General features: G+C 61.2%; 46 protein-coding genes, 1 tRNA gene, 2 rRNA genes and 1 pseudogene (2 of these 50 running past the window's edge). 12 read left to right on the top strand and 38 right to left on the bottom strand.

Annotated elements, in window-relative coordinates; all coding sequences use genetic code 11:
• The 10 genes from QA637_RS17335 to QA637_RS17290 all read right to left on the bottom strand — a co-directional run.
• Nucleotides 1-350 carry the 5' portion of a glycoside hydrolase gene (locus QA637_RS17335; RefSeq protein WP_153441201.1) on the bottom strand. Its footprint begins 1,813 nt before the window's first position, so 350 of the gene's 2,163 nt are visible here — the first part of the coding sequence; it begins with the start codon at nt 348-350; the stop codon falls past the left edge of the window.
• On the bottom strand, nt 350-1,348 hold the full coding sequence (locus QA637_RS17330; protein WP_153441112.1) for a glycosyltransferase family 2 protein: 999 nt from the start codon (nt 1,346-1,348) through the stop codon (nt 350-352). Before QA637_RS17330 ends, QA637_RS17335 begins: the two co-directional genes overlap by 1 nt.
• 60 nt (nt 1,349-1,408) lie before the next feature.
• Nucleotides 1,409-1,777: a VanZ family protein gene (locus QA637_RS17325; protein ID WP_153441111.1), complete on the bottom strand. Its 369-nt coding sequence runs from the start codon at nt 1,775-1,777 to the stop codon at nt 1,409-1,411.
• 106 nt (nt 1,778-1,883) lie between these two features.
• A complete protein-coding gene (locus QA637_RS17320; protein ID WP_234886988.1) occupies nt 1,884-2,981 on the bottom strand; it encodes a glycosyltransferase family 4 protein in 1,098 nt (365 codons plus the stop codon).
• Between the two features lie 346 nt (nt 2,982-3,327).
• Nucleotides 3,328-4,572, bottom strand: a complete 1,245-nt coding sequence (locus tag QA637_RS17315; protein ID WP_153441109.1) for a glycosyltransferase family 4 protein — start codon at nt 4,570-4,572, stop codon at nt 3,328-3,330.
• Between the two features lie 9 nt (nt 4,573-4,581).
• Nucleotides 4,582-5,337, bottom strand: coding sequence for a polysaccharide deacetylase family protein (locus QA637_RS17310; RefSeq protein WP_153441108.1), 756 nt, complete (start codon nt 5,335-5,337; stop codon nt 4,582-4,584).
• Entirely contained in the window at nt 5,330-6,661 is a 1,332-nt protein-coding gene (locus tag QA637_RS17305) for an O-antigen ligase family protein (RefSeq protein ID WP_283062478.1), read from the bottom strand. The genes QA637_RS17310 and QA637_RS17305 overlap by 8 nt, the downstream gene beginning before the upstream one ends.
• A 13-nt stretch (nt 6,662-6,674) precedes the next feature.
• The gene (locus QA637_RS17300) at nt 6,675-8,285 is read right to left on the bottom strand and encodes a GumC family protein (protein ID WP_153441106.1); all 1,611 of its coding nucleotides are present in this window, start codon (nt 8,283-8,285) and stop codon (nt 6,675-6,677) included.
• A 172-nt stretch (nt 8,286-8,457) separates the two neighbouring features.
• Complete coding sequence (locus QA637_RS17295; protein WP_153441105.1) at nt 8,458-9,606, bottom strand: GNAT family N-acetyltransferase; 1,149 nt, start codon at nt 9,604-9,606, stop codon at nt 8,458-8,460.
• On the bottom strand, nt 9,596-10,918 hold the full coding sequence (locus QA637_RS17290) for a lipopolysaccharide biosynthesis protein (RefSeq protein ID WP_153441104.1): 1,323 nt from the start codon (nt 10,916-10,918) through the stop codon (nt 9,596-9,598). The genes QA637_RS17295 and QA637_RS17290 overlap by 11 nt, the downstream gene beginning before the upstream one ends.
• 212 nt (nt 10,919-11,130) lie before the next feature.
• Here QA637_RS17290 and QA637_RS17285 point away from each other — a divergent pair, with 212 nt between their 5' ends.
• Complete coding sequence (locus QA637_RS17285) at nt 11,131-11,868, top strand: N5-glutamine methyltransferase family protein (RefSeq protein ID WP_380785199.1); 738 nt, start codon at nt 11,131-11,133, stop codon at nt 11,866-11,868.
• Nucleotides 11,865-12,977 (top strand): hypothetical protein, encoded by a 1,113-nt coding sequence (locus tag QA637_RS17280; RefSeq protein ID WP_153441103.1) that lies wholly within the window; start codon nt 11,865-11,867, stop codon nt 12,975-12,977. Before QA637_RS17285 ends, QA637_RS17280 begins: the two co-directional genes overlap by 4 nt.
• A 76-nt stretch (nt 12,978-13,053) precedes the next feature.
• Here the strand turns inward: QA637_RS17280 and nadE are convergent, their stop codons facing one another.
• The 9 genes from nadE to QA637_RS17235 all read right to left on the bottom strand — a co-directional run bounded on the left by nadE (nt 13,054) and on the right by QA637_RS17235 (nt 23,397).
• Nucleotides 13,054-14,061: an NAD(+) synthase gene (gene nadE / locus QA637_RS17275; RefSeq protein ID WP_283062476.1), complete on the bottom strand. Its 1,008-nt coding sequence runs from the start codon at nt 14,059-14,061 to the stop codon at nt 13,054-13,056.
• Entirely contained in the window at nt 14,058-15,605 is a 1,548-nt protein-coding gene (locus QA637_RS17270; RefSeq protein ID WP_283062474.1) for a class I adenylate-forming enzyme family protein, read from the bottom strand. The genes nadE and QA637_RS17270 overlap by 4 nt, the downstream gene beginning before the upstream one ends.
• A gap of 28 nt (nt 15,606-15,633) precedes the next feature.
• On the bottom strand, nt 15,634-15,900 hold the full coding sequence (locus tag QA637_RS17265; protein ID WP_153441100.1) for an acyl carrier protein: 267 nt from the start codon (nt 15,898-15,900) through the stop codon (nt 15,634-15,636).
• Nucleotides 15,901-15,922: 22 nt separating this feature from the next.
• The gene (gene asnB / locus QA637_RS17260; protein WP_283062473.1) at nt 15,923-17,860 is read right to left on the bottom strand and encodes an asparagine synthase (glutamine-hydrolyzing); all 1,938 of its coding nucleotides are present in this window, start codon (nt 17,858-17,860) and stop codon (nt 15,923-15,925) included.
• Between the two features lie 614 nt (nt 17,861-18,474).
• Entirely contained in the window at nt 18,475-19,026 is a 552-nt protein-coding gene (locus QA637_RS17255) for a methylated-DNA--[protein]-cysteine S-methyltransferase (RefSeq protein WP_283062471.1), read from the bottom strand.
• Nucleotides 19,027-19,304: 278 nt separating this feature from the next.
• Entirely contained in the window at nt 19,305-19,880 is a 576-nt protein-coding gene (gfa, locus tag QA637_RS17250) for an S-(hydroxymethyl)glutathione synthase (RefSeq protein ID WP_153441097.1), read from the bottom strand.
• 99 nt (nt 19,881-19,979) lie between these two features.
• Nucleotides 19,980-20,843, bottom strand: coding sequence for a substrate-binding domain-containing protein (locus tag QA637_RS17245; protein WP_283062468.1), 864 nt, complete (start codon nt 20,841-20,843; stop codon nt 19,980-19,982).
• A gap of 1 nt (nt 20,844) precedes the next feature.
• On the bottom strand, nt 20,845-21,369 hold the full coding sequence (locus tag QA637_RS17240) for a c-type cytochrome, methanol metabolism-related (protein ID WP_283062466.1): 525 nt from the start codon (nt 21,367-21,369) through the stop codon (nt 20,845-20,847).
• A gap of 156 nt (nt 21,370-21,525) precedes the next feature.
• Nucleotides 21,526-23,397: a methanol/ethanol family PQQ-dependent dehydrogenase gene (locus QA637_RS17235; protein WP_283064992.1), complete on the bottom strand. Its 1,872-nt coding sequence runs from the start codon at nt 23,395-23,397 to the stop codon at nt 21,526-21,528.
• A gap of 483 nt (nt 23,398-23,880) precedes the next feature.
• Between QA637_RS17235 and QA637_RS17230 the strand changes: the two genes are divergently transcribed.
• Nucleotides 23,881-24,225 (top strand): hypothetical protein, encoded by a 345-nt coding sequence (locus QA637_RS17230; RefSeq protein WP_184108394.1) that lies wholly within the window; start codon nt 23,881-23,883, stop codon nt 24,223-24,225.
• A 33-nt stretch (nt 24,226-24,258) separates the two neighbouring features.
• Here QA637_RS17230 and QA637_RS17225 read toward each other — a convergent pair whose 3' ends face one another.
• From QA637_RS17225 to QA637_RS17175, 10 genes are all read right to left on the bottom strand, one after another.
• Nucleotides 24,259-24,999, bottom strand: coding sequence for an ABC transporter ATP-binding protein (locus tag QA637_RS17225; RefSeq protein WP_283064991.1), 741 nt, complete (start codon nt 24,997-24,999; stop codon nt 24,259-24,261).
• Nucleotides 24,968-25,795 carry an ABC transporter permease gene (locus QA637_RS17220; RefSeq protein ID WP_283062464.1) on the bottom strand — a complete coding sequence of 276 codons (828 nt, stop codon included), beginning with the start codon at nt 25,793-25,795 and terminating at the stop codon, nt 24,968-24,970. Before QA637_RS17220 ends, QA637_RS17225 begins: the two co-directional genes overlap by 32 nt.
• The gene (locus QA637_RS17215; protein ID WP_283062462.1) at nt 25,792-26,784 is read right to left on the bottom strand and encodes an ABC transporter substrate-binding protein; all 993 of its coding nucleotides are present in this window, start codon (nt 26,782-26,784) and stop codon (nt 25,792-25,794) included. The genes QA637_RS17220 and QA637_RS17215 overlap by 4 nt, the downstream gene beginning before the upstream one ends.
• Nucleotides 26,785-27,190: 406 nt before the next feature.
• Entirely contained in the window at nt 27,191-27,832 is a 642-nt protein-coding gene (locus QA637_RS17205) for a hypothetical protein (RefSeq protein ID WP_283062460.1), read from the bottom strand.
• Nucleotides 27,832-28,704 carry an ABC transporter permease gene (locus tag QA637_RS17200; RefSeq protein ID WP_283062458.1) on the bottom strand — a complete coding sequence of 291 codons (873 nt, stop codon included), beginning with the start codon at nt 28,702-28,704 and terminating at the stop codon, nt 27,832-27,834. The genes QA637_RS17205 and QA637_RS17200 overlap by 1 nt, the downstream gene beginning before the upstream one ends.
• A complete protein-coding gene (locus QA637_RS17195) occupies nt 28,701-29,489 on the bottom strand; it encodes an ABC transporter ATP-binding protein (RefSeq protein ID WP_283062456.1) in 789 nt (262 codons plus the stop codon). The genes QA637_RS17200 and QA637_RS17195 overlap by 4 nt, the downstream gene beginning before the upstream one ends.
• Before the next feature lie 149 nt (nt 29,490-29,638).
• Complete coding sequence (locus QA637_RS17190; RefSeq protein ID WP_283062454.1) at nt 29,639-30,616, bottom strand: YVTN family beta-propeller repeat protein; 978 nt, start codon at nt 30,614-30,616, stop codon at nt 29,639-29,641.
• 75 nt (nt 30,617-30,691) lie between these two features.
• The gene (locus QA637_RS17185) at nt 30,692-31,927 is read right to left on the bottom strand and encodes an ABC transporter substrate-binding protein (protein ID WP_283062452.1); all 1,236 of its coding nucleotides are present in this window, start codon (nt 31,925-31,927) and stop codon (nt 30,692-30,694) included.
• Between the two features lie 348 nt (nt 31,928-32,275).
• Nucleotides 32,276-32,881 carry a dimethylsulfoniopropionate lyase gene (locus tag QA637_RS17180; RefSeq protein ID WP_283062450.1) on the bottom strand — a complete coding sequence of 202 codons (606 nt, stop codon included), beginning with the start codon at nt 32,879-32,881 and terminating at the stop codon, nt 32,276-32,278.
• Nucleotides 32,882-32,936: 55 nt separating this feature from the next.
• Complete coding sequence (locus QA637_RS17175) at nt 32,937-34,973, bottom strand: NADH:flavin oxidoreductase (RefSeq protein ID WP_283062449.1); 2,037 nt, start codon at nt 34,971-34,973, stop codon at nt 32,937-32,939.
• A gap of 146 nt (nt 34,974-35,119) precedes the next feature.
• On the opposite strand from QA637_RS17175, the gene QA637_RS17170 reads away from it, so the two are divergent.
• The 7 genes from QA637_RS17170 (at nt 35,120) to QA637_RS17140 (ending at nt 42,095) form a co-directional block, all read left to right on the top strand.
• Nucleotides 35,120-35,758: a TetR/AcrR family transcriptional regulator gene (locus QA637_RS17170; protein WP_283062448.1), complete on the top strand. Its 639-nt coding sequence runs from the start codon at nt 35,120-35,122 to the stop codon at nt 35,756-35,758.
• Between the two features lie 6 nt (nt 35,759-35,764).
• On the top strand, nt 35,765-36,559 hold the full coding sequence (locus QA637_RS17165) for a pyrroline-5-carboxylate reductase family protein (protein WP_283062446.1): 795 nt from the start codon (nt 35,765-35,767) through the stop codon (nt 36,557-36,559).
• Between the two features lie 72 nt (nt 36,560-36,631).
• On the top strand, nt 36,632-37,633 hold the full coding sequence (locus QA637_RS17160; RefSeq protein ID WP_153441085.1) for an ABC transporter substrate-binding protein: 1,002 nt from the start codon (nt 36,632-36,634) through the stop codon (nt 37,631-37,633).
• A gap of 152 nt (nt 37,634-37,785) precedes the next feature.
• Nucleotides 37,786-39,771, top strand: a complete 1,986-nt coding sequence (locus QA637_RS17155; RefSeq protein WP_283062444.1) for an oxidoreductase — start codon at nt 37,786-37,788, stop codon at nt 39,769-39,771.
• A complete protein-coding gene (locus tag QA637_RS17150) occupies nt 39,771-40,769 on the top strand; it encodes an Ldh family oxidoreductase (RefSeq protein WP_283062443.1) in 999 nt (332 codons plus the stop codon). Before QA637_RS17155 ends, QA637_RS17150 begins: the two co-directional genes overlap by 1 nt.
• 280 nt (nt 40,770-41,049) lie before the next feature.
• Nucleotides 41,050-41,322: a hypothetical protein gene (locus QA637_RS17145; protein ID WP_283062442.1), complete on the top strand. Its 273-nt coding sequence runs from the start codon at nt 41,050-41,052 to the stop codon at nt 41,320-41,322.
• Nucleotides 41,323-41,480: 158 nt separating this feature from the next.
• Nucleotides 41,481-42,095, top strand: a complete 615-nt coding sequence (locus QA637_RS17140; protein WP_283062440.1) for a TetR/AcrR family transcriptional regulator — start codon at nt 41,481-41,483, stop codon at nt 42,093-42,095.
• 116 nt (nt 42,096-42,211) lie between these two features.
• On the opposite strand, the pseudogene QA637_RS30990 reads toward QA637_RS17140, so the two are convergent.
• Nucleotides 42,212-43,751 (bottom strand): annotated as a pseudogene (locus tag QA637_RS30990) (sensor histidine kinase); the annotation flags it as partial.
• A 472-nt stretch (nt 43,752-44,223) separates the two neighbouring features.
• On the opposite strand from QA637_RS30990, the gene QA637_RS17125 reads away from it, so the two are divergent.
• Nucleotides 44,224-44,676 (top strand): hypothetical protein, encoded by a 453-nt coding sequence (locus QA637_RS17125; protein ID WP_283062436.1) that lies wholly within the window; start codon nt 44,224-44,226, stop codon nt 44,674-44,676.
• Nucleotides 44,677-44,880: 204 nt separating this feature from the next.
• Here the strand turns inward: QA637_RS17125 and QA637_RS17120 are convergent, their stop codons facing one another.
• The 3 genes from QA637_RS17120 to QA637_RS17110 form a co-directional block, all read right to left on the bottom strand.
• Entirely contained in the window at nt 44,881-45,333 is a 453-nt protein-coding gene (locus QA637_RS17120) for a cupin domain-containing protein (RefSeq protein ID WP_283062434.1), read from the bottom strand.
• Complete coding sequence (locus QA637_RS17115; protein WP_283062433.1) at nt 45,323-45,964, bottom strand: TetR/AcrR family transcriptional regulator; 642 nt, start codon at nt 45,962-45,964, stop codon at nt 45,323-45,325. Before QA637_RS17115 ends, QA637_RS17120 begins: the two co-directional genes overlap by 11 nt.
• 310 nt (nt 45,965-46,274) lie before the next feature.
• On the bottom strand, nt 46,275-52,526 hold the full coding sequence (locus tag QA637_RS17110; RefSeq protein ID WP_283062431.1) for a PAS domain S-box protein: 6,252 nt from the start codon (nt 52,524-52,526) through the stop codon (nt 46,275-46,277).
• Between the two features lie 1,081 nt (nt 52,527-53,607).
• Here QA637_RS17110 and QA637_RS17105 point away from each other — a divergent pair.
• Entirely contained in the window at nt 53,608-54,486 is an 879-nt protein-coding gene (locus QA637_RS17105; RefSeq protein ID WP_283062429.1) for an alpha/beta hydrolase, read from the top strand.
• Nucleotides 54,487-54,564: 78 nt separating this feature from the next.
• Here the strand turns inward: QA637_RS17105 and QA637_RS17100 are convergent, their stop codons facing one another.
• The 5 genes from QA637_RS17100 to QA637_RS17080 form a co-directional block, all read right to left on the bottom strand.
• A complete protein-coding gene (locus QA637_RS17100; RefSeq protein WP_167528318.1) occupies nt 54,565-55,167 on the bottom strand; it encodes an ABC transporter permease in 603 nt (200 codons plus the stop codon).
• The gene (locus tag QA637_RS17095; protein ID WP_167528317.1) at nt 55,164-55,337 is read right to left on the bottom strand and encodes a hypothetical protein; all 174 of its coding nucleotides are present in this window, start codon (nt 55,335-55,337) and stop codon (nt 55,164-55,166) included. The genes QA637_RS17100 and QA637_RS17095 overlap by 4 nt, the downstream gene beginning before the upstream one ends.
• Before the next feature lie 170 nt (nt 55,338-55,507).
• Nucleotides 55,508-55,584 (bottom strand) — tRNA-Met (locus QA637_RS17090).
• Nucleotides 55,585-55,665: 81 nt separating this feature from the next.
• Nucleotides 55,666-55,780: ribosomal RNA gene (gene rrf / locus QA637_RS17085) — 5S ribosomal RNA — on the bottom strand.
• Between the two features lie 226 nt (nt 55,781-56,006).
• A 23S ribosomal RNA gene (locus QA637_RS17080) occupies nt 56,007-57,671 on the bottom strand; it runs 1,234 nt beyond the window's last position.

The following is a 57,671-nucleotide window of genomic DNA, read 5'->3' as shown; positions in this document are numbered from 1 at the left end:
GTGAAGTGCAGCCGCGCGATGTTGTAGCCATGCAGCGCCAGTTGACGGGCATAACGGTCGGCGCCGTCATGATCGGGAAAACCGCCGGACGCCGGGCTCCAGGCGAGCGAGGCGCAGAGCATCCGGACCGGTTTCTCCGGCGCTTCAGCGAAGGCGAGTTGACCCGTCGGGCCGGCAATCAGCCGATGGCCCGCATCGATGGTCTCGTTCGGCAAGAGAGGCGAGAAGTCGAGCGGACTGCCCGTCTGAACCTCGAGCGAGATTTCCCGGACCGGCAGCCATTGGTCGGAGGCGTGAGCTGGCAAACAGCTGAGGAAAATCGTTGCTGCGGCCAGCGGTAGGCGGCTCATCATGCGGGCTTGCCGAGGATTCTGCTCTCGATCGGCGCGCCCGGCTTTAGCCGCGACCGGAACAAGCCAACCGGTAACGCCGCGGCATGGAAGAACCAGGCAACGACCGTATAAAGGCCCATGCCGAGGCTGCCCTTCTTGAGGCTGACCAACAGCACAACAGCCGCAAACATCGCCGAGACCGATGCTATCGCCATGCCTTTGTGCGGCAGGAACAGGATCAGGCCGAGAGACAGCGCCCACCAGAGATAGACGAGCGCCCACAGTTTCAGTTCCGGCAGTTCCCGCAGCACCTGAAGGAAATAAGGCTTTCCGAGCGAAGCACGCAGCAATTCGCCGATGCCATAAAGATATTTGCTCTTCCAGCGACGGACGAGCAGGCGGTAGGAATTGACGGTGTGACCGAAATGCTGGACGAAGCGGCGGTCGAGGCGATGGAGACCCCAGCCGGCGCTTCGAAGCCGCACACCGAGCTCGAACTCCTCGTAGCCGTGAAGATTCCGGTCCGAAAGATAGCCGACGTCCTCGATGGCGGCGCGCCGATAGAGGCCGCCTCCATTCATGCGGTCGATCGGGCCAATGCGGTTCTCCGGCGCATTGCGGTTGACGCGCCGGGCGAATTCCAGGTTGGAAACGAGCTTCTCCTCCACGTGGCCAGTGACACCGCCTACCGAGGGATTTTCCGCGAGAAAGGCGATCGCCTCGTCGAGAAAGCCAGCATCGAGCAGCATGTCGCCGTCCATCAGGCAGACGAAGGGATGTCGGGAATATTGGAAGCCGAGCTGCGGCCCGATACCGCAGCTCGGAAGCGCCGGCGGGACGATCTGCGCGATGGTGACGGGATATTGCGCGGCGATCTCCACGGTCCGGTCGGACGATCCGCTGTCGGCAATGATGATTTCGCCCTCCTTGCCCGCCAGCGCCGCAACGACGCTTTCGATCGTCGCGGCGATCCGCTTCTCTTCGTTCAAGGTCTTGATGATGACGGATACTGTCAAAAGAGCCCCCAAGATATCGGCAGGGTGTCGCGAGCGCCAAAGCCGTTCCCGCAGCGTTTTCTAACCGGGATAATTTGAGTTTTGGTTTATTCGCGGCAGCCGCCGCGCCATCAACCAACCCGCAGCAATGCCACACGCCCCGCCCGCGAGCTTGACCGCAAGGTCTCCCAAACGCGCGTGACGATCCATGGACAGCATTTGCAGCAATTCGAATCCGACCGCCGTACCAAGCACGATTGCAACGACGAACGGCAAACGTCCCGGATAGCCGATCATGAATAGAAAGCCGAGGAGTCCGAAAGCGCCAAACCTTTCGACATGCACCCATGTGCCGATATGGGGGCGCATGCCGATCGGAGACAGCGTCGAATAGGCGATCACGCCGAACAGCAGCCAGGCGAGCAGTGATGCGATGCGTCTGAAATTCATGCTTCAATCCAAATCGTCGTGACCTGTCTTCCCCGGATCGGCACCGGCCCCAAGGAAAAACGCGCATCCGTGCAAAGCATTACCGCGGCGCCGCGGGAGGGCCGGCTTACTTCGACAACAGTGACCCGTATACCGCAAGCGTCTTTGCGGCGACCCCCGTCCAGCTATAGGTGAGCTCGGCATGCCTGATCTTCGAAAGGACCTGCTCCTCGCTCGGCGGGTTGGCAATCTTGCTGCCGATCGCCGTCGCAAGCGCGTCGATATCGCCCAGCGGAAAATAGTCGTCGGAAGGCAGGTCCAGCTCGCGGTTGGCGACGATGTCACTCGCCAGCACCGGCAGGCCGTGGGCCATTGCCTCCAGGAGCGCAATCGGCATGCCCTCGTGGCTGGAAGGAAGCACGAAGAGGGCGGCGTTGGCGAAGAGCTCCGCCAGCCGATCGCCGGTCTGAAAGCCTGCCAGAACGACGCCCGCGACATTTGCGGTCATTGCCCGCACCTGTTGAACATAGGGCGTCTCGAACTCCCCGTCACCGGCGAGCACGAGCTTGAAGTCGGCGCTGCCGAGCTTTGCGAATGCCTGGATCAGGTCGGTCTGGCGTTTTTCCGGGACAAGCCGGGCGGCCAGCAGAATATATCGGCGCGGCGCCAGTCCGAACTCGTCGAGGATGCCGGTACCGCCGCGGACGGGCGAAACGGCAACGCCGTTCGGGACAAAGGTTACGGCTGCCCTGTGCCGCTCTCCCATGGCGTGAACGATTTCCTTCGAAATCGCGATGCGGCCGTGAGAAAGACGCATGCCCATGAACTCCCCGAGACGCAGCATGCGCTTGGCGAAGGTACCCCATTTCTGCCGGTCGTAGTCGTAGCCATGATGGGTGACGACCACCTTCATGCCGAGAAGCCTTGCGAGCGGCACAAGGAGCGCCGGTCCAACTGCATGAATATGCAGGATATCGGGTCGGCGCAAAGCCGCGAAACAGACCCCCACGAACGTATGCACGAAGGCTTCCAACGCCATCAGTCGCGGTGCCCAGAGCGGAAAGACGCGAATTCCGTTCCACGAAAACGACGACGGCTTCTGAAGGTAGTGACGGCGTCCGATGACGTCGGCGTCCCAACCATGCTCGACGAGCTTGCCCGCGAGCATCTCTACATGCTTCTCGACGCCGCCTTGGACGTTCGGGATGCCGCGCAAACCGAGCATCACGACGCGCCGCCGGCCACGCCGGCCGGCCTGAGACCGAGGAATGCTTGCGAGCTCTTCCGGAAGACCGGCGCCGCGGCCACCAGCGGCCGTCCTCAGCTCATCCGCCACGGTCGACGGGACTTGACCGGCAGCCATACTGTGTGCGCGCGGCAAGGCGCCCGATTGCGCCATCCGATTTCTCGAGACTCCGGACTTTCTGCTCATGGTTGTCAGCCCCAGGGATTTCCCTTGGGTATGCACCGCAAGCGCCTACGCTCTCCGTAAGAAATTCCTTAAACTTCGAAGGAAATGCGCGAAAATCAGACGATTGCGCAGTAGGGATGCTGCAGCAGCGTCCAGCTTCTTAGGCAGCCCCAAGCGCTGCGTAGACGTCGAGCGTCCTGGCGCGATAGGCCGCCGCGGAGAACTCGCTGGCGATCCAGGCGCGGCCCGCAGTGCCCATTTGCGCGCGAGCGGCTGGTGCAAGCGCCGCCATGGCACTCAAGGCGCTGGCGAGATCTTCGACATCGCCGGGCGCCGCCAGCAGGCCGGTCTCGCCTTCCTTCACCATTTCCGGAATGCCGCCGATCGCCGCGCCGATAACCGGGCGCCCGAGCGCATAGGTCTCAAGAATGCTGACAGGTGCGTTCTCGTACCATTCGGAGGGAAGCACGAGCCCCAGGGACTGGCCGATCAGGCGATGCAGATCCTCACCTGAAAGATAGCCGGCGAAGCTTACGTCCGCGCCGAGCTCGGCCGCGAGTTGCCGAAGGCCCGCCTCCTCCGGTCCGGTACCGGCGATTATCAGCCGCTGTTTCGAGAGGGCGACGGCCCGGATCAGCGTCGCAATCCCCTTCTCCGGAGCAAGCCGGCCGGCAAAGACGAAATAGTCTTCCTCCTGCCAGTCGTCGCGATACTCCTCGACATCGACGAAGTTCGGGACGTGGACCATCTTCTCGTGCGGCCAGTTCCATTCGGCCAGCTTTTCCAGGTAAAACCGGCTCGGCACCACGAGGCGATCCACCCGTTTGCGGTAGAGTCCGAGCAGGCGGTGCAGCATGGTTTCGGCGAGCACAACGGCGCTGAGCGATACGGAGTCCTTGACGCAACGGTGACGCAGCACATTGTAGATGCGCCCGCCGCTGCAATCCTCGCAGACCTTTCCGTCGCGGAGCATCTTGTAGGACGGACAGGCAAGCTTGAGGTCGTGAACGGTCATCACCACCGGAATGCCGGCGGACTTGAGTGTCGAGAAGATTGCCGGCGACAGATGGTGATAGACATTGTGGGCGTGGGCGACCGACGGCCGCACTTGCTCGATGAGCCGTCCGATGTTGCGCTGCGCCTCGAGGGAATAGATGACGCTCGCGGCTTGAGAGACTTTCCGCAGCAGGCCCGTCTGCCGGCCGTATTCGATTTCCGATACGAAATAGCCCGACCACGGCGAAGCTTCGTTGCGATCGTGCTGCATGGCGAACGGCACGACGTCCCAGCCGATCTCACCGAACATGCTCATGTGATCGAAAAACACCGTCTCCGCACCACCGCGGCGATAGAAGTAGTTGTTGATCGCAAGCAACTTTTTCCTGGCATTCCCGAAACTCGCCATCCGTGCATCTCACCAGTTGATCCGGTCGAGCACCTGATCGACCGGAAGCACCTGGCATCCCTTGTCGACCGCATGGCGGACCAGATGATCGAAGGTTTCCGGCGTGCAGCCATAGGGCGTTGGCGACGGGGCGATGTCATGTGTGAAGAAGACGAGCCAGCCCGGGCGCTCGACGACGTCGTCTATCCAGCGCGTCAGCGCGCGTGCATGCTGCTCCGGCTGCCGGATCTCGACGCCCTTGAGCATCAGCGGATCCACCATTCCGCGATTGATGGCCTCACCGCCAGCCCGACAGGTGCGATAGCGCCTGCGAAGCTCCGGACGCGCCAAGGGCCAGGCCGCATTGTACGGAAAGGCGAAATTTGCCGGAGCGGAGGCAACACCGACGCCATCGAGGTAGGCCGCATTGCGGTCGAGATCGCGGCCAAGCGCGGACATGTCCCGCATCCTGCGATGCGAGAAGGTGTGGCAGCCGATTTCGTGTCCGCGCGCGAGCAGTTCACTGCAGCCGGCAGGTGAGATCAGCGTTCGGTCCGGTTCCACCTGCCCTGCAAGCCCGCCAGCGATGTAGAAGGTGCCGCGCGCACCGTGCTGCTCCAGAATGGCTGCCCCGTAGTCGAGTGCCGTGTCGGGAACGTCGTCGAAGGTGAAGGAGACGAGCGGCACCTCGGTTTCGAGCCTCAGCCGTTGCCGGGCAAAGCGCCAGATCAGCCGGTTTGCCAAGCGATCGACCAACCCGTCGATCTTCCGTGCGATCTCAGGCATGCGCCACCTTTCTGCTTTTCACCGATTGCCGATCGACCGTCAAAACCGCCGACGACTGGAGATGCAGGCCGTAGAGCGCGAACATGAACGTGAACCAGATGAGGTTCCCGCCTTCGAAGAACAACGTCTCGAGGCCGGCATGGAAAATCGTGTAAAGCCAGACGCGAATGAACAGCCGCGTGAGATGGGAGTGCTCGCGATCCGGAGCGATCCGGGAGATGTCGCGAAGCGGCAGCAGAATGACCCAGATGACGGTCAGGATCAGCCCGGGAAATCCGGTCATCAATGCTGTGTCCAGGTAGGAATTGTGCCCGTTGGCCGCGGCGACGGCCCACGTTTCCACCGATCCGCCGCTGTAGACCAATTCTTCCGTCTGCCAGAAGGCCCTGAAGCCATAGCCAAGCAACGGATGCTCCGCGAGCGCCGAGAAGGCGAAGCGCCAGATGTCGGCCCGGTTCGTGAAAGTCGCGTCGATACCAAGCCCGCTAATGAACTCACCGAGCGGAATGAAGACGGCCGAGCCCACGGCGAAGAGATTGAAGAGCCCGACGCCACCGACGGCGATCGGAATGCGCAGGAATCGCGCATGCTCGAAAAGCCATGCGAGGATCAATATCCCCGGAAGCATCGCCGTCGAGGTCTTTCCACCGGTGTGGACGAGAAAGACGCAGGACAGCGCAATGATCGCGATGCCGGCGAGGCGCGACCAGGTGTTCATGACGAAGAAACCGAAGAAGGCGCCAATCACCATCGCGGCGGCGGCGCTGTTCTTGTGCGGAAAATGGCCTCGCCACAACCCAGCATTCATCGGTTCACGCAGTTCCGAAGCCTGATGGATGGCAAGCGTCGGCTTGAAAAGGATGCCGTAATAGGCAACCGCCAGCATGATGAGCGTGCCGATCCCGAGCATCTTGGCGAAATGCCGTTCCGAAGCCGGCATCAACAGATAGATGCTGGCGTTAACCGCCATCATGACGCTGAGAACGACGCCCTTGATGCCCAAGATCGGATGCGCGGAAATGACCGAAACGAGAAGAAACCAGGTGAACAGGACGGCCAGAAGGAGGCGCGGCTGCAGGATCATATTCCGCATCGGATGAAGCACGCCGTAGCAAAGCGTGCCGGCGAAGAGAGCCAGGGATATGATCTGATTCAGCCGACTGGAATTGCCGGCCGAGGGGTCCAGGATCGCCTCACCCGTCAGGTCGACAAAGGGGTCGATGGAGATCCACAGGAACAGGAACATCGCCATGAACAGAAAGGTTCCGGCCGGCGCCATCAGGGTCTCGGTGGACCGGTCCTCGCTGTAGGTGGCACTGCTCATACCTGCGGCTCCCTTATCCGGCTATCGGCCGCGCGCCGCGAACGTACCTCCACAGGCCAAGGCTCAGCGCGGCTGCCACACCGATGAGGAGCCCTGCCACGCCGCCGGCAATCAGGAGGATGAACGTCCGGGGCGGCCAGGTTCGGGAGTTCGGCGGCATCGCGCGCGAGATGACGCGGACATTGGTCGCGTCGATCTGCTGGCGCTCGGCGATCTGCTGGGCGCGAGCGAGGTGCGTTTCATAGATCGCCGCCTTTGCCCGCGCGTCGCGCTCCAGGTCGCGCAGCTGCACCTGGGCCTCGTTGTCGGTGAAGACATTGGACTTCTCGGCGCGTGCCTTGGCGCGCAGCGCGTCGAGGGCGGATTGCTCCCGGTCGAAATCGGCTTTCGCGCGCTCCAGGATACGCCGGGCCTCCTCGTCCATGGCGGCTTCGAGCGTCGTGCGTTCGGAGCGCGCGGAAACGAGGCGCGGGTGCCTTTCGCCGTAGATCAGCCGCATCGAACCGATCTGCTGCTGCAGCGTGTTATACTGCTGCCGCAGGCTCGTCATGTTGGCGGATTCGAAAACCGAAGCGCTCGCCGTCTGCTTGTTAGCGATCGCCGCGCTCATCTGCTTGTAACGCGTCTCAGCCTGGATGAAGCCTTGCTGGGCGGCCAGCACCTGGGTGTTGAGCTCGCTGGAAAGCTGGTTGCTGACGAGCTCGCCGTTGGTCGACTGCAATCCATTCGCACGGCGGAAATCCTCGACCTTCTTCTCGGCCTCGGTCACGTTGCGGCGCAGTTCGTCAAGGCGGGCGTTCAGGTTCTGGGCGACGCGGCCGGCGCTTTCCGCGGCCGATTGGAAAAGCTCCGTTTCAAAGGCATCGACTATCGCGTCCGACAGGACGACGGCCTTCTCCGGTTCCTCGCTCCAGACCTTCATGACGACGACGAAGGAGCGTTCCTCCCGCCGCGCCTCGACCCGCTCCGTCAGAGCGCGCAGCGCCGCCAGGTGATTGTCGGCGGCTTCCTCCTGATCCGACCGGAGCAGGTTCTTCAGAAAATCCAGCGGGGACGGTTTGACGAACTCAACATCCTTCGTCAGTTGCAGCTTGTCGATGACGCGCGCCAGAACGTTGCGCGACGTGAGAATCCTGAGCTTGCTTTCGACCTCCAGCAGTTGCGCGTCGCGCTGCGGGTTGCTGGTGAAGACGTCATCGCTGACAACGTTGAGGTTGGACGGATCGACGACGATGTCGGTATAGACGGTGTATCGCGGCGACGCCGTCAGCGCATAGGCAAGGGCAGCGGCAACGCAAAGAACGACGGCAAGGACGATCCACCGCATTCCGTCGCGCAGCCATAGGATCACGTCATCGATGCCGATCTCGCCGATGAGTTGGAAGCGAGTGAGCCATTCGCCAACGGTCGGCTGTACCGGTTCCCGGGCTACCGGGCGCGGCGGAGAATTCACCGCGCGGAACGACGCCCTGCGGTCTTCGGAGCCGCGGACCTCAGGAAGAATTGCCTCTTCCTCCTCCGGTGTGGGGACGAGATCGAGCAGCGAGCCTTCGCCGGAGCGAAGCCGCCGATAGCGTGTCTGCAGGCGTAATCCTTGTTCTTCGGGCTCGCTCCGCCGATACATCCGTCTTTTCCCCACGCATGCCCTTGAAGCCAGCAAAGAGCGCCCTGCGTACCCCGCATCGATTGTCAAGAACTAGGCTGGCAGGGTGAATATTCCGTTAAGTACAGCTTGCGGTCGGTAACCTTCCGCCGCCCTCGTGATCAGTGCGGCCGGAAAAACACAGCACCTTTCCTTAGAAATCCGTGAGCAGCCTGCTCCAGCTCTCCGAGGCGAGGCCGCCGATATAGATGTCATTGCGCGCTGCCGCGTCCATGAGGTCGGCGTGACGCGTGACCAAGCAGAAGTACCCGCGGTGACGGAAGGACAGCCATCGCTGGCGCGAGATGGCATTCATCAGAAAGGGCTGTGCCATGCCGACCGCGGCGGCATAGCCCTCGCGATCGAGTGAGGCGAACATTTCGGCAGTGACGTCGAATTCGCGTCCCTCCTCGCAAAGCACGTTCAGCACATTGGCGATCCGGTTCCCTTTGCCGAAGAAGAGGAAGGCACCGACGGTCCGGCCGCGTTCACAAATCACCTTCCGGCACTGCAACGCGCCAAGACTTCTGTTCAACGAGGCAACGCCGGCGAGCCAATCGAATTCGGATTTCGACCAGATCGGGCGAACCGAAAAGCGCTTGAGCATCGGTCCCGCGCACTGGCGGAATTCCTCAAGGCTTGTCGGCCTCGTCTCGAATCCCGGTACCGAACTCGGTTTCGTCGACGGCGCCCGCCAACGCAGGGCGTGATCCGCCAAACCAAGCGCGCCGATCACGGCACGCGACCGCGTCAGCGGAACGCGCCGGCTCGCAAGGAGAGCGCCCGCGACGAACGGCCGAAAGGAACGTCGCCATTCGAGACTCTGGATGGGCAGAACGACGCCGCCGCCGGCAACCCAGTGGTCGGCGCTCACCGGAGACGAACTGTCCGAAAAACACATCTCCTGGCGCGCCGCGCGCATCATGCGGGCAAGACGCGCGGCACCCGCTGCACCGGCCTTGCCGTCCGCCATGAAGGCGCAGAGAAGCCGGGCGACGGTTGGGCGGCCGTGGACCAGGAACTCGAATGGAAGCGCAAGAATCGCGCTGTCGATGTCACCTGCGCCATTCTCGTGGACGACGCTGCCGCACGCCGGAGTATAATGGGGACTGCCGAAGAAGACGGTCTCCAGATAGTGCTCGAGGTCTTCTCCCCCCTCATGGTCGGTCTTGCGGAAAACCTTCTTGAACAGCTTGCCGATCGTGGGGACGTCGGCGCGCTCCATGGCCCTTATGCCGACGGATCGGCACAGGTCGGTTTCGCCGGCCGGCGCCGATTGAGCACCCCGCAACTCAGCCTTCATGCACCATCCTTGCCGAAGCCTCCGGCCGGCCGGCCTGCTCCCTGTCGTGCCGGACGAAATGCAGGAACACACTCCATGTGGCGACAACCATCGCAATCTCGATCACATAGAACGAAACGAATGTGCCGACAGGCGGGGCATACCAACTCGCCCACGCGGCGAGCGCCGCCCCCGCTACGCTGCCAAGTCCCATCACCGTCGCCCGGGCAGCGTGGTAACCCGAGGCGCCGAGCGCTTCCACCGCTACGGACCAGATGGCCATCGGTACGATGACCCAGCAAAGCTTTCTGACGAATGCGACGAGAGAAATGTAATCCTGGCCGAACAGATAGGGCAGGATCGGCGCCAACACGAAAACCACCACGGCCGCAGCGACGCTGATGGCGGTGGAGGCGATCAGCACCTTTCGCACCCGCTCCAGCGCATGGTGCAGCCCAGCCGCGGAAATTCTTGCCGAACCGGGGTAAATGAGGCGATGCAGCGCCTCGACGGACAGATAGCTGCTCTCCAGCATCCGGCGCGCAACACTGTAGCTCGAAACGATCTCAGCGGTCGCGACGAGACTGAGGACCAGCAGGTCGGCGTTCTGGCGCACCGCGCGCAGGATAAACGGAATGCTGAAATAGAGGCCTTGCGGCAATTCCTCCCGCACGATGCAGTAGCGTGGCCGGCCGAGCCCCTTAATGGCCCATATGCAGGCCAAGGCCGCCAGAACATGGCACACGAACTGCCAGACGGCCCATGACGCGACCGTGGCGACGCCGAAGGCAATACAGGCAAGCGCCGCCGCAACTGTCCGCGCGACCGCGAAACCGACTACGACGACATTCGCCGAAGCGAAGTCGGAATGGGCGAGAAAGATCTGCTCCACCAGCACAATGATGCGAACCAGCACGACATTGGTCACGAGCATCAGGGTGATCACCGCGACGTTCGTCAGCGGTTCGGCGGAAAGCTTGAGAAAGAATGGCAGGACGGCAGCCCCGATCAGGACCAGCGCCGCGCCGCTTGCCGCAGTCAGGATGATGTTGTGACCAAGCATTTGCGGATAGATGGCGCGATCGCGTGCGACCCGGCGCACCAGGCATTCCATGGCGCCGAGCCCGCACAAATGAACGGCTATGTTGGCGATTGCGGTAACCGCAACGAAGATACTGAACTCATGGACACCGAGCCAGCGAGCCAGGATAGCGAAGGTCAGAAGCTGCGCCGCGGACCCGACGACGAGACTGCCGCCGGAGGCAACATAGGATAGGAGCATCGGCAGAAATGGCTTGTACCTGCCCGGTTCTGTTGCGCATTCCGAAGCCATTGCGATCTGCCTTTGACGACTGCCCGACGTTGTGCACGGCATTCGGGGCGGACGGGTGGTCCGCGCGGTCACCGGCATCCGCGGACAGTACCACGCAGAAATGATTGCGCGGTTAACGTACTCGCATCAATTGCATTTCAGTTTCCGTTTACCTGGATGGGATAGGGTCCGCGACGATCTGATTTTCCATCCCCAAAACCGAAGGAGCGTTCGTGCAGCAGGGCCACGATCATTTGCACGGTAATCAGGCAGGCGCCCCCTCGGTTCGCCTCGTCCGGTTTATGGACGTCGAACTCGAGCTGGCGCCGGACGTCCTGGTGCCAAGGGAGGAAACAGAACTCCTCGGGCGCCGTGCCGCCGCCATCCTTCGCGATCATGCCGGGCAGGCGACAGTCATCGACATGTGCTGCGGCTCGGGTAACCTTGCGCTCGGCATCGCGGCCGACATTCCTTCCGCACGCGTCTGGGGCGCGGATCTGACCGACAGCACGGTGGCGCTTGCTCGCCGCAACGTCGAGCGTCTTGCCCTTCAGGAGCGCGTGACCATCCGGCAGGGCGACCTTTTCGCGGCGCTCGAGGGCGAGGAGCTGGAAGGCGCGGTCGACTTGATCGTCTGCAATCCGCCCTACATCTCGACATCGCATCTCGAAGGCGACAGCGCCCATCTTCTGGCAACCGAGCCGCGCGAAGCCTTCGACGGCGGTCCCTATGGCATATCCATCCATCAACGCCTGGTGCGCGACGCCATTGCCTTTCTGAAGCCGGGCGGCTGGTTGCTGTTCGAGTTCGGAGAAGGACAGGAACGGCAGGCGGCAGCACTTCTCGCCCGGACCAAGGCCTATGGTGCCGTGACATTTGCCACCGACGCAGCAGGCAAACCACGCGTCGCACTGGTGCAGAGACGCGCTGGCGAGAGCGCGGTCAACGCATTCGAAGGACGCGGCGAATGAGCGATATCCGTCCTTTGGAGGCGGCGGACATTCCGGCGGTTGCCGGGCTGTTCCAGAAGGTATTCCGCAACGGGAAAACCACGCCGCCAGGCTTCATCGATTATCTCCGCCAGCTCTACCTGGAATCGCCCGGATGCGACCCGGAAATCTCGCCGCTCGTCCATGTCAACGGCGGGGGGCGCGTTTCCGGGTTCGTTGGCGTGAATGCCTTGCCGATGACCTTCAATGGCAGACGGTTGCGCGCCGCGATCTGCGGATCGCTGATGGTCGAAGGGCACGAGAGTGACCCGCTTGCCGGCGCGCGGCTCCTCAAGGCTTTTCTCGCCGGCCCGCAGGATCTTTCCTTCAGCGAGACTGCAAGCGAAGTTTCCACGCAAATGTGGACGAAGCTGCGCGGCATCGCGCTTCCGCAATACAGCCTCGAATGGATACGGGTCGTCCGACCTTCGGCCTTTGCGCTCGATCTCGTTGCAAGCCGTGTCCGCCCGGCCCGCCTGCTAAGCCCACTGGCGCGCTCGGTCGATCACCTTTATCGCAGCAGGATGGACCGCGGCAGATTGCGCTGGTCGGGGCTGGCGGAAGACCCGTCCGCCCGCGGGGCTTTGCACGTTGCCGATATCGACCGGCACGCCTTCGGCGCTCTCTTCGAACGGTTGACGGCGCAGTTTGCATTGCGCCCCGACTGGGCGCCGGGGCAACTCGATCACGTGCTGGCGGATGCCGTCGAGAAGCCGGAATTTGGCGAGCCGGTCTTCGCCGCCGTCACCGCGCGCGGCGGCACCCCGGTGGGCGCGTTTTTCTACCACGTGCGTGCCGGCGGCATCGCCCGGGTGCTCCAGGTCCTTGCCGCGCCGGGGCAGGCCGGTCCGGTCGTCGACTGCCTCATTGACCATGCGGCCGCGCGCGGTGTCGCGGGCCTGCGCGGGCGAACACAGCCTGCCCTGTTGGAAGCAATGCTCGGCCGCCGCATTGCTTTCGTCCATGCAGCCTCGACCGTCGTCCACTCCCGCGACCAGGAACTCGTCGAAGCCTTCCGCAACGCGCAAGGCTTCATGAACGGGCTCGCAGGCGAACAATGGAACCGTGTGTTCGGTGGTCGCTTTGACTAGCGCATCGGCTCGAAAACCGGACCCGATTTTCGGAATGCACGATGCGTGGAATCAAAGAACTCTGCCCCTATTCCGGTCAGTGGCCGATTTCCTCGACCGGCTGAACGAGCTGCGGCCCGAGGTGCAGGTAGCGCGTCGCCTTGCGCTTGGCGGCGATATCCGCCCAGACGCGCTCCACCTGGATCGCCGTCAGTTGCGCCGCGCGGGCAACCTCCTCGGCGCTGATGCCATTGTTCAGACCATAGAGGCAAAGGTCCATGCGGTCGTAGGGCAGTGAGAAGTAGAACTCCTCCTGCGTCTGCGCGAGCGAATAGGTGTCCGTCGTCGGCGGCCTGCGCCGGATCTCCTCGGGGACGTCGAGATGCGCGGCGAGCGCATAGACCTGCGATTTGTAAAGATGCGCGATCGGCTTGACATCGGCCGCGCCGTCACCGTTCTTGACGAAAAAGCCCTGGTCGTATTCGAGCCTGTTCGGGGTTCCGAGAACGGCGAAGTTCAACCGGTCGGCGTGATAATATTCGATCTGTTTGCGCGTGCGCTGCTTCATGTTGGTCGCGGCAACAATGCCGAGATAGACCGAGGGTGGCATGCGTAACTTCGTCTGTTTTCCCTCCGGATCCTGGACGACCAGCGAGGAGATGTTGTAGCCATCGCCTTCAAGCGCATTGGCGATGACGATCTTCGATGCCCAGTCCGGCCCATAATCAGGAACAAGCTCCCGGATGAAGGCATCGCGGCGTTCGTAGCAACCCATCGCTGCGAGCGTTGGGCCGATGTCCTCGACGACCGCCTCGACGCCGAAGGTTTCCGCCACCAGTCGGCCGAGGCGGAGGCTCTCCGGATCGGAGTCGTTTTCGGGCATGAACAGACAGAAGACGTTCTTCGCGCCGACGGCGCGCACGGCGAGCGCCACCGAGACACTGGAATCGATGCCGCCGGAAAGGCCGAGCACGAGACCGCGTTTGCGCATGCCGCGCAGTTGCGCGCGCAGCCCTTCGACGATGCGATCCGTCTCCACGGCCGCGTCTAACTTCAGGGCCCCGGCCGAGAAGACAAATTTATCCTGGTCCGGACGGATGTTCATTCTGCAAGCTCCAATGTTTCCGCCGCCAGCCTGCGGCTGACCTTGCCGGTATCGGTCTTCGGGAGTTCGGTGCGGAATTCGACGATCTTCGGCACCATGAAATCCTCGAGATGGCGGGCGCAGTGACGAATGATGTCCTTCTCGCTCAGTGCCGGATCCGAAAGGACGACAAGAGCGCCGATCGCAGACCCAAGCACCGGATCAGGAACACCGATCACGACGGCTTCCGCAATTCCCGGATGGGCGTGCAGCACGGTCTCGACTTCCTTCGGCGCCACCTTTTCGCCGCGCGTCTTGATGATGTCGTCCTTGCGGCCGACGAAATAGAGGAAGCCCTCCTCGTCGGTGCGGAAGAGATCTCCGGTGTAAAGCACCTTTTCCCACGGGTTCGGGCCGGGCCGCAGCATGCGCTCGGTCGCCGCGTCGTTGCGCCAGTATCCCTGCATCACATGCGGGCCGCGGATCACCAGTTCGCCAGGAACACCCGGCGGTACCTGGTTTCCCTCATCGTCGACGACAAAGGCTTCTGTGTTGGGAATGGCGATGCCGACCGATCCCGGCCGACGATCCAGCTCCTCAGGCGGCAGGTAGGTGCAGCGTTTGCATTCCGTCAGGCCGTACATGGAATAGAGCCGAGCAGAGGGGAAGAGTTCTCGCAAACGCGCGATATGGGCCGGCGGCAGCGCCGCGGCGGTGTTCGAGATATAGCGAAGGCTCGGCAGGAAGCCGGGCTCGAGATCGCGCATCTGCAGGATCATCGCCGCCATCGTCGGCACCAGGGGAAAGCCCGTCACGCCTTCGGTGCGAATCCGCTCGAAGATCGCCTGCGGGAAGGCGAAGGATCTTTCGAGCACGAGCGTCGCCCCGAGCCGGACCGTCATCAAGAGCTGGTAGAGGCCGTAGTCGAACGCGAGCGGCAGGACGTTGAGGATGACGTCGTCGGGCGTGTTGCGCAGATAGGTGGTGATCGATTCCGAAGCCGCATCGATATTTCGATGCGTCATCATCACCCCCTTCGGCCGGCCGGTCGACCCGGAGGTGTAGATCAGCATGGCGAGATCGACATCGATGCCGCCGTGGGGAACGGGCGAAGGGTCTGCCGCCAGACAATCCTCGAACGGAGCGGCTCCTTCCGGCGTCCGGCCTCCCGGCACCGCGGTTGAAGCAACGAAAGGCGGCGCGCCGGGCAGAAGGTCGCGCGCCTCCGCGACGATCGGCATCAACTTGGCCTGGGTGAGGATCGCCGCCGCGTCGCAATCGCCGATGATATAGGCGAGCTTGTCGGACTTGGTCGACGCGTTGATCGGGCTGAAGGTCGCGCCGGCCTTGAGGATCGCGAAGATCGAAACCGCCGCCTCCCAGCAATTGTCCATGAAGACCAGAACCCGGTCGTTCCGCTTCACGCCGTTTGCAGCGAGGGCGGCGGCGAGGCGGGTCGAGAGATCATCGAGCTCCTCATAGCTGAGCCGTTTGCGCTCGGTGACGAGCGCCGCCTTGCCGCCGTTTGCTCCGGCGTTCCTGATCAAAAATTGCTCGAACCGCATGCGCGTGGCGCCCCCAATCCGTCGCTGTCTATGCCGAGACCGGCACTGCGGACTTCGCTGCGATGAATGCGGAAATGCGTGCGAGCGAGTCGAGGTTTGCCGGGACGATATCGGCGTCGGTCATGGCGATGCCGAAGCGGTCTTCGATGAAAGCGACGAGCTCCAGCACGCCGGTCGAGTCTATGATGTCGTTCTCGATCAGCGATGCCGTGTCGGCGAGTTCGTAGGATGTGTCACCGAAGAGAAAATTCTCGATGATGAACGCCTTGACGCTGTCCTTGATCGTTTCTGTCATGTCTCATCCTTCCTGTCTTGTTTTAGGCAGCTTCCGCCGCGCGGATGCTCGTGCCGGTGAATGTTTGCAGCCACAGTTGCGTCGACAGGATGCCGACGAAGGCCGCGTTGTCGCGGAAGCCGGAAGGCGGGCGTGCCCGGCACTTCTCGTAAAGTTTCGTCACCGCGCTTGGGTTGAAGAGGCCACCGGCGGCGATCGCCTCTTCGCCCATGGCGGTGCGCACATAGTCGAGTTCGCCCCGGCCGCTGAAGGAATGGCTGTCCGGTGCGCGATAGGGCTGCTTGGTCCGCTTGCCGATCGAAGGCGGCAACAAGTCCTTCGTCGCCTCACGCAGGATGTGCTTCTCCACCAGACCCTTAAGCTTCATTTCCGGCGGCAGTTCCGCCGCGAATTCGACAAGACGGTGATCGAGGAAGGGGAACCGACCTTCAACCCCATGGGCCATCGCCATGCGGTCGCCCTGGCTCGAAAGGATGTAGCCCGGCAGAAGGAAACGGCTTTCAAGATATTGCGCCTGATGCAGCGGATGCCAGCGGCCGAAGGCTTCGGGCAAGCGGCTCATGAGCTCATCGGCCGCATCGTAACCCGCGAGCTTCGCGCGCAAATCGCCCGAGAAGAACATCTTCGTCGCCGCTGTCCCCTTGAGCCGCGGGCGATGCGAAAAGAGCGGGTCGTCAAGCGGATCGTTCCCGGCACCGAAAAATGCCGCCAGATATTCGGACGACTGCTGCTTGAGGCCTGGGAGATAGGGATAGAGCTTGCGGAACAGGTGCGGTCTTATCTGGGAGCCGGGCTGCCGACCGCAGAAGCGGCGCACGCGCGCTTCCTTGAAGATGTCGTAGCCCGCGAAGATTTCGTCGGCCCCCTCCCCCGTGAGCACCACCTTCAGGCCGGAATCGCGCACAAGGCCGGAAAGTTGGTACAGGGGGGCCGGCGCCGTTCGAAGCACCGGCCTCTCCGCAAAACGGATGACGTCGGGAAAAACCTCCGCGATGTCGCCGGCACGGCAGGCAACGGCCCTGTGATCGGTGCCGAGAGCGGCGGCCATTTCGTGCTGGAAGGCGCTCTCGTCATGTTCGGCGCTGTCGAAGGTCACGGAAAAGGTTCGAAGGCCCTGCGGCGCCATGCCGGCAGCGAGCGCCGACACGATGGACGAATCGAGGCCACCCGACAGGTAGGCGCCGACCGGCACGTCGGCCCGCATGCGGATGCGCGTCGCATCGGTCAGAAGCGCGCGCAGTTCCTCGGCAGCCTCACCTTCATCGACATGCCGCGACCGCGCATCACTCTCCGGAAATGCCAGGTTCCAATAGGTCCGTGTGGCTGCGCCCCGCTCGTCGGCAACCATCAGGCTCGCCGGTTCGAGTTCAAAGATATTCTTGAACGGCGTGCGCGGCGCGATCGGCGCCCAGAGCGTAAAAATCTGATCGAGCGCGATCGGGTCGATCTCCGCGGGAATACCAGGGACCTGGAGGAGCGCCTTCACCTCGGAGGCGAAATAGAGCGTTCCCGCCCGCATCGCATAAAACAGCGGCCGGACGCCCATGCGGTCGCGCGCCAGCAGCATCCGCCGGCGACGGTTGTCCCACAGCGCAAAGGCGAAGTCGCCGTTGAGCCGGGACACGCAATCCTCGCCCATTTCATCGTAGAGATGGAGGATGACTTCCGTGTCGCTGGACGTGCGGAAGCGGCGGCCTCTGGTGCGAAGCTCGTCGCGCAGTTCGACATAGTTGAAGATCTCGCCGTTGAAGGCGATCGTCAGTCCGCCCGTGGCATCGGACATCGGCTGCTGGCCATCGCCTAAGCCGACGATCGACAGCCTGACATGGCCAAGACCAGCCTGCGGCGCGGTGAAAGCACCGTGTTCGTCCGGTCCGCGATGGGCAATCGCAACCGTCATCTTCTCAAGAAGAGCCCTTCCATCCGGAACAGAGCCGAAATAGCCACCAAAACCACACATGACGAGATACTCTGACGTCCGCAGACAACGCGGAAAAATATAGACGGGATATCGACAGCAAGAGTTAACTGTCGAGCGTTTTCATTGAAATGGTAAATCAATCGAGACAGACATAAATAGTCTGAGAGAATACAATGGTGGCGCAGACGCTCCCCTCGTTAAAATTTCATACAATTCCTCGATATCGAATAGTATGCAATCTCCAAGAGATCTAGATTTTTAGTTCCAAATCTTCTCGTCCCTATTCGTTTTTGAACTTATAGTTTCGTTAATGAGACTTTAACAGGCTCACGGAGGTCAACGCCCAGATTACATGGATTTGTGGTTAATGCGGCAAATCGCTCGGTCCACCTGATATCCAAGCTACGGCGTTCACTTGGCCGCGTAGATGGCTGGACGGGGCAAGCCGGGATGCCTGGCCTTCAAGTGGATGCGGTGCAGTAGGCCATGGCTTTTATACATGTCGTTGTCCCAAAACCGCTGCACACTTTTGGGCGACATGCATCAGATCCCGATTTTAGGTCCGATCGACCTAAAATCATAAATGTGATCGATTCTAATAAGTTAGCGCGGGATGCGGGCGGAAAACCGTACACATTTTTCCTCATCCCGCGCTAGAAGCCGAAGGTTTGTTGCGCCGGCTGCGGCGGGTCGACATGGACGCCCTCCAGCTCCAGCATGCGGGTCTTTGCCGTGGCACCGCCCGGTGCCGAGAAACCGCCGATCTTGCCGCCGGCCGCCAAGACGCGGTGGCAGGGAATAATCAGTGGAACCGGATTCTTGGCCATGGCTTGGCCAACGTCGCGCGCCGCTTCCGGCCCGGCGCCGAGCTCCTTCGCCAACGCGCCGTAGGTGGTCGTCTGTCCCCAGCGGACACGCCGGGCTGCAGCATAAACTTGCCTGAAAAACGCTTCCTGCCCGGCGAGATCGAGCCTGATGTCGGAGAAGTCGGTTTCCTGGCCCTCGAAGTAGCGCTTCGCGGCCGCAACTGCTTCAAGCACGTCGGGCGTAGGCGTGCCGGGTTCGGCATTGGGAAGGCGGCGCAACAGCATCCGCTCCGCCGCGGCGGAATCTTTTGTCGGCAGCTGGAAGCGCGTTATTCCGTTGTCGTTCCAGGCGATGCCGCAGAAGCCGCCAACCGTTTCGAAGATGAGGTAATGGTGCATCACGTGGACCTCCACGATTCCGATGACATAAGAATCGTGCGTCCGGTCTCCGACTTCAACCCGTTTTCGGCGCGCCGGCTGATGCGCTCCGTGTGATGGACCTGTGTCTTGCAGTGACCGTTTGTGCGACAGGCGCCCACAGGCACGCCGCGGGCAAGCAACAATAGTTCCACGGCAGTCGCGCGGATGCGCAACTGCTGGTCCTTCCTACCCGCGAAGTATGTGTCCAAGCGCCGTGCCAGCGCCCTGGCCAGCACGCTGACACGGCTGCTGCGCGTTCAGCTCGGAAGGGCGCCCGACTTCTTGGCGACCCAGGTGGCAACATAGTCCATCAGCGCTGGCGACAGGCAGTCATAGGGCTCCAGCCCCAGCTCCCTGAGGCGCGCCCGAACGCCATCCATGCGGCTGGGGTCGACTCCCGATTCGATGATGGAGGAGACGAAGGCTGCGAAGCCCGGGGGGGCCCAGCCCGACTCCTGGAAGCGTTCGGGGTGAATGAAGTCCAGCCCCTGGAAGGCATGTTCCCGTTCCACCGGCCCATACATATGAACGCCGCACTCCCTGCAGGCGTGCCGCTGGATCAATGCGGACGGGTCGACCACTTGCAGCTTGTCGCCGTTCTCGAGCACGGTCACCTTGTCGTGCGGAACAACCGCGACAATGGAGAAATCGGCGCCGCTTGGTTTCCAGCATTTGGTGCAGCCGCAAGCGTGGTTGTGGGCAATCTGCCCCTCGATCCTGACCTTGACCGGCCTGTCGGTGCAGGCACAAACAAGCGTGCCTCCGGCAAAATCCGGACTCGCGGGTTTGACGCCGCCATCCACGGCCGGATGAATGCGAATTGAACTATCCATTGCGTCTCCTCCCTGTTGTGCCGAAGTGGCCCTTCGGCCTGCTTCATGTTCCCTCGAATCCTACCCGATTTAACGAATCATGCAGCAGGCATTCGAACGTCACTGCGTGATTCTCTCGTCGTGTTCGTTGAGCAGCGGAACGCCATAGGAGAGCAGGAGCTTGTTGATTTCCGCCTGGTTGTCCCTGATGAAGGCGTTGAGCGTGCGTTTCCATTGCTGATCGGAAGGCCGCACGCCCATGGTGATCCGATAGGTCATGCGCTGGCCCCCCTTCTCCCTTGTCAGGGGCACGAGCGCCAGATCGGCCCCGGACTTGCGGGCGTAATAGCCCGCCATCGGACCCCAGATCACGGCGGCGTCGATCACACCAGCCAGCATATCGCGGATCATGACCTCCGCCATCGATGCCGATACCCGCGTATCGACCATGAGAGGGTACACCTTCGCTTTGCGCATCAGTTTTGCGATTGCCATATTCGCGGAGGGTGGCGTTCCCTGGACCACGCCGATTCGCTTGTCTGCAAGCTTCGGATCGGTCAGCGTTTCGACGCCGGCAAGGTCGCCGTCCTTCTTGTAGAGCAGCACGTAGGAGGAGCGGTAATAGGCGTTGGTATTCTGGACGAGCTCGTCCCCTTGAGCATAGCCCATGATGATGTCGCAGCGATTGGCGCCGAGTGTATTGCGCACAAAGCCGGTGACCGAGGGAAACCACGTATAGGCGACGGAACTGCGTCCTGTCGCGGTTGCGACCATCTTGGCGAGCTTGTCCTCGAAGCCCTCGCCGCTCTTGTCGGAGAAGGGCATGTTGGACGGGTCGGCACAGACCCGCAGCCTGTCCGGGTCGACCAATTCGCCAGCCGCCCCGAGCCCGGCGCTCTGGGACTGCGCTTGCAGCGGCATCAGCGCGACCATTGTGGCAGCGATGAGGGCTGTCTTGCAGGTCCGGTGGACGGCGTGTGCCATGTCATTCCCCCATGCAGGACGCCTCATAGGCCTTCGCCGCTTCGGGCTTGTCGGCCTTCTTGGGCGGACGACCTCGAGGCGCGGCGCCGACGGAGCGTGCGCGCAGGTAGATGTAGATGTCGTCGAGGTAGCAGTAGACGTTCTTGTTATCGCCGAACGCCGGCATAACGTTTTCCTTGCCGCCGCCGACATTCTTGCGACCTTCCGCAACGATCGAGATGAAGGTCGGATAATCCATGTTCTTCACGGTCGTGGCCAAGGCGGGTGCATAACTCGATCCCATCCCATCAGGACCGTGACAGACATGACAGTCCGCGTGATAGCGCCGGTAACCGCTGAAGGTGTACCAGTCGACCGTCCCATCACTCTGGAACTTGAATGTCGGGTTTCCCTCCGCATCGAAGTATTTGCCGTCTTCGTCTTTGACTGCTGCGGCTTTCTGCTTGTCGTCTACCGCTGTAACATTTCCGGGGATCAAGAACGGGAACACGGCGCCGAGCGCCAGAACTACGTTACGAAAGGCCATCAGCAACTCCAAGCTTTGAGAAACCGGAACCGATGCTCCAGCAGGACTTATCGGGGTTTGCACACACGGAAATGCGGACTGCCCGGCAGTGGCTGCCTCGGGCGGCCGTTGTCGGATGGGGCTGCGCCGGCAGCCCCATCATTCTTGAACAGCTCATCAATCCGGAAGACCGAAGACGGTCAGCTGACCGCCGAGCGTTGTGTAGTTCGCCAGGGCAGCATAACCGCCGACTGCACCCAGCCCTGCTGTGGCGATGCTCTGACTTTCCTCGGTCGGAGCTTTTTCACCGGCAACCGCCTGCTGCCACGCTGCTGCACCCTCAGCTCCCAGTAGGCCGCCGGCGAGTCCGATGCCGGCCCAGCCGCCAACACCCGACAGGACTGCTATGTACTGCTTGCCGTCGTGTTCGAAGGTGTTGATGTTGCCGATGATGCCGGAGGGTGTCTTGAACTTGTAGAGTTCATTTCCCGCCGTATCCACGGCCTTGATGTAGCCTTCGAGCGTGCCATAGAAGATGACGTCGCCTTCGGTTGCGAGCGCACCTGACCACACTGAGAACTGCTCCGGCTTCGACCAGACGATCTCACCCTTGGCCGCGTCCCAGGCAATGAAATTACCCATGCCGCCGTGGCTCTTGGGTGTGGGATACATGTTCACGGTCGCGCCCACATAGGGCTGACCGGCCGTGTAGCTCACCTTGTACGGCTCGTAGTCCATGCAGACATGGTTGGTTGGCACGTAGAACAGTTTGGTCTTTGGCGAATAGGCTGCCGGTTGCTGGTCTTTCGTTCCCAGTGCTGCCGGGCAGACACCCTTGGTGTTGACGTCCTCGCCGTTATACTCGGTGGAGTACTCGTTTACGACTTGCGGACGCCCATACTGTTCGCTCTTGGGATCCATCACGACCTCGGTCGCCCAGTTCACCGTCGGATCGTATTTCTTGGCAACCAGAAGCTCACCCGTTGCACGGTCAAGGGTGTAGCCGAAGCCGTTGCGGTCAAAGTGCACGACCACGTCGCGCGGCTGACCGTTGATTTCCATGCCGTCGACGAGAATGTTCTCGTTGACGCCGTCAAAGTCCCATTCGTCGTGCGGCGTCATCTGGTAAAGCCACTTGGCCTGACCGGTATCGACGTCACGCGCCATGAGCGTCATCGACCAGCGGTTGTCGCCGGGTCTCTGGTTGGGGTTCCAGGTCGAAGGGTTGCCCGTCCCGTAGTAGATCAGGTTGAGCTTTGGATCATAGGAGTACCATCCCCATGTCGTACCGCCGCCGGTCTTCCACTGCTCGCCTTCCCATGTGTTCATCCCGGAGTCCTTGCCGACAGGCTTACCGAGATGCGTGGTCTTCTCGGGATCAATCAGCGTTTCGGAGTCGGGACCCGTGGAATATGCCCGCCACACACGCTTGCCGTCACTCAGATTGTAAGCGGTGACATGGCCGCGGACGCCAAATTCGGCACCCGATATGCCAACGATTACTTTGTCCTTTACTATCATAGGAGCGGATGTGCCGGACTCGGACAGGCTCCCGTCGATTTTTTCGCCATTTTGAGCTTGCCAAGCGACCTTGCCGGTCTTGGCATCGAGCGCCGTGACCATCGTATCAGCCTGGTACAGGATGATCTTGCCGTCACCATAGGCCGGACCCCGGTTGACCGTGTCGCAGCACATGATCGGAATAACGTTCGCATCCTGCTTTGGCTCGTATTTCCAGAGGATCTTCCCGTCGTTCTTGAGATCAAGGGCATAGACGGTATTCGGGAACGGCGTATGGACGTACATCACATCGCCGATCACCAGCGGGCCGCCTTCATGGCCGCGCAACACGCCAGTGGAGAACGTCCATTTGACTTGCAGGTTTTTGACGTTGTCCTTGTTGATCTGGTTAAGTTTCGAATAGCGGGTGTTTGCATAGTCGCCGGTCGGCATCGCCCAGTTCTTCGCGTCGCTCGACAGTTTCATCAGTTCATCATTGGCGAACGCATTTCCGGCAAGGGCCGCCATCAGAACTCCAACGGCGGTCATCGGCAGACTTAGTTTTCCGAGTATGCGCATGCGGATTCCTCCCGGTGTCAGTGTGGACCCGAGGCGCGTCATCACAATCCTCGGGCGACCACAAGGCCAGCCCAAGCTCTGTCGTGCTTGTCGTGGGATATCTGCTTACTTCAAAGTTTCACGGTTCAGTTGGATGGGCAGAGGGCACCGTTGTTGCCCGTCCTCTTGACCGACGCGACATTTACGCTCCCAAGAGACAAGGCTTGAAGCCGGAAACGTCAGGTAGAATAGGCGATTAGACGGTCTTAGGCAAGATTAAATAGACGCTGCGCATGCGGCGCAACAATCGCTATGCATGCGGCACAACAACAAAAAATTGCTGCTGTGCAACACATATATTACTAATATCTGTAGAATTTAGGTCTGTTCTGCCAGAATAGTTACTATAATAATACAGCTACAGATCGGCCTAACCTGTCGCCAATCTATACCTCAATACCTGGAGATTTCATCGTGACCACCGGTAACTTGGACGTGATCGCCTTCCTCGCGGCGTTCTCGTGTGCTGCGACGGCATCGGCAGCCGGAAGCTACCCGACCGTTGCAATCGTCGACTATGTGTATGGCTGCATGAAAGCCAATGGCGAAACACGGGCCGCGCTCGAGAGCTGTTCCTGCTCCATCGATGTGATCGCCTCGATCGTGCCCTACGAACGCTACGAGGCAGCCGCGACGTTCAGGAGCCTCGGACTTCAGACCGGCGAAAGCGGGGCCCTGTTCCGGCAGAGTGCACCGGCAAAATCCGCCATCGCCGAACTGAGACGCGCGCAGGCCGAAGCGGACGTCCGCTGCTTCTGACCCCAATCAGCGGATGGCGGCTTTGGCCCGCGATCACGCCGTGTCCGGAAACCGCTTGTGAAAAGCCGAAACGAGATTGTCGAGCGCCGGCGTGTCACGCAAATGGCGCGAGAGGCCTACTTCGAAAATCCCCAGCACCTGCGCCGGGCGCGGCGAGAGCACGATGATGCGATCGGCAAGCAGGAGGGCCTCGCGCAGATTGTGGGTCACCATCAGGGCGGTGGTGGGCCTCGCCGCCCACACCGTCATCAGGAGGCGGCGCAATCTGTCGGCGGTGCGTTCGTCGAGCGAGGTGAAAGGCTCGTCCAGGAAGAGAATGGCGGGCTCCGTGGCGAAGGCCCGTGCGAGGGCGGCGCGGCGCGCAAGCCCAAGCGAAAGTTCCGAAGGGTAGAGCGACCGCATGGCCGAGAGGCCGAGGATTTCGAACAGCCAGTTCAGGTCCTTGTCCCTGAGATGCGGAGAGAGAGCAAGGCGGACATTCTGCTCCACCGTCCGCCAGGGCAGAAGCACCGGCTCCTGGAAGACGGCAGCAATTCGGTTGGAGCCGCCTTCGGGCAGCCGATAGCTGCCTGAAAATTGCCGATCGAGACCAAGCAGGATTCGCAGTGTCGTGGTCTTGCCGCAGCCCGAGGGCCCCAGCAGACAGGCGAATTCGCCCTGCCTCACCTCGAAGGAAAGTCCGCGCAACGCGACAATCGTAACGCCCTCCGCCGACCGGAACGTCTTCTCGGTAATGTCGACCTTAAGCGGGGCGGCGACGCCAGCGGGTTGCATGTCGTTCAAGTGGCTGCACCAGAAGGAGTTCGATCAACAGCATGATGGCCACGAAGGCTAGCGTGTAGGCAAGGATGGCGGCAACATCAAATATCTGAAAATAGAGATAGATCTGGAAGCCGACGCCGCTGGACCGGCCGAGCAGCTCGACGACGAGCACGATCTTCCATATCAGCGCAATGCCGGAGCGCGAGGCGGCGGCGAAATAGGGCTGCAACTGCGGCATCAGGACATGGCGGATGCGGTCGAGCCACCCCAGCCGGTAGACTGCGGCCATTTCCGCAAACCGGGGATCGAGCGCGCGCGCACCCTCGCGCATGGTGACGACGACATTGGGTATCTTGTTGATCGCGACGGCGCCGATCGCGGCGGCCTCCGTCAGGCCGAACCAGATGTAGGCGAGGACGATAACGACCAGGGCCGGCAGGTTGAGAAAGAGGACAAGCCACGGATTGAAGAAGGAATCCGCCCGCCGGTGCGTGCCGAGCAGGACACCGATGACCGAACCGGCGACCATGGCGACAACGTAGGCGGCTGCGACCCGCCAAAGCGTCATCGCCAGGTGATAGCCGAGGTCGCCGCTCGCCGCCTCCTTGAGGAGGACCCGCCAGACCTCGAGCGGCGGCGGAAACGCACGGCTCGGCCAGACCTCGGCCGCGATGCCCCAGAGCAGGCATAGTCCAAGGAGCGACGCGAGCGCCGTCGCCGCAGGCAAGGCGCCGCCGATCCCACGGGTGACCGTGCGTGAGCGCCGGCTTGCGGATACGCCGTTCTCCGATCCGAACCCTGCCGTCATGTCTTCAATGCAGCCCAGAACGTCCCGGGAGCCATGTGCCGCGCCGCGCCGACGAGCTTCTCGCCGCCAAGCTCGGCAAGAATTTCATAAAGCTTGGCGGCGTCGCTTTCCTCTTCGGCGAGCGGCCTCCGTGGAATGCCTTCGCGATAGCGGTCGCGCAACACCTCGAGTTCCCTGCCCTCGGCCCGCACGACAGGCGCCAGGCGTTGCCATTCGGCGTCGGACTCGGCCAGCAGCTTCTTGGCCAGCGCGCTTGCCTTGATGAAGCTCATCGCCACATCCGGGTTTTCGTTCGCCCATTTGTCGTGGAATACATATCCCAGCGCCGAGACCGGTCCCGATGCCCCGAGCGCCCTCGCCGCGTCGTCGGCGCCGATCAGGCGGCGGAAGCCATTCGCCTCCAGCCGCGCGCAGAAATGCCAGAAATTCAGGACCGCATCGAGCTCGCCGGAGACGGCCTTTTCCGACAGCAAAGGCGGGGCGCCGAAAACAATTTCGGCCTCCCTCGTCAGATCGATCTTGTGGTCACGCTGCGCCAGCCCCTGGATCAGAAGCCAGCTCTTGTCGAGCGATCCGCCGGTCACGCCGATCTTCTTGCCCACCAGGTCGGGGATGGCACGGATCGGCGCATCCTGCTTGACCATGATGGCGCCAACGGCGGTCGAGTACGGAGCGAGCGTGAGATCCTCGCCCTCAGAACGCTGGCGCGACACCCACAGCCAGTCGGACACGATGACGTCCAGATCGCCCGCGAGCATCGCGACGTTGGTGGCGTCCTCGCCGGCGAAATAGACGACCTCCACGTCGACGCCGTTGGCCGTGTCGAATTTGTTGTGCTTGATGGTGTCGAGTTCCCAGTTCACCGTGCCGAACTTCAGGACGCCCACACGTATTTTCGGAGCGGACGGGGCTGCCGAGGCATGGAAGCCCAGAGGACTTGCTGCTGTCAGCAGAGCCGCTGCGCAAAGCACGCGCCGCGATATATTCATAATGCCACCTCCCAACAACGCGATGTCACGTTTCCCCGCTCCTGCCGGGGAACGCACATTTCCATCGCACGACCTTCAGCCCCGGATGGCCCTCGGACCACTTCGCGATCTCGGGCGGAGCCAACATCATGCATTGGAAAAGCGATCCCCGCGCCTCGAAATACAGGTGCTCGGTGCGGCAATTCGTAGGGTTCGCCAACATGCAGACGGTCAGGACGAGAGCGACGAGATTCAACGGAGCACCTTTCCCTGGGCGCATGCGCACGGCAATCACGCTCGCTGGCATGCTACGCATGCCGGTTCGACAACTGGCCTTCACGAGGTGCCCGTTGGAAAGCCTACGAGGAGGATACGCGTGCGCTAAACGAGCGTCAATTCGTCGGCGACGGCGAAAGATTAGGGGGTCTCACTGGTGTTTCAGCGCTTCCGCAATCGTCTTGGCCAGCGCATACAAGCGCTGCTCGATCAGTGTCGGCACCTCGCAGACGAAGCTCAGCGATTCCGTCCGCTCCCGAAAGACGCGAGTCTGAAACGCGAGCCGATCGCTCCGCGCTGTCAGTTCGTTGCTGTTGGCATCGGGCTTGGCCCGCAGGGCATCGACGGCAGAAGCCTCCTGACGCAGGCGTGCCGCCATGTCCCTCTGCCTGTGGGCGTAGCGTGCAATGCCGCCGACGACGTCCGAGCGCTCCCGGTTCATATGATCGAAGAGACCCTGCATGAGCATGGTCATGTGCCGCTCTCTCTCGCCCACCGGAAGGCCTTCCGCGTAGCTCTTTATCTTTTGCTGCGCCTCCGCAAGCGGCACGCGACGCGCCGACAGCTCGGTCACCAGGGCAGAAATCCCAGAATCCTTGGACCAGTCCGCGGCCGTCCGCGGCAGGTCTCCGCCGGTCCATATCTGGCCGAGCGAAAGTTCCGGAACCTTGCGCTGGACGCACGGCCAGTCCGGGTCGTCCCCCTGCGCGGCCAAGACGGGCCATGCGGCGGCGGCTGCGGCGACTGCCGCGGCGGGGATGATGCGCGTCAGGAGCAGGAGCAGCCGCAGCATCACGCGTTTCCTCCGGTATCCTGCTTGCGGCCGAGCAAGCCGGTCGATGGGTCATAGGCGAGGATCGCACCGCCCAGAAACAGGATGGTGAACGCAACCACGAGCAAGAGCGATCCCCAGTCGACCTGTCCGTAAAGGGCGAAGCGGATCAGCTCGACCGCGTAAGTGAACGGGTTTGCGAGGCAGATCTTGTAGAGAAGCGGACTCGATTCCTGAATGCGCCACAGGGGATAGAGTGCGGGAGAGGCAAAATACATCGGAAAGATCACAAAGTTCATGATCCCCGCGAAATTCTCCAGTTGCTTGATCATCGATGACAAAAGCATGCCGAGCGAGCACAGCATCATCCCTGCCAGGAAGAGCGCCGGCAGGACCATGAAGTAACCGGTCCATGGCGGTTTTACTTCCCAGAACCACGCGATGGCGAGAAAGGCGTAGACCTGCAGGATCGATACGGTGACGCCGGCAAGCAGCTTCGAGACCAGCAGGAACCAGCGCGGAAAGGGGCTGACCAGCAGGGTCCGCATGTTTCCCATCTCCCGGTCGTAGACCATCGAGAGCGACGACTGCATGCCGCTGAACAATAGGATCATGCCGCAGAGGCCCGGCGTGATATAGACTTCGTACAGCACGTAGGTCTTGTAGGGCGGGATGATGGAAACGCCGAGCACCTGGCGGAAGCCTGCGGCAAACACGAAGAGCCACAGCAGCGGACGAACCAGCGACGAGATGAAGCGCTCTCGCTGATTGAGAAAGCGGAGCCCTTCCCGGACCAGGATGCCTTTGAGGCATACGAGATATTGGCGGGCGCTGAAGCCACGTTCCGTAGCGGGGCCTGCCGAAATGGGTCCTGCGGCAGATTGCAAAGTCATCGGCGTTCTCCATTGGCCGGAGCTGAGGCGACCCCCGTCAGTGTCGCAAAGGCCTCTCGAATGCTGCCTGCGCCACAGGAACCAATGACGTCATCTACCCTGCCGTCCGCGAGCACCCGGCCCTTGTCGAGTATGATGACGTGGTCGGTTTCCTCCACCTCATCGATGAGGTGGGTCGCCCATAACACGCTGATGCCATCGGTCAGCACCGACTTACGGATTGTGGCGAGGATCTCCGCACGCGACCGGATGTCCAGCCCCACGGTTGCCTCGTCGAGCAAGAGAAGCGGCGGACGATGCATGAGAGCCCGTGCAATCTCGATGCGACGCATCTGCCCGCCCGAAAGGCTGCGCGCCTTGTCATATAACCGGTCGCTCATGTCGATCTGAGCAAGCAGCGCCTTGATCCGCGACAGGGCGTCTCTTCGCCCGATCCCATGCAGCGACGCGTGGTAGGAAAGATTCTGGTAGACGCTGAGATCGAGATCGAGCGTGCGCGCCTGAAACACGATGCCGAGGCGGCGCAGCGCCTCGCCCGGCTCCCGGCGGACGTCGTGGCCGAAGATACGGATCGTGCCGTGGCGCGTGCTGTAGAGATGGCTGATCAAGGAGAACAACGTCGTCTTGCCGGCGCCGTTGAGGCCGAGCAGGACGGTGAAGCGTTGCGGCGCGATGGAAAAGGAAATGTCGGACAGAACCTGCTTCTGGCCGTAGGAATGATTGACACCCGACACTTCAAGTGCGGCAGGCAAGCTCACTCCATCATTGGCCTTAACATGCTGCATGTGTCGTGTTCCTCCCGCGACCAGCCAAGTTAGTCCACATCCCAGCCTATTTGATGGTGATCGTTCGTTGCAAACCTTTCTCGCCAAGAAAGGAAACGGACCGCCTGCTGTCTCTTCCTCTCTTACTGAAGGGCCCTTTGCCTTGCGCGTCAGTCCGGGCTGACGACCACCCCCCAGGGCAGCGCCCCGACGGTCACCGACTGAACCGCTTCATCGGTGGCAACGTCGATGAAGGTGATGTCGTTCGAAACGCCGTTGGTGCTGATGATCGTCTTCTGGTCGGGCGTGAAGGCGAGCTGCCAGACCCGCTGCCCGACGAGCACATATTTTTCGACCTCGTAGGTCTGCGCATTGACCACGGCGACGCGATTGGCGGGGCCGAGCGCCACATAGGCTTTCTTGCCATCGGCAGTGATCCGCACGCCGACCGGCTGGATCGCTTCCGCGCGCAAGCCGGGAATCTCGAAGGTGATCTTGTGCTTCACCTCACGGCTCGCATTGTCGATGACCGAGACCGTGCCGCCGATTTCGGCGCTGACCCAGACCTCCGAATTGTCGGGTTTGAACTCGGCAAAGCGCGGCCTGGCATCGACGAGGACATTGTCGGTGATCTCGTGGGTCTCGGTGTCGATGAAGTGCGCCATGTTGGTCGTTTCCGAGGTGTTGACCAACGACTTCCCGTCCGGGCTGATGCCCATTCCCTCGGGTTCGACGCCAACGGGCACCTCCATCGCCACGCTCCTGCTCTCCAGGTCGATGACCGTGACCAGATTGTCGTCCTCATTGGCGACGTAGAGCGTTTTGCCGTCGGGAGAAAGCACGAAGAGCTCGGGGTCAGGACCGGAGGGCAGCGTCCCGACGATCTCGTAGGTGGCCGTGTCGATGATCTCGATCGTGTCGTCGTCGCTTGCGCAGAGATAGATGAACTTGCCGTCGTGCGAAATCGTGATGCCGCGCGGCCGCTGGCCGACATCGACGGTGCGTACCACCTCCATCGTGGTCGAGTCGACGACGGTCACCGTGTTGTCCTTCTCGTTGGAGACGTAGACCATGTAGGCGGACGCCGGCGACGCCGCGCTTGCTGCCAAGGCAAACCCGGCCGACAGAAAGGTCAGTCTTCGCAGCATCTGGCTCTCTCCCTGTGTACTGCATGATTCCTTAAATCGACCTTGCGCGTCCGATTGGACGCGCGGCGCTGTAGCCTATTTCAGCTTGCATTGGGTCTCCGGCTGATCGATCCCGAGCGTGTCGAGCTCGGAAACCTGATGCAGGAATCCTTCCTGCGGCGACGTCGATACGACGGAACGGCCGTCTCCGAGGAAGATCGGCTGGCGCAACTGCCAGTTCCATTTGCGGAAGGTCAGCCGCTGCCCCTTGAACGCGGCGATCGAAAAGTCATCGGCGCGAATGAAGGCCGCAAGCTTTTCGGGGTCGGCACTTTGCGTGCGCGTGGCAGCATCGCCGATAATCCTCGCAGCGGTCCACGCGGCCATGTCCTTGGACAACATCCGTCTGCCGTTGGCCTTGGCGAAGCGGTTCTGTATCTGCGTGCCGCCCCATTGCTCGCTGGCCGGATGCCAGGCAGAAGGGATCAGGCCGGCGGTCCCGGCGACCGGACGCGGAATCCAGGTCCGGAACGGCACATAGGTTCCGAAAACCTCGCTCTCGTCGGCCACGAGCAGCACATCGTGATCGGGGAAGCCTTGAGTGAAAACCGGCATCTGCCGTTGGATCTGGACCACGCCGGTATCCGTCCGCCGCGCCGTGCCGGTATCGGTGAATTCCTTTTCCGCCACGATCTCGCCGCCGAAGCGGGTCGCGGCGCGGCGGAGCGCATCGGCGAACAGCTTGTCCGGCTCATGAGAGCCGTAGACCAGCACCCATCGGCGCCACTGTTTCCATATCAGATATTGCGCCAGCCCATCGGCGAGCATGGTTCGCGTCGGCGCCGTGTGGAAGACGTTCGCCCGGCAGTCCTCCTCGCGCAGACGGTCGTCCGGGGCACCAACGTTGAAGATCAAAATGCCCTTGTCACGGGCGAGATCGGCAATCGACAGAAGCTGCGCGGCGGAGAGATCGGCGAGAATGTAGAGAACGCCCTTCGAGACCATGTCATTGAAGGCAGGTACGACGTCGGCATCCGGCTTCACCTCGGACACATCGAGCGTAAACTTCTGTCCGAGGAACCTGCCGGTCGTGTTGTTGTCGCCGATCGCGACCTCCGCCCCCGCGACACCTTCGTCGCGCGGCGGCACGTCCAGCACAGAAAGGGCAAGTTGCGGCGCATAGGCACGAAGGTAGCCGAGCTTGATCTCCGAGACCTGTTTGGCTGGAGCCGTCTTGCCGGCCGGTGCGGGCGAAGACTCCTGCGCGTAGGTACCGGAGAGGCTCGGAACCGCAAGAAGAACAGAGATAAACGCTACGAGGAAACGCGGCACCGCACATCCCACTTGGTCGCAAGAACACATCATCTTCGACGCCACAGCGCCGCGCGTCTTGTCAGACGCGGACGCTGTAGCACTTGCTGCACGTTTTGATCCCTAAGTCGGATATGATTTAAGGAAACATGCAGTAGTCGGATCTGTGTAACGCCTTGGTGCCGCAGATAGCTTAATCGAGACGTCCCTGATTTCAACCGGAAATTGGGAAGAGGTTCTCCGCGCCCACTAGACGGTTTGGACGTCACAGCGATTCCGTGTTCATCGCGGGTGCCACTTTCTCGCCGGGCGCCGCCCGATCGCGTGCCGCGCAATCCCGGATTTCTGCGGGCGTTCGGCCGCCGGGGCTTACTGGGCCGGATACGCTACGAGCAACGCCCAGAAGGCAAAGAGCGGGGCGTCGACCGATCGCATGGCGTGTCTGATTCCGGGCTCATTGTAGAAGGAACCGCCGACGCCCGGCGAGAACCAGGCTCCTTGTCCCTGCCGGAATTCCCCCTCCGAAAGAACGAGATAGACCTCGTCGGGTGCATGATCATGGTCCGGATAGCGAACATTTGGCGCCATGAGGGTGACGCCGATCCACAGGTCCCGCCGATCTTCGAGGCCGCCGGGCCCAATGATCATCGCATTGGCGTGGCCTTCGAAGAAATTCACGCTTTCGGAACCGTCATTGTTCGACCGCCGGCGCCATTCGAGCAACGGTTCGATCGCCTTGAAGCGGTCGATCAAGCGGCGAAGCGAACCGTATTCGGTCTCGACGGCGAGCGCCGCGTCGAGTTGGGCACACACCGGCAGCCGGCTCCCCGGACCAGACCTTTGCGGGCCCGGAACCTCAAGCGCAGAAAAAATCCGCCGGATCGAGCGGCGCGATTCCGGAGCTCGGGCGAATTGGTCGAATGCCGTAAGGGCTGCATCGACGAATGACTGAAGAGCCTCGCTTCGACCTGCCATTGAATTCCCCTGTACGAACGAGGGAGGGCCGTCCGCTGGACGATCCTCCTGGATGTCAGACGTCCTTGAGAAGCCGAAGCGCGTCGTAGATTGCGGCGTGCGTGTTGCGCGCCGCGACTGCGTCGCCGATGCGGAAGAGCTGGAATTTGCCCTGTGGGTTGCGCAGGACGGACTGCTGCTCCCCGGCGATCAGCTGATCGTGCGACATCTCCCCGAGATTGCTCGAGACGGGTTTCAGCTCGAAGTACAGTTCGTCGAGCGGAATGGTGCCGTGGTTGATCACCACCTGATCCACCGTACGCTGCTTCGCAACGCCGCCATAGTCACTGCCGACATGGGCGATGAGCTGGTTGCCTTCGCGTTCAACCGCATCGAGCCGGTAGGTGACGGTGAAGGTCACGTCCAGTTTCTGCAAGGACCGCATGTAGGGGACGAGGTTCATCGCCATGACTTCCGGCGCGAAGGAGCGGTCTGGGGTCATGATCTCGACCTTGGCGCCGGCGTTGGCGAGGAATTCGGCGGCCTGCAGGCCGGCATGGTCGCCGGCGTCGTCGAAGATAAGGACGTTGGTGCCCGGCTTGACGTCGCCCGAGATGATGTCCCAGGCGGAGACGACGAGCTCGTTGCCCTTGGAGAGGACGTCCGTGTGCGGAAGTCCGCCTGTCGCGATGACGACGACGTCCGGATTTTCGGCCCCTACGGTCTCAGCCTCCGCCCAGGTGTTGAAATGGAAGGTGACGCCCAGCTTCTCGCACTGGCTCATCCGCCAGTCGATGATGCTGATCATTTCCCTGCGTCGTTCGCTTTGAGCCGTGAGCCTGATCTGGCCTCCCGGATCGTTAGCCGCCTCAAAGACGACGACCTCATGGCCGCGCTCGCCCGCCACACGGGCCGCCTCAAGGCCGGCAGGCCCGGCGCCGACGATCACGACCTTCTTGCGGCGCTCCGCTTTCGCGATCGTGTGCGGCATGGTGAGTTCACGACCGGTCGCGGCATTGTGGATGCAATAGGCGGCACCACCCTGGTAGATGCGGTCGAGACAGTAGTTCGCCCCAACGCAGGGCCGAATGTCGTCCTCACGCTTCTCCATCATCTTTCGGACGATATGCGGGTCCGTCATATGGGCGCGGGTCATTCCGACCATGTCGACCTTGCCGGACGCAATCGCGTGGCGCGCGGTGGCGACGTCGGGAATCTTCGCTGCGTGGAAGGTCGGGAAGTTCGTGGCCGCGCGAATTTCGCCGGCGAAATCGAGATGCGGCGAATTGGCCATGCCCTGGATCGGGATGACATCGGTGAGGCCGGCGTCGGTATCGATATGCCCGCGGATAACGTTCAGGTAATCGATAAGACCGCTTTCCTTGAGGCGCTTCGAGATTTCAACGCCTTCCTCCTTGCCCGTGCCGCCGGGAAGACACTCGTCGGCCGTGTATCGCACGCCCAGGATGAAATCGTCTCCGACGCGTGCGCGGATCGCCTTCAGGACGTCGAAACAGAAGCGCATGCGGTTGTCGAGAGAACCGCCGTAAGGACCGTCAAGCTCGTTCGTTAGCGGCGACGTGAACTGGTCAAGCAGGTGACCGTAGGCTTCCAGTTCAACGCCATCCATGCCGCCCGCCTTCATGCGCTCGGCCGCATCGGCGAAATCCTTGATGATGCGCTCGATGTCCCAGTCTTCGAGCTTCTTGGGGAAGGCGCGGTGCGATGCTTCGCGCTGATGGGAGGGGGCGACAACCGGCAGCCAGTCACCCTTGTCCCACCGCGTGCGCCGGCCGAGATGGGTAAGCTGGATCATGATCGCCGCACCCTCGTCGTGCACGGCGTCGGTCATCTCTCTGATCCACGGCACGATCTCGTCTTTGTAGGCGAGCAGGTTGTTGAACACCGGCGGACTGTCCTTCGAAACCGCGGCAGAGCCCGCGGTCATCGTCAGCGCCACCCCGCCTTTTGCTCTCTCGACCGTATAGGCGCGATACCGCTCCTTCGGCATGCCATCCTCCGGATAGGCCGGCTCGTGCGACGTCACGATGATGCGGTTGCGCAGCGTCAAGTGCTTGAGCTGATAGGGCTGAAGGAGGGGGTCGTTCGACATGTGCCGGGCTCCGGTCTAGAAACGTCGGCTCAAACGCTACGCAGAAATGTACATAAGTGTCAAGTCAAGAAACATATAGGTCTGCGATATCGACATCAGTGTACATTTTTCTTGTGTGCCCTTTCACAATTTGTTAGGAAATCGTTATGGAGCACGTTTCAAACGACAGCGGCTGGCGCGGATCGCAGGAGGGGTGGCTGGAGGCGGCCTACGAGTCACTGCTCGAAGGCGGAGTGGACTCCGTAAAGATCCTGCCGCTGGCAAAGAGGCTCAACCTGTCGCGAACGAGCTTCTACTGGTTCTTCAAGGACCGGGAAGAGCTGCTGGCTGCGCTCATCGGCCGGTGGCGGGACAAGAATACCGGCAACATCGTGAAGCAATCGGAGGCATACGCGGAATCGCTGGCCGAGGCGATGCTCAACGTATTCGATTGCTGGCTGAACAAGGACCTGTTCGACTCGAAGTTCGAGTTTGCCGTGCGCAGCTGGGCACTCCAGTCCGAAGACATCCTGAACGAGGTTCAGCAAGCCGACCACGTGCGGTTGGAAGCCCTCAAGCGCATGTTTATCCGTTTCGGCCATTCAGAGATCACCGCCGATGTCCGCGCGCGTACGACCTACCTGGTTCAGATCGGCTACATCTCGATGCAGACTCGCGAGGATATCGCCACCCGTATGAGGCGGATTCCCGAGTACATTGCCATCTACACGGGCCAGGTACCGGAGCGAAGGGAGCTGGATCGCTTCTTCGCGCGGCACGGCTACAAACCAGAGGCCGGAGGATAAACAACGATGAGCGGCTCACTAAGGATTGGCATCGTTGGTGGAGCCGGCTGGCTCGGTGGAGCAATTGCCGCCTCACTGCTCGATGCCGGTTTGGTGCAGCCGCATGATCTTTCCCTCTCTTATCGTACAGAGCAGCCGAACCGCTTTGCCGGCTCCTTCTGGACCGCCGACAACCGACAGCTCGCCGACCGTTCGGACGTAATCATTGTCTCGGTCCGGCCCGCAGATTGGCCGCCGCTTCTGATCGACGCCGATGGTAAGCTCGTGATTTCCGTCATGGCCGGCGTTCGTTTGAGCCAATTGGCCGAACACCACAATACGAAGAGAGTTGTGCGCAGCTTGCCGAACGCGGCGGCGGAGGTAGGCAAGTCCTACACGCCCTGGATCGGCTCGGTGGACGTAACCGATCAGGACCGCGCCGTCGTCCGCGCGATCTTCGATGCCTGCGGAACTGAGGACGAGGTCGCAAGCGAAAGCGACATCGATTACCTGACGGGCCTTTCCGGATCGGGTCCGGCATTTCCCGCATTGTTGGCGACCGCGATGATGAACGATGCCGTAGCGCGCGGACTTGGTCCGGAGATCGCTCGGCGCGCGGTGACCACGGTGCTCATCGGCGCGGGCCGCCTGCTTGAACGTCGCGACGAACATCCTGCCGACACGGTTGAAGCGTTTGTTGGCTATCGCGGCACGACCGCCGCCGCGATCGAAGCAATGCGCGCTGCTGGCTTTGAGGCCGCTGTCGCCGACGGCCTTGCGGCCGCTCAGAGAAAATCGGTGAGTATGGGAGAACGCTCCTAGCTGCCGTTGGAGCAGGGAAAACGCGGCATCCTGCTCTTCAACAATACGCCGCAACAAGAAAAGGGAACGGCAATGAAGTATCTACTTGCATCGACTTGCCTCATGCTTGGTGTACTGGGAGGCGCGTCCGTCACCAACGCTGCGGAATGCGGATCGCTGACCATCGCGAGCATGAACTGGCAGAGCGCGGAAGTGCTTTCCAACCTCGACAAGATCATCCTGAATGAGGGTTATGGCTGCGACGCCGAAATCACCATCGGCGACACCGTCCCGACGATCACCTCGATGGCGGAAAAGGGTGAGCCCGATATCGCGCCGGAGGCGTGGATCGATCTGCTGCCCGATGTCGTCAAGAAGGGAACGGAAGAAGGCCGTATCGTCAAGGTCGGTTCTCCGCTGCCTGATGGCGGCGTGCAAGGCTGGTGGATCCCAAAATATTTCGCGGATGCCCACCCAGACATCAAAACGATTCCCGACATGTTGAAACACCCGGACCTGTTTCCCGATCCGGAAGACCCCAAGAAGGGGGCGATCTTCAATGGCCCTCAGGGATGGGGCGGCACCGTCGTCACGTCTCAGCTGTTTAAGGCGTTCGACGCCGAGAAAGCCGGCTTCAAACTCGTCGACACCGGTTCAGCCGCCGGCTTGGATGGCTCTATCGCCAAAGCATATGAGTCCAAGGAAGCCTGGGTCGGCTACTATTGGGCGCCAACAGCGCTCCTCGGCAAATACCAGATGGTCAAGCTGGAACCAGGCGTTCCGGAAGATGCGGCGGAGTGGAAGCGCTGCGTTACCGTGGCCGATTGCCCTGACCCGAAACCAAGCGCGTGGCCGGTCGATACCATCGTGACGCTGGTCGCCAAGCCGTTCTCGGAGAAGGCCGGTCCCGAGGTCATGGACTACCTGAACAAGCGGTCCTGGAGCAACGACACAGTCAGCAAGCTGATGGCCTGGATGACGGATAACCAGGCGAGCGGCGAAGAAGGCGCCAAGCACTTCCTCGAGGAGAACGAGGATGTCTGGTCCAAGTGGGTCTCGCCGGAAGCGGCCGAGAAGATCAAGGCGGCGCTCTGATAGACACAAGGTGCGGCGCAGGCACGCGCCGCACCGATCCAACCGAAAAGCAAACAAGACGTGTGCCGGCTTCTTCAATAGGGGAACCGAATGGACTGGTTTTATGAGTTCTCGAAACGCCTGCCTGCCATTGGCATTGCCGGAAAATCCTGATGTCTAAGCTGTTCCCGCACCTGTTCTCACCCATCAGGCTCCGTGGGTGCACCCTAAGAAACAGGATCGTGTTCGGGGCCCATACGGCGAACATGGCCGAAGGCGGGCTTCCGACCGAGCGGCATGCGGCGTATTACGCCGAGCGGGCGATTGGCGGGGCAGCCATGATCGTCGTGGAACCCATGCCGGTCCATCCGGCAGCCGTGCTTACCCGGGGAAACTTTCGCCCCTCGGACGACAGTGTGGTCCCCCACTTCAGAAAGGTTGCCGCCGCCATCAAGGACAACGGCGCTGTCGCCATCCAGCAGCTCTATCATGTCGGCGCTCATGGCGATTCGGACAATTCCTTTCACCCGCATTGGTCACCGTCGGGTCTCCCCAGCTATCATGACAGCGATGGCTCGCATCCGATGAGCGAGGCGGAGATCTGGGAAACCATCGACGGCTTCGTCCAGGCGGCACGCCGGTGTCAGGAGGCGGGTTTCGACGGCGTCGAAGTCTGGGCCGCCTATCTCGGTATGGTCGATCAATTCTGGACGCCGTGGTCGAACCGCCGGGACGACGATTGGGGCGGCTCTCTGGAAAACCGCACGCGAATGTCACGCGAGATCCTCGCGCGCATCCGGGCGATCTGCGGACCCGATTTCATCGTCGGCCTCGCCGTCAGCGACGAGCCGGATTACAGCGTCGCGCTCTCCAGAGATGAGCTTGCCGAGATCGTCGGCATGCATGACGAACTGGGGCTGATCGACTACGTCACTTGCGGGTCCGGCGGCTATCTGGACTTCCATAAGCTGATGCCCACCTTCCTCTACCCCGAGAAACTCGGGGCCGACCTCGGGGCGACGCTCAAGCGGACCGTGAAGAAGGCGCTGGTCATTGCCGAAAGTCATATCAGGACACCGGAAAATGCCGAAATCGTGCTTGGCGAAGGTGCAGCGGACCTGGTGTCCATCGTCCGCGGCCAGATCGCCGATCCGCATCTCGCTCGAAAGGCAAAAGACGATCGCCCCGACGACATCCGGGGATGCATTTCCTGCAATCAGATGTGCTGGGGCCGGCGCTCGCGCGACTACTGGATAAGCTGTCTCATCAACCCGTCCACGGGACGGGAATCTGAATGGGGCGGCGACCGTTTCACTCGGACCGCGGAACCGAAGAAGGTCCTTGTCGTGGGCGGCGGGCCGGCGGGATTGGAAGCGGCGCGGGTCGCTGCAGAGAGAGGCCACGAGGTCGCCCTGATGGAAGCCTCCAGCCGGCTTGGCGGCAACTTCCTGCTCGCCGGCATGCAGCCCCGTCGCGGGCAGATTCTCGATCTCATCCAGTGGTACGAACGCCAGCTCGACAAGCTGAAGGTCGACGTGCGCCTCAACTGTTACGTGGAGGCATCGGAGATTTTGGCCTACGGAGCCAATTCGATCATCCTTGCGACCGGCTCCTATTCACCGGAAACAGGGTTTCAGAAGGCCCTGCCCGCGGTCGAGACACTGCCTGGGATCGAGCGCGGCAACGTGTTCACCGTCGAGGCCGTCGTGGCGCGTCAAGCGAGGCCCGGAAACCGCGTTCTGCTTCTCGACGAAGGTGGCGGCTGGCGGGGCTGCGGCACGGCCTGGAAGCTTGCCGAGGACGGCCATGCAGTCACCATCCTCTCCCCGGACCCCTTCATCGGCAAGGAACTCCAGCGAACGACGGCCGATGTGCCGCTGCGGCGGATCCTGAGGAAGCTCGACGTCAACTGGCTGGTCGAAGTCAGCGTCGTCGAATGGCACGGGAACGGCGCAACGGTTGTCGACCACAACACCGGACGGCAAGCTTTCGTCGAGGGAGACTGTCTCGTCCTCGCCACGACAAACATGTCGGCCAACTGGTTGGCACAAGATCTGGAGGGTCAGGGTCTGCCTTTCCATCTAATCGGCGATTGCGCCGCCTCGCGGCAGGCTCCCTATGCCTTCCATGAAGGCAGGAAGGTTGCATTGGAGCTCTGATGTTCGACGAGAGGATCACATTGCCCGTTGCCGAGGCTCGGTCGCTCGCGACCGAGGCCTGCCTGTCCGCAGGCGCCAGCCATTTGACGGCGAAGTCGCTCGTCGACGCGACACTCTCTGCCATCGAGGTCGGCCGCGACGAGCTGGGGTTTCCACATTTCCTCGACTACCTGCAGAGCCTGCGGGAGGGCCGCATCGACGGGGGTGCGAGCCCCCGCATCGTACATAGACTTCCGGCCCTCATTCACGCGGATGCCAATCGGGGAATCGCCCAGCTCGGCTTCGACCTCGTTTATGAGGACCTCGTCGACCGGGCGCGGACCTTCGGTGTGGCAATCTTCACGCAGAGGAACAGCTATACGGCAGGCGAATTGGGATACTACGTCAGACGCCTGGCCCTCGATGGGCTGGTCTCGCTTGCGGTAGCCAACAGTCCTGCCATGGTGGCCGCGACACCGGGCGCCAAGGCCGTCTATGGTACCAACCCGCTGGCCTTCGGTGCCCCGATGTCGGGATCGGAGCGACCGCTGGTCATCGATCAGTCGTCGAGCGCAACGGCGTTCGTCAACATCGTCCGGGCTGCTTCAGAGGGGCGCTCCATTCCCGAGGGATGGGCCACCGATGAAAACGGCGAGGTCACCCTTGACCCGCACAAGGCGCTGCGAGGAGTGCTGCTCGCTTTTGGCGGGCCGCGAGGAGCCAATATTGCCTTGATGGTCGAGGTCCTGGCGGCCGGCCTGTCAGGCGCGTCCTGGTCCCTCGACACGCCAGACTTCAGGTCCGGAGCCGAATGCCCCGGCACCGGCTTGACCATTGTCACGCTATCGCCGAATGCGATCGGGGGAGACTTCGGCGCTCGCCTCGCCGAACAGGTCAGGCGCCTCGAGCAGCTCGGCGTGTATATACCGGGTCAAAAGGTCTCATTGTCGGCGAAGAATGGCGGTGGCTTCATCACTTTGGATGCAAGAATCCTGGCAGCCATCAGGGGCTATATTTAGTTCGACTTGCCAGGCACCAGAACTGGGTGTCGTGGGTCTTCAGACATTTTGGCGACTCGCGCTTGCAGAAAAACCTCCTTCCGTCGGCTCAAAGGCGTTTTTTCATACGACTGTATAACTTGTGCGAATTCGGCAAACGAAAGACTCTGGGCCCGCCTCGAGCAACTCTCATCGGCTGCAAGGCAACCTCCAGGTCGGAGAACCTTCATGCACACACCCGGCGGACGCGAGTCGGACAGACATAGGCCCGACGCGCACGAGGGCGAACCGAGTAAGCTACATGGCTGTAAGGAACCGCGGCTCGACAGTGCTGGTCGTTCGTGACGGCAATGTCCTCACCTTGCCTAAGGCAAAAGCCAAGGCGGGCGAGTCGGGCCCCGCGCAGTCCGTGCCACGCGAACCCCTTCGTCCAGAGCTGATGCGTTACGTTCCCCGCTTGCGAGACACCTTGAAACCGGTCAGTCGGGGCGTCCTTGCCCTTGGTGTCCTTTTCCTCCTCGGCGCGATCTATATCCACGGTTTCGCGATTTTTCGAAGCTGGCTCATGTTTTAGACGGCGCCGCCCTCAGGCGAGAACGCCTTGATCTGGCGCATCGACTTGACGCTGCTGCAGGCAGCGAAGCCACTTCGTCGCTCCCGCTACCGCCATTGACATCGTCGGTAATGCCAATTACCACTCAAGGAACGCATCATGAGGCGAGGTCAAAGGTTGTGGTTGCAGCAAAATCGGGGCGGTTGAAAACTCGCCGGCAGGCCCTTCTTCAAGCGGCGGCCGACGTCTTTTTCGAGCAAGGCTACGCGGCGACGAGCATCGATGCGATCATCGAGCGTGCCGGTGGATCGAAGCGAAACATCTACAATGAGTTCGGCAACAAGGAGGGCCTGTTCTCCGCGATCGTCTCCGAAAGCGCGGACAAGCTGCTGTCGACCCTGGTCGTGGAGGAAATCGAAGGACACGATCTGGAGGAAACCCTGACAGCCTTTGGCCAGCGTCTCATGGGCCTTTACATGTCACCCACGTTGATCGGCATTTACCGGATTGCCATCACCGAAGCCACCCGCTTTCCTGATCTCGTCAAGGCGTTCTATGAAAAGGGCCCAGGCCGGGCCACCTCCCGTCTCGCCGAGGTCCTCGAATTCGCGCGGGAACGAGGGGAGATTCAGGCGGATGATTGCCTGCGCCTGGCCGGCCTCTTCGTCGGCATGATCCGCGATAACCTTCTTCAGGTTATTTTGGCACTCCGCCCGCCGCCGTCGGACGAAGAGGCGCGGGAGGCGGTCGCTTCGGCCGTGGAGGTCTTCCTGAATGGCGTCCGACCTCGCTAGCGCATCGGCCCGAAAATCGGACCCGATTTCGGAAAGCACGATGCGTGGAATCAAAGAGTTACAGCGTCCTTTGTGCGTCCTAAAGGACGCACGGCGCTGTAGCACGGATAGAACGTCTATGGTTCTTCGTGAGCAAACGGCGCCTTCACGTCGACGACCGGCAGTGTGAAGACAAGCGTCGTTCCATGAGGCTCGTTGTTCTCCGCCCACAATTGCCCGCCGTGGGACTCGACAATCGAACGGCAGATCGCGAGCCCCATGCCCATGCCGTGCCCCTTGGTCGTAAAGAAAGGCTCGAATATCCTGTCCGGAAATTCGATGCCCGGGCCGCAGTCGGTGATCTCGGTCCGGACCACGTCCCCCGATCGCCGCACGCGCATCCGGAGGACCCGGTCACTCGCAACGGACTCCATTGCCTCCATGCCGTTGCGAACGAGATTGATCAGGACCTGCAGGATCTGGACGCGATCGACGGCAAGCGGCGGAAGGCCGTTTTCGATCTCGACATCCACGCGGACGCGACGGCATGTCGCCTCCTCGGCCATGAGGTCACGCGTCTCCACGACGAGGCTGCCGAGCGCGATCGGATCTCTCGTTTCCGCGGATTGCCGGAACCGGGCGCGCACGCGGCTCACGACCTCCGCGGCGGCGCTCGCGGCACGGGCGATGCGCTCCACGCTCTTCTGCGCCCGCTCGATGTTCGGCGGTTCCGTCGCAAGCCACCGCTGGCAGACATTCGAGGAGGTAATCACAGCCGTCAGCGGCTGGTTGACCTCGTGCGCAATGGACGCTGAGAGTTCCGCGAGGCTCGCCGCCTGGCTCGCACGCGCGAGATTTTCCTGGGCGTGGCGCAATTCCTCCCGGGCGCGCACCCCCGTCGTGAACATCGAGCGAAACGCCATACCATTGCACGATCTTGCCGTCTTGATAGCGCAGAGGCTCGCACCTGCCCTCCATCCAGCGATAGTCGCCATCTTTCCCGCGCCCGCGGTACCGCATCACGAAGGCGTCGCCGGTCTTGATGCTGTTCGCTGCCGTACGCTCCACTTCAGGAGCGTCTTCGGGATGAACCAGCTCTTGCGCCATTCTTGCGAAATCCTCGATGCTCCCCTCCGAGATGCCGAGAAGGTTGAGGTGTCGCTTGCTGACGTATGACAGCTTGCCTTCGGGCGTCCAGCTCCAGATGTGGACCGGCAGGGCATCGATCAGTTGCTGAAGCTCCCGTTCGCTTTGGCGCAGCGCCTCTTCGGCGTGCATCTGATCGTCGATGTCGTGGCAGAGGCCGTACCACTGGACGATGCGCCCGTCCTGATCCCGCATCGGATCGGCGCGGCTCGATATCCACCGATAGACGCCGTCGGCGCGGCGCAGGCGATAGCGCATGGAAAAGTGCTCGCCGGTAACGAGGGAGTGGCCGAGCGTGTCCGCCAGCTTGGCTGCATCATCTGGATGGACGACGGTCTCTACAAGCGCCGCCAATCGGCTCATGCCCGGCTTGTCCGTATCCCCAACGTCCATTCCGAGAAAATCCACCTTCTGTTTGTTGAAGAAGGTCGGCTCGCCGTCGGGCTTCATTCGCCAGATATGGATCGGAACCATGTCGATGAGCTGGAAGAGCTCCCGCTCCCGTTCGCGCAATGCCTCTTCGGTTTGCTTGTAATCGTCGATGTCTATCGATGGTCCGAACGATTTCCTGTCGGGTTGCACCACGGCGACCTCCGGTAATTGGCGTTACCATAAGCACGTACGGTAATGATCGTTACCCGTCAAGAAGGTACGACGCATAGGAGGTAGGAGGAACTTGCAAGGGAATTCTGGCAGAAGCGCGTTGCCGGCGCTGAAGCAATCTACAGCCTTTATCTCTGAGAACTGATGGACACATTACAATATGTTCATGAAACTGAGGCGCAGCCCAATATCTATTTCATGCCATTTGGAAGTAGAATTTGGCGAAAATTGGACTCCAGGATACGCATAAACTTTAATTATTGTTAACGTGAACCACGCTTCCGCTCATTTTATGATGTTTGTGAGGCTGGATACTGCCGGCGATCGACGTGGTCGCGACGCGACAGTGTGAGACGGCCCCGCGGAAGCCCATAGCTTCCAATGATCAAGGAGACGCAAAATGCGCTCGCTTATCACGACATCAGCAATCGCAGCTCTTGCCCTGTCACTCGTGGCAGGCAACGCCCTCGCGGCCGGACAGCACCATGGCCAGGCACCCTCGATCGGTCCCGAAAATGGCGACTACTACCAGGGAGTATTCCCCAATGACGGCGCGATGACTCCTCCGGCACCAGCCGTCGGAACGGCAACACCCGCCATGTCCGTTCGGGGTCCGCGGCTCGCCAATATCCTCCACGAGCTTCGCACGGCCGATCGGCGCATCGAGTCGGAGCGCGCCGAAGGCAAGCTTGGTCCGGTGGCCTTCAACAGGCTGCATCGTGAGGAACGGAACATCCGGGCCGACGCAAACGAAGTGGCAGCCACACATCACGGCATGATACCGACCCGGTCCTATGCCCGATTGCAGCAGGATGTGCGCTGGCTTGACAGAAACATCGTCCGATCGGCTTGATGTCGGGCTGCTCCTCAGCGTGATCACCGGACTGTTTCCGACGGTCCGGTGCCATGTCGAAGGTCCGTCATGGCGTGCGTTAGATCACGATGATTTTAGGTCCGATCGACCTAAAATCATAAACGTGACGGATTCGAATAAGCGCATGATGCGGGCGGAAAACCGTACACACTTTTGCTCATCCCGCGCTAGCGACAGCGCCGCTCAAGCCGCAATCGTCAACATCTCGATGCCATGACGTTGCATGGCTGAGCCGATCCGCGCGAAGTCCGGCTGCGCCTGAGGCTCGCTGGTGCCGATGTCGCGGAAGAAGGCGATCATGGACGATTCGAGGAGGACGAGCATTCGTGCCGTGCGGCCGCTGTCGTTCGAGTAGTTGTGCGGCGTCATCGACCCGATATGGATTGCGGCGTGGGGTCCAGCAACCGTCACCTCCGGTGGACCGTCGGCCGTAAAGCGGCGAACCGTTACCTCGCCTTCCGTCACATAGAACATTTCGGGCGAAGCGTGGGTATGGGGCGGGGTCCCAGAGCCCGGCGGAATCTCGACCTCGATCAGTTCGAGGCCCGAGCCCGCGATGCCGCCAAGGAACCGGATACGATCGGCAACGACCCAGAGGGCCTCGCCGCTTTCAGAAGTAGTGACGTCAAACTTCATCGCTTGTCTCCTTTGGTTGCGATGCGACGTCCGCGGGTGTGTGGCCGGATGTGACCGCGGACAGGATCACCTCAAGCGCCCAGGAGGCAGCCTCACCGGCCTGGGCGCCAGTGAGACCGCCATAGTCCTTCAGAGCCTCCCATGCGGAGGCCGAGAAGAGCAGGTGCGCCAGCGCCTCGACCTTCCAGGCCTCGGAGGCCGGGAGGGAGGCAATGGCCGGAGCCAAGGCGCGCGCGAAATGCGCGCGGCGGGCCGCAACTGTACCGATCCGCATCTCGCGACCGGCTTTGGAATGCAGCGAGGCGCGGATCGCCGGCTCGTGCATGTCGAACTGCGGAAATGCCTGCCGCGGGCCATCGACGACTTCTTTCAACGTCATCGGCGTCGCGGAGGTGCCAATTCGGGCGTTAAGCCAGGGCCAGAAAGCGGCAAGCATTTCGTCCTTGGTCGCGAAATGACGAAAGATCGTTCTGCGTTGCACCCCGGCCTTTTGCGCAATCGCTTCTGTGGAGACATCGTCCATGGCGCCCGCCGAATCCATCAACTCGAACAGCGCGGAGAGGATTGCCTCCCGCGTCTCACGTGCCTTTTCTGCGCGCAAAGGGCTGTTGTAGGTGCGGACGTTCGTCATGCAGCTTGCTCCAAAGTTTTATAGACACAGTCTGTGACATGAAATCGAGCTGCCGTCAATTGGGGACACATGAAGTGACGCGCAATATGCGCTCCATCCAGCTCGTGAGGCGACGAGGCCCAAGTTCTACTGCATGATTCCTTAAATCGGAATCGATTTAAGGATAAAATCATGCAGCAAATCAAAGTGCTACAGCGACCTTTGCGCGTCCGATTGGACGCGCGGCGCTGTAAAATGGATAAAGAAAAGCGTGCGCGGCCGTCGTTGTATCGAGGCCCCTCGCAGGCGAGTGCCGGCCGGGCCGGTTCGGTCAGGCTAGCTTCTCGCTATTAACCGGTAGCATGAACTGAAAAACAGCGCCCCGTGGCGCATTTGCCGTCGCCCATAGGCGCCCGCCGTGGGCCTCGATAAGAGTCCGGCTGATCGCCAGCCCCATGCCCAACCCTTGCGGCTTGGTCGTATAGAAGGCATCGAAGAGCAGGTCCATGCGGTTCGGATCGAACCCCGGGCCCGAATCCTGGACCGAGATCACGACGTGCTCCGATTTGTCCGTGGCGGAGCGAACCAGCAACTCGCGCCCATCCCTTTCAACGCTGTTCAAGGCCTCGATGGCGTTCATCATCAGGTTCAGAATCACCTGCTGCAGTTGAATGCGGTCTGCCAGGATGATCGGCACATCGCTCGATAGCTGGGTCTCCAGGGCCACACCGTTCTGCTGCATCTCGCCGCGTGCCAGTGCAATGACTTCGTGTATCGTCTCATTGACGTCGAGCCAGTCCTTTTGGGGCGGCGCCTTGTTGGCGAGCGCGCGTACGCGAGAGATGATTTCGCTCGCCCGGCGGCCTTCCGCGATCGCCCGCGAGGCCGAGCGCCGAGCTTCCTGCAGCTTCTGCGCATCGAGCCAGTGCAAACACGCGCTGGCGCTGTTGACGACCGCGGCAAGCGGCTGATTGACTTCGTGGGCAATCGAAGCGCTCATCTCTCCGAGCGTTGCCACGCGCGCAACATGGGCCAATTCCGCCCGCGTCTGGCGGAGCACTTCTTCCGTTCGCTTGCGCTCGGTCACGTCGCGCAGGATCCCGCTGAAGAACCGCTCATCTCCCGTCCCCACCTGGGCAAACGACACGTCCAGGTCAATCTCTTTTCCGTTCTTGTGCAATCCGGGCAAAGACACGGCGTTCCACGACATCCGTTTCTCCCCGGATTCCAGATAACGACTCATCGCCTGTTCGTGGCGGTGCCGCATGCGCTCGGGCATGAGCATGGTGATCTTCCGACCGACTATTTCCGTTGGGGTATAACCGAAGGCCTTCTCCACCGCCCCGTTGGCGAACAGAATTGTGCTCTTCTGGTCCATCGCCAGAATGACGTCCGTGGCGGTCTCGGCGAGCGTACGATAACGCTCCTCGCTCTGGCCCAACGCTTGCTCCTGCCGTTTGCGCTGGGTGATGTCTCGGATGTAGGTCCGAAAGTGAACCGGCGCGGCGTTGACGTCCAATACAACCGAGGCGTTCAGATAAACCCATACGATGGAGCCATCCTTCCGGATATAGCGCTTCTCCAGATCAAACGATTTGAACTCGCCGCGGATGAGCCGCGCGCATTGCTTCCACTCTGCCTCCACGTCGTCCGGGTGGGTGAACTCGTGAAACCGGCGTCCCAGCAGTTCTTCCTCTGTGTAATCCAGCAGCTCGCAGAGAGTTGGTGGCACTTTAAGCCAACGACCCTCCAGATCCGTGTGAGTCGCCATCACCAGGGAGAATTGCTCCGTGCGCGCCAAATTCTCCTGGCTCTCGCGCAATGCATCTTCGGCGAGCTTGCGTTCGGTCAAGTCGAGCACGAACGCGACGCCCTCATTTCCACCGTCAGCAAACAGTGCGCCACCGATCAGCACCGGTATGCGGCTGCCGTCTCTGCGGAAAAACTCCTTCTCGAATGGCTGGAACTTCCCGACCGCCCGTAGCTCCGCCACCGCTCCCTCGTTGCGATCGCGCCACTCCGACGGCGTGAGCTCCTTCCAGCGTACACGGCCCGACAGAACATCTTCACGGCTGCAGCCCACCATGCGCAGAAATTCTTCATTGGCCTCGGTAATCGCGCCCTCGAGATTCCAGATGCAGACTCCCATGATGTTGGCGTCGACCAGGCGCCGGATCTTCGCTTCCCGTTCCTGGAGGTCGCCGTAAAGACGGCTGTTCTCCAGTGAGATCGCCGCCTGCAGGGCCACCAGTTTCAGCACGGCGATCCGGGTCGGAGTGAACACATGGGACATCAGGTTGTTTTCGAGATAAAGCACGCCGACGAGTTTGGCCCGGTTGATCAGCGGCACGCAGAGAATGGAACGAGCGTGATGCGCGAGGACGTACGCATCGGCCGAAAACGGGTTCTCGGTTGAGGCATCGTCCAAGATTACGCTCTCCCGGGTGCGCACGACATAATGGAGGATCGATTCCGGCAGGGCGGCCGCGGCCGCGCCCGCTTCCCGCGTCCCCACGATGACAGTGTTGCCGCTGGTGGTGGCCTCTGCCGCAATGCGCAGCTCATCACCCCGAGAGAGAATCAACAGACCTCGCTCGGCACCCGCATGCTCAACCGAAGTTCGCATGAGCTTGTCGATCAGCTTCTCCAGGACAGTCTCGCCCCACACGGCTTGCGAGACTTTGACAACGGTGGCGAGATCCAGTTGCTCGACGGGCGTGCTGATCGTCGATGTCGCACTCGGGCGCACCGGCTCCCCGCGCAGATGCCGATGGGCCTGATCGAGCTGGCGCACCTTGGCGTCGGCACCCCAACGGAGATAGCAATAGCGCGCGTTGCGCAAATAGGTATTGGCGATCGTCTCGAAGTCGCGTGCCGCGTAAAACCGCGCAGCGAGTTCGTGGGCAATGCCCTCGTTCTGTAGAAACTTGTGTTCGCGCGCCGAGCGAATCGCTTCTTCGTACAGGCGCATCGCGTCCAGATTCCGCCCTTCCAGCCGCGCAATTTCGGCGCCGACCAATGCTGCGCGATTTGCAAAATTTGCGGGGCAGTTTTCCGCCCACACCGTGAGTTGGCGTTGGTGGTCAAGGAGCAGGTCAAAATGCTGTGCCCGCTCTTCGCTTCCCGCAGGGCCGCAGGCAGCCGCCCGTGTGAGCGCGCCGTAGAAATGATAATCCGCGGCCTCCAGGAATGACCGTGTCGCCCAAAGCAAGGGGGTAGCGCTCTCCATCGCCTCGATGGCCCTTGCATGATCCTGTGCCAGCACACACGCTTGCAGCTTGTGAATCCAGTAGGTGCAGGTGCAGAGCGCCAGAGGCGGGTCTTCCTTGATGTGCCGCTCGTAAGCGTTGTCACCGTATCCCGCATTGTCGGCAGAATTGAAGTCCAGCGAGGGTCCGCGAAGGGCTCGGATCAGCATGAGCTGGCAGGTGAACCAATCGACGGCGAAACCAAATCGCGCCTTGCGGGCATAGGCAAGCCCCTCCTCCGCCTCGCGTTCCACGTCGCCAAGTGGCTCTCCCGAGACCACAAGATTCGTGATCAGGTTCTTGAAGCCAAAAACCGCATAGGTCAGATCGCCGTTGGCGTTCGCCATATCGAAGCCGCGCCTTATCAGTGCGCGGCTAGCAAAAAGGTCTTCCATCCACGGGACGGTGAATGCTCCGAAAGAGGCGTAGACGCGCGCCTCGAAGAGATCCAAGCCACGGTTCTGCACGAGGTCGCATGCAAGCTGTCCGAAGCGAAAAGCGGTCTGGTAGTCACCGAAACGAAAGCCCAAGACCCGGTTGATGTGGGAATACGCGTAGCACGAGGCATCGCAGTTGCCGTGCTCCAGACTGATCGTTGCCATACGAAGGACGACGAGGTCGTAGAGGTTGCTGTTGGTGAGCAGCGTCGGCGCGAACAGGCCCGAGAGAACGTCCATTGTCGCGCGCCAACCGGGGTCGCTCATCAACGGAAGATCAATGAGCTGCTCAATCGATCGGCCGTCGAGCAGCCGCCACATGCGCTCGAGTTCCTGACGTACGACCTCTTCCGACGGTTGCTGCGACCAGTCGATGCCGACACTGCGGAGATATTCCAAGCCGACGTCGATGGCGCGATCGGGCCGGTTAAGAGTGAGGTAAAGCGCCTGGCGCAAGTGCGTGACCGCGGCTCTGTCGACAACGGTTGCCGCACGGTCCACCAGGGCTGAGAGGCGTTTCTCTGCTGAGGCGAGTTCGCCGGTCAGGAATTCACATTCGGCCAGATGGAGTTCCAGATCGAACACTAGGCGATACTGTCGCTGCCAGCAGCCATCCTCCAACAAGGCGCGACCGGCGGCGAAATAGGTCAATGCCGAGGCATAAGCCGTTGAAGTCCTCGCGCGCTTGCCTGCACGCAGGTTGAGAGCTGCGACCCGCTCCCGCTCTTCATCCGATTGAATCAAGGCCGCGCCGCGATCGAGCTGATTGACGATCTCGAAGATCTTCGTGTCGATTTCGGCGGGCGTCGTCCGTGCGGCCAGTGTCCTGCCAATCTGCAGGTGCACTGCCACCCGCTCATCTTCGGAGATCAAGGCATAGGCCGCTTCGTGGACACGGTCATGGAGGAAGACATATGCGCCCTCCTGACGGGAGATGAGTCCTGCGCGCACGACCTCCCAGAGAGCCACATGGATCTCGTCTTCAGACACGCCGAAAACCATACTCATTGCGGCGGTCCGTCCCCGATTTCCGAGGCACGCGAGTTTTCCCAAGAAGTCCCGCGTTTTGCCCGGCAGACGGCTGAGCTTCGTGGCCATGAAATCGACAACGTTAACGGTGAAGCCCTTGGCCCTGATGCGGGCCATGTCCCAGGTCCAGACCCCCGCGTCATGGTCAAACGCGAGCAGCGCCTCCTCGGCAAGGACCATCAAGAACTGGATCGTGAAGAACGGATTTCCCCCGGTCTTTTCGTGCACCAGCTCTACCAGCGGCTGGGCGATAACCGGGGCGCAGTGCAATGCGTCGACGACCAGATGCCCCACATCGCGGGGCTTGAGAGGCTCGAGCACGATCTCCTGCACCCTTCCGTTGGCATTGCGGATCGCGCCAAGTGTCCGTACCAGCGCGTGCGTCGGACCCACCTCGTTGTCCCTATATGCGCCGACCAACAGAAGGTGGCGGACCTCCGGATGGGTGCTGAGATGTTCGATCAAGTCGAGCGTCGCCCTGTCCAGCCATTGCAGATCATCGAGGAACAGGGCGAGCGGATGTTCCGCCCGAGCGAACACGCCGAGGAATCGACGGAAGACCTGCTGGAATCGCGTTTGCGCCTCCTGCGGCGGCAGGTCGGCCGCCGGCGGCTGCCCGCCGACGATGAGAGCAAGTTCCGGAATGAGGTCGACCATCAGCGAGCCGTTCGCCCCCAGCGCCTCGCGTATGTCGGCGCGCCAGCGAGCGAGTTCGGCATCGTTCTTGCTTAGCAACTGACGCACGAGACTTTGCAGCGCCTGCGCCAAGGTGGCGTATGGGATGTCACGCTTGTACTGGTCGAACTTGCCGGACGCGAAGACACCGCGTGGTGGAACCAGTACCTTGTGGAGTTCATTGACAACGGAGGACTTGCCGATACCGGAATAGCCGGAGACCAGCACGAGTTCGGTTCTGCCCTGGCTCACGACCCGATCGAATGCAGCAACGAGAGTGTCGATCTCGGCCTCCCGTCCATACAGCTTTTCCGAGATCAACAGTTGGTCCGATATGTCGCGCTCGCCCAGCGCAAACGGGTCGATGCGTTGGTGCGCCTCCCATGCCTTCAGGCAATGTTCGAGATCGTAGGCGACGCCGGCGGCGGTCTGGTAACGGTCCTCGGCGGTCTTGGCGAGGAGCTTCATCACGATCGCTCCAACCGGAGCCGGAATGCCCTCCGCTCGCTCGTCCGGCGGCATCGGCTGGCGGGCGATATGGCAATGGATCCATTCCATCGGATCCGAGGCCGTGAACGGAAGCGTCCCGGTCAGCATCTCGTACAGCGTGACACCGAGCGAGTAGAGATCGCTGCGCGCATCAATGGAGCGGTTCATGCGACCAGTCTGCTCGGGCGCCATATAGGCAAGCGTCCCCGCGATGATCTCCGGGGGTTCTGGCGCCCGCCGTTCACGCGGCACGCGAGAAGCAATGCCGAAGCCTGACAGCCACGCTTCACGGCGGTCGATGTCGACCAGGATGTTGGATGGCTTGACGTCCTTGTGAATCAGCCCGCGGCTATGGAGGCGACCGAGCGCCACAGCCAGGCCGATCGCGACGTGCAGGAACGGCGTCAGATCCCAGGCCTTTCCAACCATTCGCGCAAGGACTTCGCCACCCGTGTCCTCGATCAGGAGCGCAGTGTTCCCAGGCCGGCGCTCCAGCGCCACAGGTCGCGCCGCCCACGCGCTATCCAACGCGTCCCGAAGCGCGTAGGCGTGATCGAGTCGTGCGACGGTCTCCACCGTCGGCTGTGTCGACGCTGGCGCCCACACCAAAAGCGAAAAGTGGTCATCGACCGATGCACGTCGGGACAGGACAAATTCCTCATCCTCCCAAAGCGTCTCGACGACGTATGTCGGCAGCTCTGTCACAATTTAGAACTCCAACCGACGCGAATGATTGTCATACGCTGCACTCGTCTTGCCCTCAGGATGCAGCGCAGATTGAAAAGTTACGCCTCGACCGCGAGTTGGGATAGCCCAAACCCGCCGCCGCGATTCCGACAATTGAGCTGCCGGCCTGGTTGGACGAACAAGCTCGCCCGCACGCCGGGCGCAGTCCTTCATTCGCCCCAGATCAAAGCGGTGCCTTTTCAGGTCCGGCGTGTCCTGCGACAGCAGGCGCAAATTCATGTCCGTATCCATTACAATAGCCGACAGCGGCTGGCGGGCCTCGTGCAGCAGAGTATTTGGTGACGTCACGAAATTCGATAACCTTGCGGGATTAACCGCTCTATCCGCAAGTATAGGATGCCCGGCCGCGGGTTGAGTTTCGCGTCGCAACGCTTTGACAATATTAGCCACTCTTCAAGAGCACGCCCGATCCCGTGATTGAGGAGGTAAAGACGTCTTGGGTCGTCCTCCCAAATGCCAGCAACGACGATAAACCAATGTATAGTTTTTTATTATTCCAACACTCATTACGCTTCGCGTCGGATAGCAGCGAAAACTTCCTTTAGAAATATGTAAGCAGCTCAATGAGTGAAAATACGAATAAATGTATCAGATAGAGAGATTGCGAAGAATAACAACTTTATTGTTCTTGATGACAGCTACTCTTGGCGCTACGAGCTGCTCAACCGTAAGATACCCCGTACAGGAATTACTGACCGGACAAGAGGCTGCTGGTTGTCGCATCAAACAGGATCATCCCCTCGATCTGCTTTACGTGACTGACCGCGCACCTGCCGCCTCTGCTGATGGCGAACTTGCTTACAGCTCATTTCGGGGTCATTCGGTAAGCTTCGGTTCGGTTACGCTTGCGCGCAAACGGTCGCCCTTTCACCGCAGGCCCGCTGGACACCCTGACGCAGCGCTACAGGTTTCACGGACGACCAAGCTGGGAGAATTTCCGCAGTCGCCATATCCGATCGAACTCACCCCTCACGGCCCCCGTCGGGTACCCACGACGGTCGCTGCCCATATGCGGGCGGCCGCTGGGCTGCAGGATGAGGTGAGCCGCCGCGTTTCGCTCGCGAAGCGCAAGGAAGTCGTCATATTTGTACATGGCTATAACAATAGCTTCGATGATGCCGCCAAAGCCACCGGCAACCTATGCGATACGCTATCTCAAGAGTTTGTTTGCGTTTCGCTTTCGTGGCCCGCGGGCGGATCGGGCGGCGCTTTCTACGGTTATAATATTGACCGTGAGTCCGGCGAGTTCGCAGTTGCGGATGTGAAGAAGGCTATTCGTATCATTTCCGCGACCGAAGCCGTCAAACGTCTCCACCTCATCGCGCACAGCCGTGGCGCGGACGTCCTGCTATCCGCCCTTCACCAACTGGGAATGGAAGCATACGCCGCCCGGTCTTCTCCTTCCGAGCGGTACAAACTCAACAATGTGGTGCTGTTTGCTCCAGACATCGACCTCGACGTTGCCACAACAAAATTGTTCGGTTTCGTGTCCGACCCCGACGCGCCGCACGGAATAAAAGCAACCCCTTACGGTCTCTTACCGCCCATCGGCCCGCTCCATCTGACAATATATTCATCACCCAATGACAAGGCGCTCGCCCTTTCAAGCGGGCTGTTCGGAAGTGTTGTGCGCCTCGGGCGTTTAACCCGCGCCAGTATCAGCGCCAAGGAAGCGGGCTCGAATGCGCTGTGGAAGAATTCGCAGCGATCGGGTGTCGCCGACTTTATCGAATATCGTGGAAATGCAGGCTTCGCCGGGCACAGCTACTTCTTGTCCGACCCGGCGGTGCGAGAAGATCTGGCTGCCTTACTTAGGGACCGTCTCAAGGCCGGCGCCCCCGGTCGACCACTGGTCGAAATAAAACGTCCATTTTGGAGAGTCCTCAGCCGCAGTCCAGAGCGCCGTGAGTCCAATTGAACGCACAGAGGACGCTCTAGCACTTTGATTCTAGAGAATCTTATCCGCTTTCAGTGATGCCACCAGAAAGCGGATGCGCTAGTGGGCGGTGGCCAGGTTGTCGGCGGTCGCGTGCCAGCCAGTGAACGCGCTTCGCATGAGTACGATCAGGAAATAGAGCGCGCCGGAGACGGTCGACAGCAAGATGATGGTCGCAAAGAGGCCGGCCGCCTCGAAGGCGTTCATCTTCGCGATTGCGAGGTGGCCGAGTCCTGCCGTGCCGGCGAGGAACTCGCCAATGACCGCGCCGATCATGAAGAAGATGATTCCAACCTCCATGCCAGTCAGCACCGCGGGCATTGCGCTCGGCAGTTCGAGCACGATCAGCCGCTGCCACGACTTGGCGCCGAAGCTTTTCATCACATCGCGGTGGCCGGCCTCGATCGACTCTACGCCGAGCAGCGTATTGCTGAGGATCGGCAGGAATGCCAGCACCGCAGCGATGACGATCTTGGAGGTCATGCCGAAGCCGAACCAAAGAATGAACAGCGGCACCAGAACGATCTTGGGAACCACCTGTATGGCGATGATGATCGGCTGAAGCGCCCGCTCCAATCGCGGCAGCTTGGCAAGCACAACGCCCAGAATGATGCCGACGAGGGTGGCGAACAGGAATCCCGCCACTGCTTCGTATAATGTCACGCCGAGATCATAGTAAGTCGACGACTGCAAGGCGGATCGAGGCTGCCCAGGATGCGGATGGTCTCGCGGATATACATCGGCCGTCCTTCGCGGTCGAAGGACGCGGCCGCGGCGACGAGACCATGTTCCTCGCCAAAGAATTCGATGGCGTGTTCGATCGCTTTCTTCAAGCCGAGGAGTATTCGAGGTGCGGCCGCTGCGAAGTCATGGCAAACCCGCGGGCTGCTCTCTGTCGATGAGAGGGAAACCGTGACTGTTGGTCGGTCTGTGCGGAGGTTTGTGCGTTGGTCTGCGGGGGAACGGCAAAACCCCCGGGCGTTTGGGCACCGGGGGTTTTTGTTGGTTGCGGGGGCAGGATTTGAACCTGCGGCCTTCAGGTTATGAGCCTGACGAGCTACCGGGCTGCTCCACCCCGCGTCAACTTTCGTTTTTGTTTTGTGTTGTTTTCGCCGTTTGCCGGCGTTTGTGAGAGAAGATGTTTTATCTTGCGATTTGCAGACCTGGCAGCGACCTACTCTCCCGCGTCTTAAGACGAAGTACCATCGGCGCTGGGGCGTTTCACGGCCGTGTTCGGAATGGGAACGGGTGCAGCCACCCCGCCAGAACCACCAGGTCGGCAAAGCGCAAGCGTTGCTCCCCGGAGGGGAGCAAATTGTCGAGAAGCTGGTGAAGCGATTGCTTCGTTTTGAACACGTCATGCGTCTTATCCGAACAACTCCAGCAGCCGGCAGAGCCGAGCCGCCAGTCGTCTGGCGCGCCGTCCGCAGCGTCGGCCGAAGGCCGACAGCGTGAGGACAAAGAATTGCGATGCGCATCCATGATGAGCATAAGCAATGGGAACGATCAAGCCGATCGAACGATTAGTACCGGTAAGCTTCATGCGTTGCCGCACTTCCACACCCGGCCTATCAACGTGGTCGTCTTCCACGGTTCTCAAGGGAATACTCGTTTTCAGGTGGGTTTCCCGCTTAGATGCCTTCAGCGGTTATCCCTTCCATATATAGCTACCCTGCTATGCCCTTGGCAGGACAACAGGTCCACCAGAGATATGTCCATCCCGGTCCTCTCGTACTAGGGACAGATCCTGTCAATATTCCTACACCCACGGCAGATAGGGACCGAACTGTCTCACGACGTTCTGAACCCAGCTCACGTACCGCTTTAATTGGCGAACAGCCAAACCCTTGGGACCTGCTCCAGCCCCAGGATGCGATGAGCCGACATCGAGGTGCCAAACAACCCCGTCGATATGGACTCTTGGGGGTCATCAGCCTGTTATCCCCGGCGTACCTTTTATCCGTTGAGCGATGGCCCTTCCACGCGGGACCACCGGATCACTATGACCGACTTTCGTCTCTGCTCGACTTGTCAGTCTCGCAGTCAGGCGGGCTTATGCCATTGCACTCGACGAGCGATTTCCGACCGCTCTGAGCCCACCATCGCGCGCCTCCGTTACTCTTTCGGAGGCGACCGCCCCAGTCAAACTACCCACCATACACTGTCCCGGATCCGGATGACGGACCGCGGTTAGACATCCATGACGATAAGGGTGGTATTTCAAGGACGGCTCCACAGGAACTGGCGTCCCTGCTTCAAAGCCTACCACCTATCCTACACATGCCGACACGAATGCCAGTGTAAAGCTATAGTAAAGGTGCACGGGGTCTTTCCGTCTGACCGCAGGAACCCCGCATCTTCACGGGGAATTCAATTTCACTGAGTCTGCGTTGGAGACAGCGGGGAAGTCGTTACGCCATTCGTGCAGGTCGGAACTTACCCGACAAGGAATTTCGCTACCTTAGGACCGTTATAGTTACGGCCGCCGTTTACTGGGGCTTCGATTCAGAGCTTGCACCCCTCCTCTTAACCTTCCAGCACCGGGCAGGCGTCAGACCCTATACGTCGTCTTGCGACTTCGCAGAGCCCTGTGTTTTTGATAAACAGTCGCTACCCCCTGGTCTGTGCCACCCCATCATACTTGCGTACAAAAGGGTCACGCTTCTTCCGAAGTTACGCGTGCAATTTGCCGAGTTCCTTCAACGCAGTTCTCTCAAGCGCCTTGGTATACTCTACCTGACCACCTGTGTCGGTTTCGGGTACGGTCTATACGGTGGAGCTATTTCCCGGGACCGCGTCCAGGCCTGGACAATCCAATAAGTCCAGACAAGTTAAGCGATCCGTCACTACCACCAGGCCCACGAATATTAACGTGGTTCCCATCGACTACGCGTGTCCGCCTCGTCTTAGGGGCCGGCTAACCCTGCTCAGATTAACTTTAAGCAGGAACCCTTGGTCTTTCGGCGAGAGGGTCTCTCACCCTCTTTATCGTTACTCATGTCAACATTCGCACTTCCGATACCTCCAGGACCCCTCACGGGTATCCCTTCACAGGCTTACGGAACGCTCCGCTACCACGTGCCTTGCGGCACATCCTCAGCTTCGGTGCATGGCTTTAGCCCCGTTACATTTTCGGCGCAAAGACCCTTATTTAGACCAGTGAGCTG

The organism is Sinorhizobium terangae, assembly GCF_029714365.1.
Lineage (GTDB): Bacteria > Pseudomonadota > Alphaproteobacteria > Rhizobiales > Rhizobiaceae > Sinorhizobium > Sinorhizobium terangae.
Note: the sequence above shows the minus strand (reverse complement) of the source record. Positions and strands in the feature narration are given on the sequence as shown.

Coding starts and splice junctions, on each gene's coding strand:
- QA637_RS17240 (WP_283062466.1), bottom strand. CDS start 21,369: ATGGCCTTTCGTAACGTAGTTCTGGCGCTCGGCGCCGTGTTCCCGTTC.
- QA637_RS17175 (WP_283062449.1), bottom strand. CDS start 34,973: ATGTCGAACGACCCCCTCCTTCAGCCCTATCAGCTCAAGCACTTGACG.
- QA637_RS17225 (WP_283064991.1), bottom strand. CDS start 24,999: ATGCAACCCGCTGGCGTCGCCGCCCCGCTTAAGGTCGACATTACCGAG.
- QA637_RS17325 (WP_153441111.1), bottom strand. CDS start 1,777: ATGAATTTCAGACGCATCGCATCACTGCTCGCCTGGCTGCTGTTCGGC.
- QA637_RS17195 (WP_283062456.1), bottom strand. CDS start 29,489: ATGCAGCATGTTAAGGCCAATGATGGAGTGAGCTTGCCTGCCGCACTT.
- QA637_RS17145 (WP_283062442.1), top strand. CDS start 41,050: ATGGCTGTAAGGAACCGCGGCTCGACAGTGCTGGTCGTTCGTGACGGC.
- QA637_RS17245 (WP_283062468.1), bottom strand. CDS start 20,843: ATGGCACACGCCGTCCACCGGACCTGCAAGACAGCCCTCATCGCTGCC.
- QA637_RS17180 (WP_283062450.1), bottom strand. CDS start 32,881: ATGGCAGGTCGAAGCGAGGCTCTTCAGTCATTCGTCGATGCAGCCCTT.
- QA637_RS17150 (WP_283062443.1), top strand. CDS start 39,771: ATGTTCGACGAGAGGATCACATTGCCCGTTGCCGAGGCTCGGTCGCTC.
- QA637_RS17165 (WP_283062446.1), top strand. CDS start 35,765: ATGAGCGGCTCACTAAGGATTGGCATCGTTGGTGGAGCCGGCTGGCTC.
- QA637_RS17155 (WP_283062444.1), top strand. CDS start 37,786: ATGTCTAAGCTGTTCCCGCACCTGTTCTCACCCATCAGGCTCCGTGGG.
- QA637_RS17280 (WP_153441103.1), top strand. CDS start 11,865: ATGAGCGATATCCGTCCTTTGGAGGCGGCGGACATTCCGGCGGTTGCC.
- nadE (WP_283062476.1), bottom strand. CDS start 14,061: ATGAACATCCGTCCGGACCAGGATAAATTTGTCTTCTCGGCCGGGGCC.
- QA637_RS17300 (WP_153441106.1), bottom strand. CDS start 8,285: ATGTATCGGCGGAGCGAGCCCGAAGAACAAGGATTACGCCTGCAGACA.
- QA637_RS17270 (WP_283062474.1), bottom strand. CDS start 15,605: ATGCGGTTCGAGCAATTTTTGATCAGGAACGCCGGAGCAAACGGCGGC.
- QA637_RS17220 (WP_283062464.1), bottom strand. CDS start 25,795: ATGACGGCAGGGTTCGGATCGGAGAACGGCGTATCCGCAAGCCGGCGC.
- QA637_RS17170 (WP_283062448.1), top strand. CDS start 35,120: ATGGAGCACGTTTCAAACGACAGCGGCTGGCGCGGATCGCAGGAGGGG.
- QA637_RS17290 (WP_153441104.1), bottom strand. CDS start 10,918: ATGGCTTCGGAATGCGCAACAGAACCGGGCAGGTACAAGCCATTTCTG.
- QA637_RS17305 (WP_283062478.1), bottom strand. CDS start 6,661: ATGAGCAGTGCCACCTACAGCGAGGACCGGTCCACCGAGACCCTGATG.
- QA637_RS17235 (WP_283064992.1), bottom strand. CDS start 23,397: ATGACCGCCGTTGGAGTTCTGATGGCGGCCCTTGCCGGAAATGCGTTC.
- QA637_RS17115 (WP_283062433.1), bottom strand. CDS start 45,964: ATGACGAACGTCCGCACCTACAACAGCCCTTTGCGCGCAGAAAAGGCA.
- QA637_RS17315 (WP_153441109.1), bottom strand. CDS start 4,572: ATGGCGAGTTTCGGGAATGCCAGGAAAAAGTTGCTTGCGATCAACAAC.
- QA637_RS17310 (WP_153441108.1), bottom strand. CDS start 5,337: ATGCCTGAGATCGCACGGAAGATCGACGGGTTGGTCGATCGCTTGGCA.
- QA637_RS17120 (WP_283062434.1), bottom strand. CDS start 45,333: ATGAAGTTTGACGTCACTACTTCTGAAAGCGGCGAGGCCCTCTGGGTC.
- QA637_RS17205 (WP_283062460.1), bottom strand. CDS start 27,832: ATGCTGCGGCTGCTCCTGCTCCTGACGCGCATCATCCCCGCCGCGGCA.
- asnB (WP_283062473.1), bottom strand. CDS start 17,860: ATGTGTGGTTTTGGTGGCTATTTCGGCTCTGTTCCGGATGGAAGGGCT.
- QA637_RS17190 (WP_283062454.1), bottom strand. CDS start 30,616: ATGCTGCGAAGACTGACCTTTCTGTCGGCCGGGTTTGCCTTGGCAGCA.
- QA637_RS17125 (WP_283062436.1), top strand. CDS start 44,224: ATGCGCTCGCTTATCACGACATCAGCAATCGCAGCTCTTGCCCTGTCA.
- QA637_RS17255 (WP_283062471.1), bottom strand. CDS start 19,026: ATGCACCATTACCTCATCTTCGAAACGGTTGGCGGCTTCTGCGGCATC.
- QA637_RS17200 (WP_283062458.1), bottom strand. CDS start 28,704: ATGACTTTGCAATCTGCCGCAGGACCCATTTCGGCAGGCCCCGCTACG.
- QA637_RS17265 (WP_153441100.1), bottom strand. CDS start 15,900: ATGACAGAAACGATCAAGGACAGCGTCAAGGCGTTCATCATCGAGAAT.
- QA637_RS17295 (WP_153441105.1), bottom strand. CDS start 9,606: ATGAAGGCTGAGTTGCGGGGTGCTCAATCGGCGCCGGCCGGCGAAACC.
- gfa (WP_153441097.1), bottom strand. CDS start 19,880: ATGGATAGTTCAATTCGCATTCATCCGGCCGTGGATGGCGGCGTCAAA.
- QA637_RS17320 (WP_234886988.1), bottom strand. CDS start 2,981: ATGCTCGGTTTGCGCGGCATCCCGAACGTCCAAGGCGGCGTCGAGAAG.
- QA637_RS17215 (WP_283062462.1), bottom strand. CDS start 26,784: ATGAATATATCGCGGCGCGTGCTTTGCGCAGCGGCTCTGCTGACAGCA.
- QA637_RS17160 (WP_153441085.1), top strand. CDS start 36,632: ATGAAGTATCTACTTGCATCGACTTGCCTCATGCTTGGTGTACTGGGA.